This window comes from Haladaptatus paucihalophilus DX253, from assembly GCF_000376445.1.
Lineage (GTDB): Archaea > Halobacteriota > Halobacteria > Halobacteriales > Haladaptataceae > Haladaptatus > Haladaptatus paucihalophilus.
The window spans coordinates 222,530-280,200 of record NZ_AQXI01000003.1 but is presented as its reverse complement, the minus strand read 5'-3'; the positions used below and the strand labels follow the sequence as shown (position 1 = coordinate 280,200).

Sequence of the window (57,671 nt, the reverse complement as noted above, 5' to 3'; positions counted from 1 at the left end):
CGTCGCAACCGCCCTCCCGTCCGGACTGGGATGGCTGGCGCTCGTCGTCCCGGCGACCGCGGTCGTCGCGTGGGCGCAACTGCGATACACCCGCCGCGAAGCCCTCTCGTCGGTCGATGCCACCGTCGTCACCGACGAGGAGTACCCCGACCTGCTCGCCCCCGTTCGACGGCTTGCGACCGGCGCGGACGTCGCGGTTCCGACCGTCGCCGTCGCCGAGACGGACGTGCCCAACGCCTTCACCGTCGGGACGCCCCGACGCGCGACGCTCGTCGTTTCGACCGGCTTGCTCGCCGCGCTCTCCGCCGACGAACTCGACGCGGTGCTCGCCCACGAACTCGCACACGTCAAGAACCGCGATGCGATGGTGATGACCTTGGCGACCTTCCTCCCCGCACTGGCGGACGACTACTCCCTGCTGGAGGACCTCGGTCTGTCTCGGTCCGCCCGGCGGACCGTCTGGCTCGCCGCCATCGTCCTCCTCTACGTTCCCAGCGCGGCCGTCATCGACGCGCCGCTGTTCGGCGTCCGCTACACCGTCACCTACGTCTTGCTCGTCGCGTTCGTCCTGCTGTTCGGCGGGGCCGCCCTCGGATTGTTGGCGATGCCGGTCGTCTCGCTCGCCGGTCGCCTCTCCCACGACCGGGAGTTCATCGCCGACCGGGCGGGCGCGACGCTTTCGGGCAGTCCGGCGTCGATGGCCGGTGCGCTCAGGACGCTCGGCGAGGACGCACCGGCCGCGTCCGACCGAGACGCCCGCGCCGTGGACGGCGTGAAACAGCTCTGTTTCCTCCCCGGCGGGTTCGGCGACGAGGGCGGCGCGCTCGAATCGCTCCCGATTTCGGTACGAACCCATCCTCCCATCGACGACCGCCTCGATGCGCTTCGCTCGCTCACGGCCGACTCTGACCGCTGACCCCTCCGGCCACTGACCGCTCTGGCCGTTATCGTCCCGAAAAAGACGGCGCGACCGGCCGTCACGTCGTTTCGTCTGCCGATTCGCCCGGCGGTTCGCCCGCCGATTCGTTCCGTGCTTCTACTTCTCTTCGGCCGATTCGATATGTTCGATGGCCGAGCTTATCGCGTTTCGTTCAGCGACTCGATTCGTTGTCGGACCGACGTGAAGACGCCCGCCCACTTCAGTTCGAACAGCCCCCACGTCAGGAGCGACAGGGCCCCGAGGAGGATGGCGAACAGTTCGGGAACGCCGATCCATACCGGCGTGATGTACATCAGACCGTTGAGGTACTTGCCGGGGATGGCGTCTTTGACGCCGATCCAGAACTGATTGACGAAGCCGTTCGACCTCGATTTGAGCGCCGCTTTCTGCGCGCTCAGGCCGCTCGCGCTCTCGTCGCCGGTGCCGAGACGTTCGGCTTCGTACGGGAACGCTATCTGCACGTCCCAGACGATTTTCCCCTTCTCGTTCACCTCGAAGACGCGGTTACCGTTCGAGTCGGTGATGAGGGTGTGACCGTTCGGCAGGCGGTCGGCGTCGCGGGGCCACTGCATCTTCGAATCCTGCCACGTCCACGTCCGCTCCCACGAGCCGTTCTCGCGCTGATACTCGACCACGCGGTTGTTCTCGGAGTCGGCGACGAGTTCCGCCGGGCCGCCGTTCGACTCGTTGATGAAGTCGGGATTGTGCTGCTCGTAGAGGACGTCGTAGTCGTCTTCCTTCCCGAGCGTCCAGTTCTTCTCCAACCCGCTTCCGGGGTCGAGGAACAGCACCCGGTCGTTGTTCCGGGCGCTGACCGCGATTCGGCCGTCGTCGAGGACTTGGACGTTGTTGATGTGCGTCCAGTCGTCAGGATACGTACCGCCGGTTTTGCTGGTCGATAACGCGTCGCTCGCGTTCCACGTCCACCCGACCGTCCCGCTCGTCGTGTTGACGATGAACACGCGGTCGAGGAAGATGTCCGCGACGACGAAGTGCGTCTCGTTCAGGCGGTCGACGTCGTGATACCGGGTGGCTTCCTTCCCCGGCGTGACCTCCGACCAGATGGGGGTGACGTGGCCGGTCGTCAGGTTGACGCGCTCGATACCGTTCCGCGTACAGGCACCGACCTCGCCGTGGACGTCCATGTACGTGTCCCACGTCTCCTGGTCCACGTTGCGCCGCGAGAGGTTCCAGTCCGTCGGACACTCCGCTTTCTTCAGGTGCTCCGCGTAGGAGTACTCGACCGTCGTCTTCGTTCCCTTCACTGGGTCGACGTCCCAGTATCGTGTGTGGGAGTCGTTGTAGTACAGAATCGACCCGTTCGGGTTGAACGCGACGAGTTCCGCCCGCGCTCGCGGGCCGCTCGCCTCACGGCCGAGCCAGGAGTTGGAGTCGGTTGCGATCACCGTTATGTTCTGACGGGGGGGGACCATTTGACCCGTTTCGGCCCTGATTTCGGACTGTGTTTTGCCGCGGAAATCCGCGGAACTTCCGGGGTTCGTGGCGTACGCGTTCACGACCGCGACTCCGGATAGTATCACCAGTCCGGCAAAGAAGAGCCGAAGCATCCGCTTTGATACCATTACCCCCTTCTATTGCGTCCGAAAATATACCGGTTTTGACCGAGCGTGACAAACAACTTTTAATTTAGCGTATGAAATGAATGGGGTCGGGATGTGAAAGAGACGTGTACGTACCGTTTTCACCCCGAATAACGACGCACGGCGCGTTTCGAGCTCCGGTTCGGCTCTCGTTCCGCAACCGAAAGACGCAGAAGGGGTGCGTTCGTATTCCTTACGGATGAGTAATTCAGGAACACAGCTCCGGTCGTTCGGCGTGGGTCTCCTCCTCTCGGTCGGGGCGTACGGCGTCGGCCAAGTCGTCGCCGCGGTCGCGGTCCTCGCCTTCATGGCCGTCGGTATCGATATTCTGAACCGACCTGCGCTCCTCCTCGCGGTCAGCGCCGTCATGCTCCAAGGCGTCACGTTCGGTGGTATCGCACTCGGCTACCTCTCCTATCGAAACCTCGGACTCGATTTTATCCACATTCGCGTCCCGTCGCTTCGTGACATCGGTATCGCAGTCGCCGGATTCGTCGCCCTTTTCGCACTCCTCCAGTTGATCTCCCAAGTGACGCAAGCCCTCGGGGTTCAGTCCGCGCAGAACTCCATCGTCGATATGGCGAGCGGCAATCCCGACATCTACCTGCTGTTGATTCCCCTCTCGTTCCTGCTCATCGGCCCCGGCGAGGAACTCCTGTACCGCGGACTCATTCAGGGGATGCTCCGCAAGGTGTTCCATCCCGTCCGGGCCATCGTCTTGGCGAGCGCGATTTTCGCGTCCATTCACTTCTTCTCGTTGTTGGGCGGGAGCGTCGGTAAATTCGTCTACATCGCCACCGTGTTCACGCTGGCACTCGTCCTCGGTAGCCTGTACGAGTACACCGACAATCTCGCGGTTCCGATGCTCGTCCACGGCGCGTACAACGCGACGCTGTTCGGACTGCAGTACCTCATGGCGACGGGGCAACTCCCGTCGTAACCCAGAATAACAACTCAATCCCTATATTTTAATAATCTCTTCCTAACCGAACGCCACTTCATAGCAGCTGGATTAATAACTCAGTAGTAACTACGTTCGACCATGAACGATACGGGTTCGGATTCGACGATTCCCCCCGACGCCGATTCGTGTGGCTGTGGCGACGCCGACGACGGTTGTGATGCCGATTACGGTCATCACGACGACGACGGCCACGAATCGGCCGACGCGGATGTCGTCACCGACGGCGCTGGCGATTCCGATGTCGTCCGGTTGTCCGTCCCGGACATGGACTGTCCCTCCTGCGCCGGGAAGGTCGAAAGCAGCGTTCGAACACTGGACGGCATCGACGCCATCGACCCGCAAGTCACGACCGGGACGCTCACCGTCGAGTACGACGCGACGGCGACGGACGCCGCGGCCGTCGAAACCCGCGTCGAAAAGGCGGGGTACGCGGTCGAACGCGACGCCTCGGAGACGACGTTCTCCGTCCCGGACATGGACTGTGCGTCCTGTGCGGGCAAAATCGAGAACGCCCTCGACGGCGTTTCCGGCGTTCGAGCGTACGATACGCGACCCACGGCGGGGACCGTCACCGTTTCCACGGACGAGTCCGCGTCCGTGGCGGACGTGACGGCGGCCATCGAAAACGCCGGGTACGACGTCGCCGGGACGAGCGCGGACGAGGACGACGCGTCGCTCGATACGGAGAGCGTCTGGACGAGCACGCGGGCCGTCAAGACGTGGACCAGCGGCGTCTTCGTCGCGCTCGGATTGCTGTTCGAGTTCCTCCTCACTGGGGCGAACGCCACCCTCGTCGGCGCTGGCGGTGCCGTCGCGCTCGGCGGCGTCGAAATCACGGTCGCGGACGCGGCGTTCCTGCTGGCCGTCCTCGTCGGCGGGCAGGCCATCGTCACGAACGGCTACTACTCCCTTCGAAATCGGAACCTCGATATCGACCTGCTGATGAGCACCGCCATCCTCGGCGCGCTCGCGGTGAGCATCGGGTTCGGCAAATCGCTCTACTTGGAGGCGGCGACGCTCGCCTTCCTGTTCAGCGTCGCGGAACTCCTCGAACGCTACTCGATGGACAAGGCCCGAAACTCCCTGCAGGAGTTGATGGACCTCTCGCCCGACGAGGCGACGGTCAAGCGGAACGGCGAGGAGGAGACGATACCCGTCGATGACGTGGCCGTCGGCGACGTGGTGCTCGTGCGCCCCGGCGAGAAAATCCCGATGGACGGGACGGTCGCCGACGGCGAGAGCGCGGTCAACCAAGCCCCCATCACGGGCGAGAGCGTCCCCGTGGACAAGACCCCCGGCGACGAGGTGTTCGCGGGGACCATCAACGAGGGCGGCTATCTCGAAATCGAAGTCACCTCCGAGGCGAGCGACAACACCCTCTCGCGCATCGTCGAGATGGTCGAGGACGCGCAGGGGAACAAGACCGAGCGCGAGCAGTTCGTGGAACGCTTCGCGGACTACTACACCCCGCTCGTGCTCGCCTTCGCGGTGCTCGTCGCGGCCGTCCCGCCGCTCGTCTTCGACGCACCGTGGGTGACGTGGTTCGTTTACGGCCTGACGCTCGTCGTCCTCTCGTGTCCCTGCGCGTTCGTCATCAGTACCCCCGTCACCGTCGTCTCGGGTATCACCAGCGCCGCGAAAAACGGCGTCCTCATCAAGGGCGGCAACCACCTCGAAGCGATGGGCGAGGTCGAAGCCGTCGCCTTCGACAAGACGGGAACGCTGACGAAGGGCGAGTTGACCGTCACGGACGTGATTCCGCTCAACGGGAACTCCGAGGAGGACGTCCTCCGCTGTGCGCGCGGCCTCGAAGCGCGGAGCGAACACCCCATCGGCGAGGCCATCGTCGCGGAAGCCGACGGGGCGGGCGTCGCTGACCACGAAATCGACGACTTCGAGAGCCTCACCGGCAAGGGCGTCCGCGCCGACCTCGGCGGCACGACCCACTACGCGGGCAAACCCGACCTGTTCGAGGACCTCGGATTCGACCTGAACCACGTTCACGCGACGGACGAGGGCGTCGAAGCGACGGCGACCCGCGACCTCTGTGAGCGAAATAACTGTCTCGACCTGCTCGACGAAACGGTTCCGGCCCTCCAGCGCGAGGGGAAGACGGTCGTCTTGGTCGGCCGCGTCGGTCAAAGCCCGACTGGAAGTCGGATGGAATCCGGCGGGACGGAGGGCGAACTCGAAGGCGCGATCGCCGTCGCGGACGTGGTGCGCCCCGACGCCAAAGCGGCGATACAGCGCCTCCGCGACCTCGGTATCGACCACCTCGTGATGCTCACGGGCGACAACGAGCGAACGGCGAAGGCCATCGCCGAGCAGGTCGGCGTGGACGAGTTCCGCGCCGGGCTGCTTCCCGAGCAGAAGGTCGAAGCCATCGAGGAACTCCGCGAGCGGTACGACGGACCGCGCGAGCAACGGTCGTCGGGCCAGTCCTCGTCCGGGGATGCTCACGAGCAACGGTCGTTGTCCCGCCGAACCTCGTTCGGAGGTGTTGCGATGGTCGGCGACGGCATCAACGACGCCCCGGCGCTCGCCACCGCGACGGTCGGCGTCGCAATGGGTGCCGCCGGAACGGACACCGCGCTGGAGACGGCCGACATCGCGTTGATGGCCGACGACCTCTCGAAACTACCGTACCTCTACGACCTCGCACACGACGCGAACGGCGTCATCCGCCAGAACGTCTGGACGAGCCTCGCCGCGAAGGCCGCGCTCGCAATCGCGGTGCCGTTCGGTCTGGTCCCCATCTGGGCTGCCGTCCTCGTCGGCGACGCGGGCATGACGACGGCCATCACGGGTAACGCGATGCGACTGTCGCGGATTACGCCGCAGTCCCTTCGAGAGTAGCATTCCGGTTCGTTTCCACCCCTGTCACCTTCCTGTTCGTTCCCATCCCTGTCACCTTCCTGTTCGTTCCCATCCCTGTCACCTTCCTGTTCGTTCCCATCCCTGTCACCTTCCTGTTCGTTTCCACCCCTGTCACTTTTTTCCGTTAGATTCGATGCGTGTACCATAGTCGCTATCTTCGCCCCCGTCCTATCGGTAATCAACGGGGCGGACTGGTTCACCCGACGCCCGTCCCCGTTTCAAACTACTCAACTATGGATACTTCCACACAACGTGCCGAGACGACGGCCACCGACTCGAATCGCCAGTCGAGACGACACCTGTTCGTGATCGCCGGTGCCGGACTCATCCTCCTCACGGGGGTTATCCACCTCGTCTTGGTACCCGAACATCTGGAGGAAACGACCTACCTCGGCGTCCTCTTCGCCGTGAACTTCGTCGCCGCGGCGGTCGCCGCGGTCGGAATCTACCGGAACCGCCGGTGGGGATGGTGGCTCGGCGTCGCCATCGCGGCCATCGCCGTCGTACTGTACGTCGCCCGCGGCACCGTCGGCCTGCCCGCGACCGAAGCCGAGGAACTCCTCGAACCAATGGGCGTGCTGGCGAAAGCCGTCGAACTCCTGTTCTTGGGCGTCGCCATGGCGTGGCTCACTACCGACTGATTCTCCCATCTCCCTCCCCTGCCCGACCCTGATTTCGGCCCGACCCCGATTTCGCTTCCCGGTTACGAGACCACCGGTTGCGATATTATCCACAGCGAGAGCACCGTGTAGCCGACCATCAGGACGACCAGCGGGAGGTGCCCCCGTCGCGCGGCGGACGCGGTTTCGAACCGCTCGACCGCGACGTAGTGGGCGGCGACCACCGCGATGACGTGTCCCAGCACGATGAGGAGGACTTGCGACCCCCAGAACGCCGGGAGCGAGAGCCATCCGAGCGGGTTCACGGCTTGAACGCCCGGCGCGACGGGTTCGAGCGCCACGGCGACGAGTTGCCCGAGGTTGCGGAACACGTAGGTGTAGTTGTGGGCCACCTCGTAGGCCGCCGCGATGGGGAGCACCGTCGGCGCGAAGGCCCGTGCGGCACCGCGCCACCCCGGCAGGAGCGGCGCGCCATCGTCGGCGGACACCCGCCCGCCGTCCGTTTCCGCGTCGGTGGCACGAGCGGTGCGCGTCCCTCGCTCGCGCTCGCCGAGGCGTTCGACGAGCCAACTGGCGAGCGCGAACGAGACGACGAACACGACGAGACCGGCGGCGTACAGCAGGACGCTCGTCTCGGGTCCCGTCCCGAGCAGGTCGCGCGCGTCGAACAGCACGTCTTGGTACGTCCGCGTGTTGGTGAAGCCGTCGAAGCTCACGGTGTAGACGGCGGTGACGACGAAGGCGACCAGCGAAAAGTCCCGAACCGGCTCGACGCTCCCCCGCCACGGCGCTCGGAGCGAGATTTCAGTCCCGCCCTCGTCCGTCCGCTCGATAGCTATCGACGCGACCCGCCCGAAGAGGCGGTAGAGGACGGCAAGCGGGTCGGCGCGGCGGAACCACTCGACCCCGTACAGAACGCTTCCGAGCACCATCAGGATGGTGTACACCGCGAGGACTCCCGTCGTCAACCGCGGGCTGTTGGGGACGTAGGTCAGGTTCTCGAAGATGCCCAAGAGGAGGACGAAACCGGCGAACGCGGCCCGACTGGCGAGCCATTTCGGATAGGATTCGGCGACGGCCACCCGTTCTCCTTCGAGCCACGTGAGTCCGTCGTAGAAGGTTCGCCACGGCGAGAGGACGGCCCACACCGTCCCGAGGAGAATCGAGAGGAGGGCGACCCCGCGGAACCAGACCGGCCACACGAACACGGTTGCGAAGTTCTCCACCGGCACCTGTCGCCCGACGACGCCGAGACCCAGCGCGGCGGCGAACCCGGCGAAGAAGACGAGCCGAACCCCGACCCGAATCGGGGTCGAAATCGACGCCGGGACGGTGAGAACGCGGGTCCGGCGCGTCCCCTCCGCGGGCGTCCGCTCGGTGAACGCGAGCCACCCCGCCGTCAGCGCGACGGTCGCGCCCGCACCGAGAAACAGCAGCGACAGCGGAAGCGGCGAGGCGAACTTCTCGCTCGGGACTTGGTGTGCGCTCGCCACCCCCGACACCAGTCCGACCGCGAGAAGGGCTGTGAGCGCGATTCGGAACCGTCGCCCGATTCCGAAACGCCCCCCGAGTCCACCGTTCATTGTGCGCCCGTAGTAGCCGAACGGGAAAAGCAACTGCGGTTCTTCGCCGCGCGATTCTCGCCGGACCACGCCCGCGGCTTTGCGACCCAGAATGTATTTGCGGCCGTGCCGGTAACCCACAGCCATGTCTTCGTCATCGTTCGACGCGACGGCGCTCTCGTCGCTTCCCGCATTCGCCGCGCTCGAAACCGCGCCCGTCCTCGTGGGACGCAAGGACGGTGCGAGCATCCAGATGAGCGACCTCTACTTCGAAAACCAACTCTCCGTGCTCCGAAACCTCGACAGCGCGTCCTTCACGGACCGAATCGCGGCGCTCGAAGAATCCTACGAAATCGTCCAGAACGCCTCGATACACTTGAACTCGCTGTCCGTCGGGACGCTCGAACACGCGGCGAACAACGTCCACGAAACGTACCGGTCGATGCCCGAAACGAAGCGGCTTCGGTCGGCGTTCCCCGGCGACTGCCTCACCGTGCCCGAGTTCGTCCGGACCGGCGGGAACGGCATCGACTTCGGCCTCCGGGCGTACTTCTTCCGCGAGGGCGACGCGCCGGACGCCGGGGAGATAATCCGCCGAAACGTCGTCGGCGTCGTGGAGGACACCGAACGCGAGTTCGAACGCTATCAGGGCGGCCTCCACGGCTACCCCGAGTGCTGTATCGACGCGTTCATGGACCGCTCGCCGGAGGCACCAGCGCCGGAAGTGCGGTCCGTCGAGGCGCTTTCGTGCATCCGCGAGGACCGAATCGGTGCCCGAGGGGCCTCGATTACGGACATCCTCCCCGACTTCTTCGAGGACCCGCACGCCTACGCCTTCTTCTCGCGCAAGTTCTTCCCCGAACCCGGCTGTGCGACGGCCGAAGAGCGCGGCCGAGACGTCTTCGAGGGACTGACGACGGCGTTCCCGGAGACGATGGTTCGGGATAGCTTCCGGCTGAACTACGCGCTCTGTTACACGCTGGCCCACAGCCTCACTCCCGAGGGCGGCAAACTCCCCCGCGTCGGCTCGTTGGGTACCGAACACGTCTACGCCTATCTCCCGCTGAAAAACGCGCTGTCGGTGCCGCGATACCGGTCGGCGTAGCGTCTTCCGGTCGATTCGCTACTTCTTTCGCTATTTTTCGCTGTAACCCATCGCGACGACTCGTCCGTCGCCGTAGACGGCCAGTATCTCTTGGTTCCCGTCACCGTCGATGTCGGCCAGTTTGACGTGGGTCCAGATGGGCACGTTACGCTCGTAGCTCGCGAGGACGGCCCCGTTGTCCGGATTGATGACCGACACGCTACCGGTCTCGGTGACCGCGACCAGTTCTTTGTTTCCGTCCCCGTTCAGGTCCCCGAGCATCGACGGCGGCATCGTCTGCACGTCCTCGGTGCTCAGCGTCGTCGTCCACTCGACGCTCCCGTCGCTCGCGTCGAGCGCCCTGAGCTTTCCGATGTCGGTGTCCCCTTCCTCCTGTAGCGTGGACGCGTACACCTCCACTTGTCCGTCGCCGTCACCGTCGCCGACGGCTTTCACGGCGGCCATCCGCCCGAACGACTTCGACCATTGTTTATCGCCCGTCTTCCCGTCGATGACCGTGACGTGACCGTCGAACGTTCCCGCGACGATTTCGACCGCGGGGTCGCCGTCGGTTTGGGCGGTCGTCATCCAGTTAACGCTCCCGGCGGTTCCCGTCTGCCACTTCACGCTCCCGTCCCGTTCGAACACGGTGACCTTTTTCTCCCCGACGGCGAGTTCCGGCGCGCCGTCCCCGTCGAAATCCGCGACGGCCGGTGCGGCCACGACGGTGGCCGAGTTCTCGATGTGTTTCCGCCAGACGAGGCTTCCGTCCGCCGAGTAGACGAAGACGGTCCCGTTCAGGTCCGTGACGACGATTTCCTTGCCGGGGTCCGTCGTGAAGTCGGTCACGATGGGTTTGGTGTAACCCCACCACGAGAGGTTCCCCGCGAACTCCTGTTTCCCCGCCGAGGTGAATCCGAGCACTTTGTCCTCGGTCGTCGCGACCAGCACGTCTTGGGTGCCGTCGCCGTCGTAGTCCGCGAAGATGGGGTCGCCGTAGCCGTGGATGTTACAGTTCTCCGTCGGCATCTCCTCCTGCCACCCTTTCGTCCCGTTCGCGTCCATCTCCACGAGCGAGCACGTGCCGTCGTTCTGCTCGACGTTGACCGAGACGACGATTCGCTTCGATCCGTCGATTTCCGCGACCGCCGGAACGTGATGATTCCCGACCGTGTTCCGCGAGGTATCGGAGACCCACTTTTCGGTCAGTTGGCCCCGCTGATTCGGCTGCATGACGGCGTACGCCCCGGCACCGACGAGGGAGAAGAGGAGGACCGCGACGACCGCCACCGTTCGGGTACGCATTGGATGAACCTACCGACGGAGAACGGAAAAACCGTCCGCATCGTTCGCCTCGTGTACTAGTTGACCCATTGACCAATCCTCCACGACGGCCGCTCACTCGTATCGTCGGGTGATGTATTGTCGCCTCCGCCACTTTCCGACACTTCCACCGACATCGCCAGCGGATTTTATATCCGTCCTCGTCCACGTTTCCATCGAATGCGAGATTTTCACACCCACTCGAATTACTCCGACGGAACGTTTCTCTCCCGGATGGTCCGCGCCGCCGAGGAGGTGGGCCTCGACGGAATCGGGGTCACCGACCATTGCACCGTCTCCTCGCGCGAGTACACGAAGGACGTCCGCGCGGCGAGGGGATTCAATCTGGACGTCACCTACGAACGCCGTCGGCGCGCCATCGAATCGTTGCGCGAGGACGCCGACGTCGAGATTTACGATGCCGTCGAAATGGACTACGACCCCCGCGACGAGGCCGAAATACGCGACTTCTTTGAGCGGGCCGACTTCGATTACACCATTGGCAGCGTCCACGACATCGCCGAGATGAACGTGCAGGTCCCCTCGAACTTCGAGAACATGTCCGACGACGAGTTGGACGGTATCGTGGACCGCTATTTCGAGACCCTCTCCGCCCTCGTCGAGTCAGAGCTGTTCGACATCGCCGCCCATGCCGACCTGATAGAGCGGACTCCCGGACTCCGCGGCCGCGCGACGGACGACCACTATCGACGGCTCGCCCGGACGTTCGCGTCGTCTCGAACCGTCCCCGAAATCAACGCCGGTCGTGCCCTGACCGACGCGGGTATCGTCCACCCCGCGGAGCGGTTTTTCACGATTCTCCGGGAGTACGACGTTCCGTTCACGGTCGGCTCCGACTCACATTCCCCCGAACAGCTCCGTCACCGCCGCGACTTCTTCGACGACCACCTCGAAACGCTCGACATCGAGCCGATAGCGCCGCCGGGCTTTCACGACTGACTTCCCTCGTCCTCGCCGCCGTCGGTCGCTTCACCGCCGCGTCTCGCATCGTCGGTCCCTTCGTCCGTCTCGCGGGTCGTCGTCGGACCGATGTCGAGGGGGGTGGTCGGCTCCTTGCCGCGAAGCTGCGGGACGGCCACTTGGAGGAACTGGACGACGATGACCATCAGGAGCGGTCCCAGAAAGACGCCGTACCAACCGAACAGTATCGGCCCGAGCAGGTACGCGAACATGACGAGCGAAAGGTGGAACAGCTTTCCCGAGAGGTACGGCCGGATGTAGGTTCGAACCACGTTGTCGAACGCGAGCGTCATGAACAGGAAGAACACGAACGGGTACCAGAGGGCGTTCGGGTCGCGCTGAATCGCCCCCAGCGCGAGGAACGCCGCGATGGCGAGGTAGACGACGGACCGGCCCACCAGCGGGACGAGCGTGAAGATGCCCGTGATGACCGCGAGGAGTATCGTCGCCGGAATGAGCAGGTTTCCGGGCGCGAATAGATTGAAGAGATTGTAGATGACCGCGGTCAGGATCATGATGACGAAGATGGTCAGCGTGTAGCCGAAGTAGATGGAGTTCAGGCCCGCATCGACCGCTTCGAGGTAGTCGGTGAACACCCGGTCGTCCCCGAGAAGTTGCTCTTTCCCCCAGCGAGCGAGGCGTTCGTCCTCCACGAGGAGGAAAAAGCCCAGCAACAGCGAGAGAAACAGCATGAAGATGCTCGACGCGATGCCCCCGACGAAGGCTTGCACGGCGGCGAGCGCCGACTGCACCGACGGCTTCTGGAGCGTCGTGGTCGCCGTGTCGAGCAACTTGTTCGGGTCGTTGGGTATCGTGGTCGTCGGCAACCCGCCGAGGAGCCGCGCCGCCACGTCCGTATTTGCGAAGGCGGCCAACTGCCCGATGGCGATGGAGAAGAAGACGCCCAAAAAGAGCACCACGGGGACGACGATGAGCACCAGCGACAACGCCGCCGAGAGGTTCTTCCCTTTGATTCGCCGGCCGAGGTACCGGTTTATCGGCCGTGCGACGTAGTAGACGAACAGACCGAACACGACCCACGGGAGAAACATGTACGCCACGGCGGCGATGATGCCGAACACTATCAAGCCGAGGACCCACCACTTCATCCCCGGCCGCACGATACGAACTCGCATCGCTTCCGAATCCCCCACACTCCCTGCCATATTGTGACATACACCTCGGACGATGTTAGCTCTGCCGTCGGTGGGGTTACCGGCCCCTTCTCGTTGGATGTGCCACCACAACTGCTATCATGTTAGACGACCTACGTATGTTGAACGACACGACTCGGCTATCACACGCGGTCGTGGTTCAGGTGGAGCGACATGACTGGTTCAAAGCCGCACGGTGGGTGGGGGAACGGATGCCGACGTGAGCGCCCGATATCGATACGGTATCTCCGTTTCAACGGGGAGGCGGGGCGGTGAGTCTCCTCCAAGTGCTCCCGCTGGCGTTCGTCATGATCGCTGGCCCCCAATTTCTCAGTGCGATTTTCCTCGCCACGAGCGAGAATTGGCGGCGGAACTCCGCCGCGTTCGTCTTCGGCGCGGCGCTCTCTATCACCCTTCTCGTCTCGCTCACGTACTTTCTCGGTATCGGGGCGAACCGTCAACAGGGTTCGAATACCGCGCTCTCGGCCATCGTTCTCGTCCTCCTCCTCGCCGCCATGGTGCACACCTACCTGACGCGGGAGGAGTCGGAACCCCCGAAATGGATGGGGAAGTTGACGTCCGCGAGCCCGCGGTTCTCGTTCCGACTCGGTTTCCTGTTGCTCGGCTTCTTTCCGACCGACATCCTCACCTCGGTCGCCGTCGGGTCCTATCTCGCCTCGAACGGGCTCCCGCTCACGGATTCGTTCGGATTCATCGTCGTTACTCTGCTGATTTTGGCGTTTCCGTCGCTTGTCCTGCTCGCGTTCGGTGAACGGGCCGAAGCCTTCCTGCCGAAGGCTCGGGAGTGGATGAACGATAACTCGTGGGTCGTCAGCGAGGTCGTCATCCTTCTCTTCGTCGGTATGAGCCTCAACAACCTCCTCGGCTAACCGGTTTCGTGGACCAAGCTCGAAAACGTCCGTTTCGCTCCATCTCTCCGAGTAATCTCTTGTCCGCACACGGACTCGCACCCTTGTCGTTCGGTGGGGCGGCTCGGACGACTCACCTCCAATTTCATATCGCGCTATGTAATTTATAAATTCGAATTCGATATCTTCACCCCGTCTCGACGTTGAATTCTGCGTTTTCTGTCTCTGTCCACTAACTTCCCATTAGGGCCATAAGCGGAAGTGGAATCTCCCCGGTACCCCCGAATCGAAATATGCGCAATTCGTGGTGCAACGCCTCGCATGCCTCTCGACGTAAGACGTTACGTAAAAAGGATGGCCTCAGTGCCAACGGTGTTTATGCTCAGTGCTGTGATAACTATCAGCAGACGTAACTGTTTTCGGGGCGTATACTCGGTGCTATGACCGTAATTACAGACATCACCATTCCGGCCGAGAAATTCGCCCTCGGAAAGCTCCTCGACGAATTTCCCGACATCAACATCGAACTCGTCCGCGTCATCCCCCTGCGCGACGGCATCATTCCCCTGTTTTGGGTCACCGGAGGGGATCCTGACGACATCAAAGCCACGATTCGAGACGATCCGTTGACCGAGGAGGTCGAACTATTGACCCGGGCGGACAACCGGTATCTCTTCGAAATTCGGTGGAGCACCGAGATCGACCACTTGATTCGCCCGATGATTGAGAGTCGTGCTGAAGTCCTCTGGGCGAAGGGGGATGTCGACGAATGGCAGTTCAGACTTCAGTTCCCGAATCGGTCGATGTTGGCCGCATTCCGGCAACAGTGCCTGGATAAAGATATCAAGTTTCACCTGGACGCCCTGTACAACCCGACGATTCCGGGCGAGGACCTCGAAGAAGGCGAACTCAGCAGCCAACAGTTCGACATCCTTGCGACCGCACACGAAAACGGCTACTGGCATGTCCCCCGTGAGATCCAACTCGGGGAGTTGGCCGAGTTGATTGGGGTCAGTTCGAATGCTGCCTCTCAGCGGATGCGCCGCGCCCTCGATACGGTCGTGGGGCAAGCCATCGTGAATAAAGAAAGCTGACGCCGGGAAGGGTGTTGCTGGCAGCACGTGTGTGGGTCCGGTACTGGCCTGCCAGACGGCGTGAACGTTTAAAAGACGGTAGTACCAACGGCAATGAGGTTGCATCTATAGTCCTTTTTTATTATTATGGAGCCTGAACCAGCGTCGTCATTTATATCTTCAGATGCATATGGTCTTTTGGCGAATCCGTACCGACGGCGGCTTTTGCTGACATTGTTAGATCACAATCCCGAGGACGAAGCGGCCATCCCAGATGACCTGACCACGGACGACGAGGAACTGGAACAGATGCTCATCACGATGACCCACACCCATCTCCCAAAATTGGAATCGTACGACGTTATCGAGTGGGACCGGGAGAACAACGTCGTGTGCCGAGGCCCTCAGTTTGAGGAGTTACAGCCTCTGCTTGAACTGATCGACAACCATCGGGACGAACTCCCCGACGACTGGGTGTGAAACGTTCACGCTCTCTAATCACTCTGAACCGGTTTTCGGCTCCCTAACCCCATAAGCGATAGTAGACTACTCCGGTCTCCCTTGCGTCGATCACTGTCCATTTGTGGAACATATTTAGCGTGCCAACTGTCGTGGATTTCGACGATTGAATTCGGCTGCTCCGAACAGTTGGGGGAAAGTAGTCTGTTTTCTAGAAGTTCGACGTGTTTCAAAATACGTGATTGATTTGATAATTGGAGTGGAACGTGAGACCGCAGTAAGGGCGAATTTACGAATTCACCTGATTTTGGCGATTGACTTCCTGTGGGTATATAAGCGGCAGTGAGTACAGGTGGGTCGCTCCCCTCGGGGAAACGTATCCCGTGTGCTGGGATTCGACGGATTCGGTTCGCGTCAGACACGCGCCTGACTGACTTTCTTGTACGTGAACGTCGATGGTCTGCTATGGAATTCGTAACTGTCGCATGCGTCGTCAAGTTCGCCGCGACAGAGGAGGGTGCGTCGGCGTGACCGAACGGACCGTCCAAATCGAGATTTTAGTCGCCGACTGCCCGGAGGATGCACCTGAAGTGGAGGCGAACTCCCGCGTGGACGTCGCCGTAAACGGACAAATGTATCCCACCGCAAGACTCGACGACGGCCGGTACGTCGCGTGGTGGTTCGAGGCAGCGGCACCGGCCCCCGACGATAGCATTACCACGGAGTGGGTCGCCGCCCCGACCCGCTACCTCGCGGCCGCAACGCTGAGTGAACTCTGGGAGGACCCCGCCGCGTTCGATTCTCTCGTGAGTGCAAACTGTTAGAAACGGGCCCAGAGACGGTCGATAGCGGACGATCTGGTTGGTCGGGAGGAACTCGGCGACCCCGGGCGATAGTTCCCCCCACGCGATTCCTGTCGATGCCTCGGTGGATGGATTCGAACCTCTCTGAGGAGCCACCGTCCGACCAGGACACTCACACAGACGTTGAACACGATAACCGGAAGCAGTTCCGACGTGATGAACGCGACGAACAGCCCGGTCAGTACCACTCTGAGGCTCATCCCGAGCGCGAGCGCAACCGCCGCCGCGGTGAGTATGGTTCTCGTCCAGCCGTACGCCCGTCGCATATCCCCGCGCTCGAAGTGAACCGGCGAACGGGCGACGAACGTCTCTTTTATCCCTCCACCGCCGACTCTCCGGGCAATCGCCGCCGAAACAGTCGTTCGGCCGTAACATTGCGCTAACGATTCTCTCCCCCGACGAGCACGCCGCACCATCAGGAGTTCGTTCAACCGCCTCGATATTCAAACCGCGTCAGTCCCGCGTCTGACAGCTCGTTGGTTCCGGTGATTCCCGACACTGACCGCCCCGAGTCACCCGACTCTTCGGTCCATCCCGTCTCGACCCTTGCCGGAACTTCCGTGTCCGTCCATCCGGTTCGTCTTGCCCCGTGGATGCCGATCGAACTTCCACTATTGCGTCATTTCCTCTCCCAACATCCTCTCAGATATTTGCCCTACTATTTATCCACACGCGCGCACGAAACAACACTATATAATCCGGTATCGAGAGCTTGTCGGACAGTAATGAGCTATTGTACCGTGGGACGTGTCTGGACTTCCCAATGCGCCTTCGATTCGACGTACTTAAATTCTATCGGGCATTTCGATAGAATGCGAACGACGCCTCGTGGTTTGCCCCGCGAGGTGGCCGCCCGAATCCGGCGCATTTAACTATGCGATTGCCGGGTTCGGGCGAACGAAAACCCAATCCAATGCCCTTAAGTGTATGGGGGCACTCGGATGTGATGTACACGACGTCCCGCGGTTTGGGACGGACGGAACACACCTAATCCGGTGCCCTTAAGTACTACGGGGCACTCGGATTGAATACGAAGCGCCTCCGGCCCACAACCGGCCGGGGGCGGGCGAAGTCCGACGCCCTTATATGATAGGGTCGTCAGGATACAAACGCGAAGAAAGACACAGACGCGATCTGTGAGGCGTTCAACTCGTCTCACAATCTCGGACAAACGAGGTTCGAAGGGTTTAATACTCTTCCTCGCCTCTACTCAAGTCCGAAGGAAATGAGGATTCCACCCCTGCGGTCAGCCGTATATGATGGAATCTGATGTTAGCCTTGGTAGTTCGGTGACACCCGTCCAGTTACTTGGTTCGGGGTCGTCGAACTGACGGACCAACGTATATGCGACACTATACATGCATTAGCATGTCTCCGCCAGACCCACCGAGCATTGTGCTCGGCAACCATTCCGGTTGATCCTGCCGGAGGCCATTGCTATTGGAGTTCGATTTAGCCATGCTAGTTGCACGAGTTTAGACTCGTGGCGGAAAGCTCAGTAACACGTGGTCAAACTACCCTATAGACCAGGATAACCTCGGGAAACTGAGGCTAATCCTAGATAACGCTCCCCTGCTGGAATTGCAGGGAGCCGGAAACGCTCCGGCGCTATAGGATGTGATTGCGGCCGATTAGGTAGACGGTGGGGTAACGGCCCACCGTGCCGATAATCGGTACGGGTTGTGAGAGCAAGAGCCCGGAGATGGATTCTGAGACAAGAATCCAGGCCCTACGGGGCGCAGCAGGCGCGAAAACTTTACACTGCACGACAGTGCGATAAGGGAACTCCAAGTGCGAGGGCATAACGTCCTCGCTTTTGTGTATCGTAAGGTGGTACACGAATAAGAGCTGGGCAAGACCGGTGCCAGCCGCCGCGGTAATACCGGCAGCTCGAGTGATGGCCAATTTTATTGGGCCTAAAGCGTCCGTAGCCGGCCAGACAGGTCCGTCGGGAAATCTGCTCGCTCAACGAGCAGGCGTCCGGCGGAAACCCGCTGGCTTGGGGCCGGAAGACTCGAGGGGTACGTCTGGGGTAGGAGTGAAATCCTGTAATCCTAGACGGACCACCGATCGCGAAAGCACCTCGAGAGGACGGACCCGACGGTGAGGGACGAAAGCTAGGGTCACGAACCGGATTAGATACCCGGGTAGTCCTAGCTGTAAACGATGCTCGCTAGGTGTGGCACAGGCTACGAGCCTGTGCTGTGCCACAGTGAAGACGTAAGCGAGCCGCCTGGGAAGTACGTCCGCAAGGATGAAACTTAAAGGAATTGGCGGGGGAGCACTACAACCGGAGGAGCCTGCGGTTTAATTGGACTCAACGCCGGACATCTCACCAGCATCGACAATAGCTGTGACAGTCAGTGTGATGAGCTTACTAGAGCTTTTGAGAGGAGGTGCATGGCCGCCGTCAGCTCGTACCGTGAGGCGTCCTGTTAAGTCAGGCAACGAGCGAGACCCGCACTCCTAATTGCCAGCAGCACCCTTGTGGTGGCTGGGTACATTAGGAGGACTGCCGCTGCCAAAGCGGAGGAAGGAACGGGCAACGGTAGGTCAGCATGCCCCGAATGTGCTGGGCTACACGCGGGCTACAATGGTCGAGACAATGGGTTGCAACCCCGAAAGGGGGCGCTAATCTCCGAAACTCGATCGTAGTTCGGATTGAGGACTGAAACTCGTCCTCATGAAGCTGGATTCGGTAGTAATCGCGCTTCAGCAGAGCGCGGTGAATACGTCCCTGCTCCTTGCACACACCGCCCGTCAAAGCACCCGAGTGAGGTCCGGATGAGGCCATCAGGCGATGGTCGAATCTGGGCTTCGCAAGGGGGCTTAAGTCGTAACAAGGTAGCCGTAGGGGAATCTGCGGCTGGATCACCTCCTAAAGACCGGGATTGGGCCGACGTGCCCAACCCACCTTAACTCGTCAACTTCGTTGACGAACTGGCACACACGCCGAGACAGCACTCGTCTTCCGACGAGGCACCTTTGAACTACCAAGGCTAGTCCCAATCTCCCCCTCTTGGGGGAGTAGCCTTCGCTCGTTGGTGAGCGCCGCTGTTCGACAGCGGTTCACGGGTTCGACTCCCGTGGAAGGCCGTCACGTGGGGCGGTTCGAATCGTGCCCCTTAAGTAGTGGGCGACGAAACGAACTACTCCCAACAAACCGATGCACCAACCCGTGAAAACGCGGTTGGGAAGGGTTCGATACACGCACTCGGCGACCACCGTGTCGTGTAATGACAACCGTATGTACGTGCAATCCAGACGTCCACTGGACTCACACATCGTGAGTTAACAGTGAAACCAAGTTATTCCAACGTGGCTACTGTGCCACCTGGTGAATGGCTCGGCTCGAGCGCCGACGACGGACGTGCCAAGCTGCGAAAAGCTGTAGGAAGCCGCACGGAGGCTAAGAACTACAGATCTCCGAATGGGAATCCCCCCGCAATTGCCTCGCGCAATGGGGAACGCCGAGAACTGAAACATCTCAGTATCGGCAGGAACAAAAAGCAAACGCGATGTCGCTAGTAACGGCGAGTGAACACGACAAAGTCCAAACCGAAGCCCTCACGGGCAATGTGGTGTATGGACTGACACTCATCGTCCGAACCGTCTCATGAAGTCTCCTGGAACGGAGCATGAAACAGGGTGACAATCCCGTAATGAGAATCAGTACGACGTGCGTCAGCTCCCGAGTAGCAGGGGTCGGAAATCCCTTGTGAATGTCGCGGGCAACGACCGCGAAGACTCAATACGACTCGAGACCGATAGCGAACAAGTAGTGTGAACGAACGCTGAAAAGCACCCCGAAAAGGGAGGTGCAATAGGGCCTGAACTCAGGTGGCGATGGAGCGACAGGGCACAAAAGGCCCACCGAAAAACGACCCGGGCGCAAGCCCGCAGTAGGAATCGGTGGGAGCCGGTGTTCTGTCGTACGTTTTGAAAAACGAGCCAGGGAGTGTATCTAATTGGCGAGCCTAACTCGAGTATCGAGGCAGGCACAGGGAAACCAATACGGCCGCAGCGCTTTGCGTGAGGGCCACCGTCTTCAAGGGCGGGGAGTCAATTGGATACGACCCGAAACCGGATGATCTACGCATGAGCAAGACGAAGCGTGGCGAAAGCCACGTGGAGGTCTGTTAGAGTTGGTGTCCTACAATACCCTCTCGTGACTTATGTGTAGGGGTGAAAGGCCCATCGAATCCGGCAACAGCTGGTTCCAACCGAAACATGTCGAAGCATGACCTTCGCTAAGGTAGTTCGTGGGGTAGAGCGACCGATTGGGAGAACCGCCTCCGAGAGGAGTCGGCCTCCCTGTCAAACTCCAAACCTACGGACGCCGTTGACGCGAGGAATCCGGTGCGCGGGGTAAGCCTGTGTACCGTGAGGGAGACAACCCAGAGCCGGGTTAAGGTCCCAAAGTATGAGCTAAGTGCGATTGAAGGTGGTCGCAAGCCCTAAACAGCCGGGAGGTGAGCTTAGAAGCAGCTACCCTCTAAGAACAGCGTAACAGCTTACCGGCCGAGGTTTGCGGCGCCGAAAATGATCGGGGCTCAAGTTCATCACCGAGACCTGGCAGCGCTCTTGACCGAGCGATCTAGTAGGTTGGCATTCTGAATGGGTGGAAGCACGGGCGAGAGTTCGTGTGGACCGTTCAGTATCGAAAATCCTGGCCATAGTAGCAGCGTTAGTCGGGTTAGACCCCCGACGACCTTATGAGTAAGGGTTCCTCAGCAATGCTGATCAGCTGAGGGTTAGCCGATCCTAAGTCTCACCGTAATTCGAATGAGACAATAGGGAAACTGGTTAATATTCCAGTGCTAACACCATTCAAAGTCGACGCTTCAGGAAACATCAAGCCGGGCCTTCGCCCGGTCGAACCGTCAAAATCCGTGGAGGCCGTAATGGCAGGAAGCGGATGAACGGCGGGATAGCGAAAGTTGGTGGTACCCGGAGCCCGTGAAAAGACGAGTGTGTTAATCGTACCGAGATCCGACACAGGTACTCTGGCGGCGAAAGCCAAGGTCTGTCGGGAGCAACCGACGTTAGGGAATTCGGCAAGTTAGTCCCGTAAGTTCGCGATAAGGGATGCCTGCTCTGTATAAGAGCAGGCCGCAGTGACTCGGACGCTCCAACTGTCTAGTAACAACATAGGTGACCGCAAATCCGCAAGGACTCGTACGGTCACTGAATCCTGCCCAGTGCGGGTATCTGAACACCTAGTACAATAGGACGAAGGACCCGTTAACGGCGGGGGGAACTATGACCCTCTTAAGGTAGCGTAGTACCTTGCCGCTTCAGTAGCGGCTTGCATGAATGGATCAATGAGAGCGTCACTGTCCCAACGTTGGGCCCGGTGAACTGTACATTCCAGTGCGGAGTCTGGAGACCCCCAAGGGGAAGCGAAGACCCTATAGAGCTTTACTGCAGGCTGTCGCTGGGACGTGGTCGCTACTGTGCAGAATAGGTAGGAGCCGCTACACAGGTATCCGCGCTAGCGGATCACCGAGGCATCAGTGAAATACTACCCGGTAGTGACTGCGACCCTCACTCCTGGCGGAGGACACCGGTAGCCAGGCAGTTTGACTGGGGCGGTACGCGCTCGAAAAGATATCGAGCGCGCCCCAAGATTTCCTCACTCGAGTCGGAGACTCGAGGAAGAGCGCAAGAGCAAAAGGAAGTCTGACAGTGTCCTACACAACGAGGGACGCTGACGCGAAAGCGTGGTCTAGCGAACCAATGAGGCTGCTTGTTGCGGCCCATTGATGACAGAAAAGCTACCTTAGGGATAACAGAGTCGTCACCGGCAAGAGCACATATCGACCCGGTGGCTTGCTACCTCGATGTCGGTTCCCTCCATCCTGCCCGTGCAGAAGCGGGCAAGGGTGAGGTTGTTCGCCTATTAAAGGAGGTCGTGAGCTGGGTTTAGACCGTCGTGAGACAGGTCGGCTGCTATCTATTGGGGGTGTTACGATACTTGACGAGAACGTTCGTATAGTACGAGAGGAACTACGAATGGGTGCCACTGGTGTACCGGTCGTCCGAGAGGGCGCGTGCCGGGCAGCTACGCACCACGGGGTAAGAGCTGAACGCATCTAAGCTCGAAACCCACTTGGAAAAGAAGTATCACCGAGATCACTCGTAGAAGACGAGTTCGATAGGCTCGGGATGTACGCGCCGAGGCAACGAGGCGTTCAGTCCGCGAGTACTAACAGATCGACGCCACACAATCATACCGCATACTGGTTTCACACGCACTCTCGTGTGTGAGTCCAGGCGTATACTGGATTGCACGTACACTACGGTTCGTTCGAACCATCAACGATTGGTATCCACGTCACGGTTCGATTCCGTGAGTTGACGTTAAGGCGGCCAGAGCGANAGGGCGACACCCGTACCCATCCCGAACACGGAAGTTAAGCCTNTCTGCGTTTCGGTCAGTACTGGAGTGCGCGAGCCTCTGGGAAATCCGATTCGCCGCCTCCCATTCATACTCGCATTCATTACCCGCACGGAGCTACCGCTCTGTGCGGGTTTTTCTATTTCTATCCGGCCGATAGACACGTCTCTGTAATCGTTCTCGATGACACGTCGTCGGTAATGATTCGTTTCTATGCGTACCGCGCATACTTTCGAAAATCGGACACTGAGATTAAGATGACAATTTCGCGGTCCATTGGCCTTTAATAATCTGTCTCGAGAAGGGTAGAAGTAGGAATGGTCTCCATCGATTCTACGAATCGGAAAGCTCTCATCGTCGCTCCGTTGGTCCTGTTGGTAGTGGTTGCGCTCGCTATCAATTTCGTGGACCTTCCGTTGGGCGGAAACCATGAGTCTAACTCCACGCCACCGAAACAGGTGAAGCATTGTCAGAAGATTTCGAAGCCGGGAAACTACGTTTTGGCGGACGATTTTGGCGGTGCGACAGGGTTGACGGGAAGTTGTCTCGTGATCAACGCGAGTCACGTGACGGTGAATGGCTCCGGTCACACGATTAAAGGACGGGGTGTTACGGATACGACGGGTGTTCTCGTCGATAACGCGAGCGGCGTCTCGGACGTGACGATCCATTCGGTTCGGGTGGTTCGTTGGAATCGTGCGATTCACGTCTCGAACGCGTCGTCGGTAACGGTTCGAAACGTGAGCGCGGTTCGGAGCACGGAGGGAATCACGGTTTGGAACAGTTCCGACGTGAGTATCGAGCACTCCCGCTCGGCGCGGAACCTGTTCGGCATCCTCGTCGATAACCGGAGCGAAAATGTGGACTATTCGACGCTCCACTATTACGAAAATCAGTTGAACAGCACGCGGGGACGCGGACAGGTGTCGAGCTAGACTGGCTGTTCGTCGCCCGGCGCTCGTTTCTTCCGTTTTTTGATGGCGTCGGCCCAGTCGGGATACTCCTTGCGTTCGGTTCCGTCGTATCCCGGGTCGCCGGACATGGATTTGATTGCGCGGGCGTCGTCCAGACTCCACACCGCACCGTCTTCGTGGAAGAGGCCGTTGAGGACGCCGTTTCGTCGCATGTACAGCGAAAATGCGGGCTTGAGCATGAGCGACCAGAAGAAGTTCCCGATGCCGGACGTTCGGATGGTGGGGGCGAGCGAGGAGTAGTCGGGGACGGCCGCGTTGCCGTCGACATCGGCGAAAAATGACTTTCCGGGCCGAATCCGCTGCCACTCCGAGAGCCACACCGGTTTTCCGAGTTTTTCTTGGAGGTTGTTCGCCTGCCGGAGAACGCGGTTGTAGAGCGCCGGACTACGCGCGAAGTTGTAGTGGAACTGGAGGATGTCCATGCCCCAGTCGAGATACTGGGCGTTGTTCGCCAGGCTGGTGGAACCGACGGAGAGGGGGATTTCACCGCGATAGTGCGTCATCGTGTTCACTATCTGCTTGAAAAATCGGATGTCCTTGTGGTTCCATCCGGGCTCGTTCGTCAACTCGATGGCGAGGAGACGCTCGTCGTTCCGGTACTCCCGCATGACCGAGATGATGAAGTCGCGCGGTTTGTCCCACATGGATTTGGTTCCCATCGTACGGGTGGACGGGGAGAACGATTGGACGGCCGTTTTCACGTCGTCGTGGACGAGGTTTTCGAAGGTGGGTTCGAGTCCAACGCTGTCGAACAGGCCGAGGAGGACGCGCATGTCGTATTTGTCGGCGGTGTCCAACAGGTGTTCGAGCGATTCCATGTGGTCTTCGGGTTCGACGAGCCAGTATTCGTAGCTCAGCCACGTTCGAATGGCGTTCAGGTTGAGGCTCGCCGCGTAGCTGAAGTCGCGTTCGATGATGTCCGGGTCGTACTCGTTCCACATCTGATAGCGGTTAAATGCGCGGGCGGGGAGGTAAATCGCGCCGCGGACGTCCACGGGGGCGTCGGTTTCCGGAGGGAGATTCAGCTCCCGCTGCCGCTCGGTTTGTGCGTTGTGCCCGACTTTTCGGACGCTACCGGCACCCGCAACGCTGGAGAAGCCGATACTTGCACCGATACCGGAGAGGAACTGACGGCGACCAACTCGTCTGCTCATACCGTCCATCTGATTTCGAGAGATAACAATCTATTCCCTGACGATGGCGCGCGAAAAATATTGATACATCTGAAATTTTACCGTTTAGGTGAGGTTTTCGGTGCTAACCGCTATCTTAGTCCCACTCCATCTTCCCGTCGTTTCTGTCTGTTTCGATAGCATCCGGGTCGCGTTCCGCCGCTGAGCCGTGTCCGCCGCCACCCGGTGTCAGCACGGTGACCGTCGTCCCGTCCGTCACGTCGCGGGTCGTCTTCGCCGGAACGCTCTCGCCGTCGATTTCGTTCTCTCCACGCAGACCGTCCGCGCCGCCAGCGATTCCGCGAGGCGCGACTCGCCGTCGTTCGGTGAGAAGCGAGACGGTTGCGTCGGTTTCGACGGTGACGGAGCGAACGATGCCGAGGCCGCCACGGAACCGTCCGCGCCCGCCGCTGTTCTCGCGGAGGGCGTACTCCTCGACGAACAGCGGGTATTCGGCTTCGAGCGATTCGACCGGCGTGTTTAGCGTGTTCGTCATTCCGACCTGCACGCCGTCCATCCCGTCTTTCGTCGGGCGGCCGCCGAACCCGCCCGCGATGGTTTCGTAGTAGGTAAAGCCGTCGTCGCCGCCGTCACGGCTCCCGATGGTGAGGTTGTTCATGGTCCCCTGTCCGCCCGCTGGCACGCGGTTCGGGACCGCGTGGGCCAGCGCGGCGAACACGACGTCCGTGACTCGTTGACTGGTTTCGACGTTGCCGCCCACGACCGCCGCGGGCGGGCGCGGATTCAGGAGGGACCCGTCGGGAACCGAGACGGAAATCGGGTCGTAACAGCCGCCGTTCGGCGGTATCTCGGGGTCGGTCACGCACCGAATCACGAAGTAGACGGCGCTCTTTGCGACCGCGAGCGGCGCGTTGACGTTCCCCGCCACCTGCGGTGCGGTTCCCGCGAAATCCACCGAAATCCCCTCGTCGCGTATCGTCACGGCGACCTCGATGGGAATATCCTCGTCCGTCACGCCGTCCCCCTCCAGCACGTCGCGGGCGCCGTAGGTTCCGTTCGGCAATTCGGAAAGTTCGGCGAGCAGACGGTCGCGCGAGTACGAAATCACCGCGTCGAAGGCCGCGACGACGCGGTTTCGTCCGTGCTCGCTCACGAGGTCCCGGAGTCGGTCCTCCGCCCGGTCGTTCGCCGCGATTTGCGCGCGGATGTCCGCCCGGCGCTCACCGGGATTCCTGACGTTGGCGAGGAGGAGGCTCATCACGTCCTCGTTCACCTCGCCGCCTTTCACGAGACGGACCGGCGGCAGTCGAATCCCCTCCTGATAGATTTCGCGCGCCCCGGCGGGCATGCTTCCGGGCGTCATCCCGCCCACGTCAGCGTGGTGCGCGCGGGAGACGGCGTAGCCGAGGACCTCCCCGTCGACCGTGACCGGCGACACCATGGTCACGTCCGGCAGGTGCGTCCCGCCTTCGAAGGGGTCGTTCAGGACGAACACGTCGCCGGGTTCCGGGTCGTAGTCGAGCACGGTAGTCACGGCCTCCGGCATCGCGCCGAGGTGGACCGGGATGTGTTCTGCCTGCGCGACGAGGCGGCCCTCGGCGTCGAAGAGCGCAGTCGAGCAGTCGCGTCGCTCCTTGATGTTCGGAGAGTACGACGAGGTGATGAGCACTTGGCCCATCTCCTCCGCGACGCCTTCGAACTGGTTGCGCATGATTTCGAGCGTTACCGCGTCGATGTACGTGTCCGAGTTCGAATCCTCGTGGCTCATTGTCCGTCCCTCCCGAGGACCAGCGTTCCGTCCGTGTTTACCGTCCCGCTCCACCCCGGCGGAACGACCACCGTGCTCTCGTTCTGTTCGAGGATGCACGGTCCGCTGACGGAATCCGACTCGCCGAGGCCGGTCCGGTCGAAGACGGGTGTCTCGTGGAATCCGTCGTCGAAGAACGCCTCGCGGCGTCCCTTCTTGGTCTCACCCTCCGTCCGATACGTGACCGACGGCGACTCGCGGCCGACGACCGCCGTCGCTCTGAGATTCACGAGTTCGATTGGGTCGTCCATGACGTACCCGTAGGCGTTTTCGTGCGCGTTCCGGAACCGCTCGGCGACGGTCTCGGCGTCGAACGCCTCGTCCACCGGAACCGTGAGTTCGAAGCTCTGTCCCACGAACCGCAGGTCAGCGGCCCGCCGAACGTCCGCCGCGTCCGCGTCCGCCACGTCCGACAGCACGCCGTCCGTGAGGTCGTCGTAGGCCGATTCCACGTCGTCGAGCGACGCGTCAGCGAGCGGGCTCCTGAGGGTCCGAACCGAATCGTGTTTCTCGTCGGCGGCGAGCAGGCCGTAGGCGGACAGCACGCCGCAGGCGTGCGGAACCACGAGCGTGTCCATGTCGAGGCTCTCGGCCACCGCGGCGGCGTGCATCGGTCCCGCCCCGCCGAAGGCGACGAGTCCGAACCCGCGCGGGTCGTGTCCTCGTTCGACCGTGACGGCGCGTATCGCCCGCGCCATGTTCGCGTTTGCAACTCGGAAGACGCCCCGAGCGGCCGCGAGGGCGTCGTCTAAACCGGCCTCGTCTGCCAATCTGGAGAGGGCGTCGTGAGCCGCTTCCACGTCGAGTTCGAGTTCGCCGCCGAGCGCCGAACTCCCGCCGATGTAGCCGAGGACGACGTTCGCGTCCGTCACCGTCGGTTTCGTCCCGCCGCGTCCGTAGCAGGCCGGACCGGGGTTCGCACCGGCCGAGCGCGGCCCGACGCGGAGGGCGTTTCCGGCGTCCACCCACGCGATGGAGCCGCCGCCCGCGCCGACGGTGTTCACGTCCACCATCGGCGTCTTGATGGGTCGGCCGTTGATTTCGGCGTCCGTCGTCCGTTCGACCTCGCCGTCCCGGACGAGGCTCACGTCGCTCGACGTGCCGCCCATGTCGAAGGTGACGAGGCCGTCAACGTCGCCCCCTCCCGCGGTTTCGGCCGCCCCGACGACGCCCGCCGCCGGGCCGGACATCGTGGTCGTGACCGCGTGCTCGCGGACCGTCTTCGCCGACGCGATGCCGCCGTTGGCCTGCATGATTCGCGGTTCGGGGACGCCGCGTTCTCCGGCGCGCTCCTCCAAGCGGCCGATGTAGGCGTCGATGGCGGGCGTCACGTAGGCATCGACGACCGTCGTGGAGGTGCGCTCGTACTCGCGGAACTCCGCGAGTACCTCGTGGGAAACCGATACCGGTATGTCCAGTTCCTCGCGCAGGACGTCGGCGACTCGCCGCTCGTTTTCGGGATGTTGGTAGGCGTGGAGCAGACTGACCGCGACGCTTTCGGCATCGCAGTCGCGGATTCGTTCGGCCACCTCCCGTACCTCGTCCTCGTCGGGTTCGGTCAGCACGCCGTCCACCGTCGTCCGCTCCGCGACTTCGAACCGTCTTCGTCGCGGGACGAGCGGCGCGGGTTTGTCCACGGTCACGTCGTAGAGGTCGGGACGGGCCTGCCGCCCGATTTCGAGCACGTCGCGGAAGCCCTGCGTCGTCACGAGCGCCGTCTTCGCGCCGTCCTCTTCGAGGAGGGCGTTCACGGAGACGGTCATCGCGTGGGTGAACGCGTCCACGTCCGTCGGGTCGATGTCCGCCTCCGCGCAGGCTTTCTCGATACCCTGCACGACGCCGACGCTCTGGTCGTCCGTGCTGGGGACCTTTGCCGTCACGAGTTCGTCGTCCGGCAGGAGGAGAACGACGTCCGTGAACGTGCCGCCGACGTCCACGCCGACGCGCGTCGTCCCTGCCATTCAGAACACCCCCAGATTTTGTCCGACGGTGTAGAGCGCGCGGACGCCGAGCCAGACGACGATGAGGGTGACGCCGATTCCGAGAACGTTCTGCGTCGTGTCGTTGACGTGCTCCCCGAGGATGTTCCTGTCGTTCATGATGTAGATGAGGAAGAGGGCGACGATAGGCAACAGGATTCCGTTTGCCACCTGCGCGAAGACGATGGCCTGCACCGGTTGGTAGCCCGACGCGGAGAACACCACGCCGATGAAGAGGATGCTTCCCCACACCGCGCGGAATCCCGGGGATTTGAGGTCCGTATCCCAGCCGAGCGCTCCCGCCGTGGCGTACGCTCCCGCGAGCGGCGCGGTGGTCGCGCTGGTGAACCCGGCCGCGAAGAGGCCGATGCTGAACAACACCGTCGCGTAGGGTCCGGCGAGCGGTTCTATCTGGTCGGCCATCCGACTCACGTTGTCGATTTCCGTTCCGACGGGGAACGCCGCCGCCGCGGTGACGAGAATGGAGATGGTGATGAGGCCGCCGATGACGATGGAGAGAATCGTGTCGGCGCGGGACTCCGGCAACTCGTCCGGTCCCGCCCATCGCTCCTGGACGCTTCCGGCGTGCAGGAACAGGTTGTACCCGACGACGGTCGTTCCGATGAGTCCCGTGATGAGGAACGTCGAACCTTCGGGGACGCTCGGGACGAATCCCATCGCGAGCGCGCCGAGGTCGGGACCGATGACGATGGCGTCGATGAGGAACGATATCGCCATGATGCCGACGAGCGCGACGAGGGCTTTCTCGATGAGTTTGTACCGACCCGTCCAGAGGAGCGCGGCCGCACAGAGGCCCATGACCGGCCCCCAGATGTGTGCGCTGATGCCGGTGATGCCTTCCAACCCGGCGGCCCCGCCGAGGATGTTTCCCGTCTCGTAGGCGGCCGTCCCGATGCCGATGGCGCTCACCACGAGCGCGATGCTGACAACAGACAGCGCCCGACTGTCGAACTGTCCCCGCAGCGCTTCGCCGAGTCCGTGACGGGAGACGACGCCGAGGCGGGCGCTCATCTCCTGCAGGACGATGGTTGCGATTATCGAGAAGACGATGGTCCAGACGAGCGCGTAGCCGAACTCCGCGCCCGTCACGCTGGCGGTCGTGACCGTTCCCGGACCGATGAACGCCGCCGCGACCATCGCGCCGGGACCGATGGATCGTAGTCGTTCTATAATTTTCATGGCTGTTGTCGTGCTATGGTGTCTCAACCCACAGATGGGGCTTAAAACCCGGCTAAGAACGGTGTGCATCGAGGTCTCACGACGTATGAAAACGTATGAACGAGTAGGACCGATTCATCCCTCGGAGCGAACTTCGGTCATGAGCACTTTCGAGACGCCCTCCTCCAGTTCGAGTTCGAACGACAGTTTGGCGGCGCTCCGCTCGACGAACCGCGTCATGAACCACTTGACCGATTCGGTGGGAAACACGACGTGATACGTATCGCCGTGCGTTTCGCGGACCGTCAGAAAGCCGCAGAACGAGAGCCAGTCGAGCAGTTCGCCGAGCGTTTCGAACCGATGCTCGTACTCGCGGGCGTGGTATCTCGACACTTGGTCGGCCAGTTCGAGGAAGTCCGGGTCGGGCGTGCCGGTTTCGTCTTCGACGTAATCGAGGAAGCAGTGGAGAAAATCCACGTCGAGCAGGACGTGTTCCCCGCTCGAAAGCATCTGGTGGTACGCTTCGAGGTTCGGCCCCGCTTCCGCCGTCGCGGCGTCGTAGTTCGCGGCGTAGAAGACGAGCGCCTCCCTGACGAGTTCGCTCTGGGGCTTTTCGGCCTGTCCCACGAGCTCGTCCAAGGCGACTTGCGCCTCGTCGTCGAGCGACACCGTTATGCGGTTCGTCATGACGGGTCCTACTGAACGAGCACATTTATGGCTTTGTTCGACCCGTCTCGGCTCTTCCCGGCCACCGTTCTTCGAATATTTGGAAAATTTTTCCGCGACCGATTCCTGTCGGTCACCATCTTTATTCTGGATACCGATGTAATCCGTTCGGGGTTTCCATCAATGAGCACTGTCGATGCCACCGAGCGGGAACAGCTAACGAACACGATTCAGGACACGTGGCGACTTCTCATGGGCGTCGGCGTCGTGCTGACGCTCGTCGGCCTGCTGGCCATCGTGACGCCGTTTTTCACCGGTATCACGCTGTCCTTCCTGTTCGGCGTGTATCTCATCGTCGGCGCGGTCGCCCACCTCGTCCACGCGTTTTCGGGTCGGGGGTGGACGGGGTTCGTCTTCCAGTTGATTCTGGCGATTATCTTCGCGGCTGGGGGGCTCGCGTTCCTCTTCAACCCGCTCGTGGGGTTGACCGCGTTGACGATTTTGCTCATCGCGTTCTTCCTCGTCGAGGGGTTCATCGAACTGGCGATGGGGTTCCGTCTCCGTCCCGAACGCGGCTGGTTGTGGGTCGCCGTCAGCGGCGTCGCGTCGGTGCTGGTCGCCGTCCTCGTCTGGCTTTCGTTCCCGAGTTCCGCGGCGTGGGCGGTCGGACTCCTGTTCGGCATCGGCCTGTTCACGAGCGGCCTTTCGATGATAGCGACGGCCATGGGCGGGCGAGCGGCGGTGAAGGAGGCGACCACAACGTCGGGGACCGAAACCGGCGGCTAGCGGCTCAGCTCGGGATGTTCTCGGCCATGAATTCGCGGTCCTCCTGTTCGATGCCGAGCACGTAGAGCGCGCCGCCGAAGACCGCGAGTCCGACGAGTCCGCCGACGCCACCCTGCACGAGCGCGACGATTGTGGGCGACCCGATTCCCGTCACGTAGCCGGTGAGGACGGATTTCGTGCCGAGCATCGCAACCGCCGTCATCGCCCCCGCGAGGAGGGGTTTGACGTACTTTCGGGAGTAGGGAAACAGGCCGACGGTGTACCACACCTCGACGACGCGAAGGACGTTGATGGCGACGATGACCGTCGCGGTGGCGAGCGCGGCCCCGATGAGGCCGTACTCCCGGATGAACAGGTAGTTGAGGACGACGTTGCAGATGCCGAGTAGCCACTGGTTTGCGACGGTCAGGTAGTGGTGGTCGGTCATCATCAGCACGTACCCGGAGGGACCGACGCTCGCGTTGGCGAGTTGCGCCACGACGAACAGCAACAGGACGCCCACTCCCTGCTGGGCGAACGAATCGCTGAACACGACCAGCAACTCGCGGGCGTAGATGGCCGCCCCGATGGCCGGGAACAGCCCCAGCGTGAACGTCCACCGGGTCACGCGGCGGAACAGCGCCTCCAAATCGTCCATCTTATCGTCGTTGTATAGCCGGGACGCGATGGACGGGAACAACTGGTTGAACCCGCTCAGCGGCAGGAGGAGGATGCCACCGAGCACCGTGGCGATTTTGTAAATCCCGACGGCGTCCTTCGTGGTGATATAGGCGCTCGCCAGAAATCCCACCATCAGCAGGTCCACCTTGTTCGCGAGGACCTGTCCGGCGTGATTGAGTGTCAGTGGGAGCGAGAAGTCGTAGAACTCGACGAGTTCTGAACGCGACGCACCACGGAACGTCGGCGCGATGTCCGCCCGCGTCATCACCAACCACACGGCGAGACAGAAGGTGATGCACATGGCGACCACCGTCGCGGCGACCGTTCCGACCAGCGCGGCACCGAGGAGAAGCGCGATGCCGACGGAGACGACGCGGACGAACGGAATCAGGACGTTCCGAATGGCGACCTGATATTCGGGGATTTCGAGGCTCTTGAACACGCTTTCGAAACAACTCATCAGCGTGTTGAGCGGGAGCAAGAACGCGAACAGGCGAACGACGTCCGTGAAGTACGGACGATACGCCGGTTCCACGTATCCGGTCAGCCACGGGGCGAGGAGGTAGATGAGTATCCCGATGGCGACCCCCGCGACCAGCGACGTGAGATAGGATAACCCCAGCATGCGCTGGCGTTTCTCTGGGTCGTTCTCGTACATCGGGACGAACTTCATGATCGCCTGATTCGTCCCGAGGTTGGTGAACACCTGCGCGAAGGTCAGGATGACCAACCCGAGCGTGTAGGCACCGAACAGCACACCACCGAGTCCACGGACGAGGACCCAGTTCAGCAGGAAGCGGAGAGCGTTGTCGAGCCCTTTCCCCGCCATGAAGAAGGAGGCACCGCGGGAGACCGATTTGAGCGACGAGTCGGAGGATTGCTCTGCCATTCTGGTAGGGTATTGATATGCGACTCGCTCCGATTATCTCTTCCGCTTTCGTTGGTGTCCGTGCCGTTACGTGTCCGAAACGGTACCAAAGCCGGGGTCTTGCCCCCGGAGACCAACTCCGTCTCGTCCGTCCGCCAAACAAGTTGATGCTCCTCACCGACTTACCCTCGAACGGGGTGGGAACGAATGTCACACATCGAGGAACGCCGCGTCGGGGAGTCGCTCGCGTCCGAGGAGCACCGTCGTGCTCGTGTCGACCATCACGGCCACGAAACCATGTTCAGGCGCCGATTTTGGGTTTGTCTCGCTCTGTCGGTGCCGGTCCTCTACTTCAGTCCGTTCGTTCAGGAGTCGCTCGGCTACGCCGCGATTCGGTTTCCCGGCAGCGAGTTGGTAACGCCGGTGCTCGCCGTCGTCGTCTTCGCGTACGGCGGGCTTCCGTTCCTCTCCATGGCGCGGGTGGAGTTCGCAAACCGCGACCCCGCGATGATGATGCTCATCTCGCTCGCCATCACGGTCGCGTTCGTCTACAGCATCGCGGCGTTTCTGTTCCTCCCGGGGGCGACCGGTTTTTTCTGGGAACTCGTGACGCTCATCGACGTCATGTTGCTCGGCCACTGGTTGGAGATGCGGAGCGTCCGGCGGGCGTCCGGCGCGCTCGACGAACTGGCGCGACTACTGCCTGACACGGCCGAGCGCATCGCCGATGACGGTTCGACCGAGGAGGTTCCCGTCGCCGAACTCCGTGGCGGCGACCGGGTGCTCGTTCGGCCGGGCGCGAGCATCCCCGCGGACGGGGTGGTCGAACGCGGCGACTCGTCGGCTGACGAGTCGATGATCACCGGCGAGTCGCGCCCGGTGGAAAAGCGTCCCGGCGAGGAGGTCATCGCCGGAACCGTCAACAGTGGTGACGGAAGCCTCCGCGTCCGGGTAAACGCGACCGGCGAGGAGACGGCCCTCGCGGGCATCGTGCGACTCGTCGAGGACGCACAGGAGAGCAAATCCCGGACGCAACTGCTGGCCGACCGTGCGGCGGGGTGGCTCTTCTACGTCGCGCTCGCCGTCGCCGCCGTCACCGCGGTCGCGTGGGTTCTCGCCACCGGGTTCGGCCTCGATGTGGTCGAACGGGTCGTCACGGTGCTGGTCATCGCCTGCCCGCACGCCCTCGGGTTGGCGGTTCCGCTCGTCGTCGCCATCAACACCTCGATGGCCGCGAATGACGGCGTGCTCGTCCGCGACCGCATCGCCATGGAGGACGCCAGAAACGTCGATACGGTCGTCTTCGACAAGACGGGCACGCTGACGGAGGGCGAACAGGGCGTCGTCGCCGTCGAAACCGTCGATGGGTGGACCGAGGACCGTGCGGCGGCGGTCGCGGCGGCCGTCGAAGCCGACTCCGAACACGTCATCGCGCAGGCGATTCGACGCCGCGCACCCGAGCGTGACGTTCCGGCCGCGAGCGACTTCGAGAACATCAAAGGCCGCGGCGTCCGCGCCACCGTCGAGGACCGCGAAACGATGGTCGGCGGGCCGAATCTCCTTTCGTTGCTCGACATCTCCCGTCCCTCGACGCTGGCGGACTTCGAGCGGACCGCCGGGGAGAAGGGCCACACCGTCGTCTACCTCGTTTCCGACGGGCGCGTCGTCGCCGCGTTCGCGCTGGCCGACGTGGTTCGGGACGACAGCAAACGCGCCGTCGATGCGCTCCACGGGATGGGAATCGAAGTCGCCATGCTGACCGGCGACAGCGAGGCCGTCGCTCGCGCCGTTTCCGAGGAACTCGGCATCGACACCTACTTCGCCGAGGTGCTCCCCGACGAGAAGGACGAGCGGATAACCGAACTCCGAAACGAGGGCAAGCGCGTGGCGATGGTCGGCGACGGCGTGAACGACGCCCCAGCGCTGACGCGCGCCGACGTCGGCATCGCCATCGGGAGCGGCACCGACGTCGCCATCGAATCGGCCGATATCGTCCTCGTGGAGAACGACCCGCTCGACGTGGTGAAACTCGTCCGGCTCAGCCGCGCGAGCTACCGGAAGATGCAGGAAAACCTCGTGTGGGCGACGGGCTACAACGTCTTCGCGCTTCCGCTCGCGGCGGGCGTTCTCGCCCCGTTCGGAATCCTCCTCTCGCCCGCCATCGGTGCCGTGTTCATGTCCGCCAGCACGGTCATCGTCGCCGTCAACGCCCAGCGGTTGCGAAGGGCCGATTTGACGGTCTGACGCGGTTCGACTCGCCCGAGCACCCTATTGCCCGATTTGCCCGATTTGTCCGATTTGTCCGAGTCGCTTCGTCTCTACCCTTCACCATTTCGATTCGAAAAACCGGACAGATTGGTTGCCATCCGCTCGTTTAACCTGCCGCAGAACGATGGTCGAACAACCAGATGTCCTCTCGCTATCGCTCGCTGTCGCGGCAGTTCCGGGAGACGGTGCGCGGGCTTCGCGGCGACGGTCGCGGGTGGGTTCTCGTCGCCGTCGCCATCGGCTGGGCGTTCACGCTCGGAATGCGGTTCATCATCCCGACGTTGTTGCCCCAAATCGAATCGACGTTTCACATCTCCGACGCGCTCGCCGGACTCGCCATCACGACCCTCTGGATAGGATACGCCTTGATGCAGTTCCCCGCCGGGGTGTTGGTCAACCGACTCGGCGAGCGGACGCTGTTGACCGCGAGCCTCTGCCTGTCGGGCGTGAGCATGCTCGTCCTCGGCGTCGCGCCGATATTCGGCGTCTTCTTCGTCGGCAGCGCCGCCTACGGTCTCGGTTCCGGGCTGTACGGCCCGAGTCGGGGGACCGTCCTCTCCCGCACGTTCACGCGGAACGCCGGTGCCGCCTTCGGCGTCACGCTGGCCATCGGCAGCCTCGGCTCCGCGTTCCTCCCGAACGTCGCGGCGACGGTCGTCGCCGCCGTCGGCTGGCGGGCCATCCTCGCCGGGTTGGCCGTCCCGTTCTTCGTCATGGCGGCGTTGGCGTGGCGGGTCGTTCCCGAACGCCCGTCCGAGCGCTCCGACGCCGACGCGTCGAGCGCCGACGGGGATGCGAACGCGGACGCTGATGCCGTTTCCGACGGCGGCGAATCCGCGACGTTGCCGGATTTCCGCGAACTCCTCGGGACGCTCTCGGACCGGTCCATCCTGCTCGCGACCCTTTCGGTCGCCATCCTGCTGTTCGTTTATCAGGGAATCACGGCCTTCCTCCCGTCGTATCTCCAGACCAAGGGTCTCAGTCAGGGGACGGCCGCGCTGCTGTTCGGGTTCATGTTCGTCACGGGTGCCGCCTCCCAAATCGTCGCGGGCAGCGCCGCCGACCGACTGGGAATCAAACCCGTCCTCCTCGTCGTCACCGCCATCGGCGTCGTCGCGCCCATCGCGCTCACGCTCGTCTCGGGGACCTTCGCGCTCGTCGTCGTCGTCGGCATCCTCGGCACGCGAATGGCCGTCAACGCCGTCACGAACGCCTACATCGTCGGCGCGCTCCCAGACCACATCGAAGGCTCCGCGTGGGGGTTCATCCGAACCGGCTTCTTCCTCGTCGGTTCGCTCGGCTCCACGTTCGTAGGTTTTTTCGCCGACGCGAACCGCTTCGACCTCGCTTTCGTCATCCTCGGCGCGCTGTCGGCGGTGGCGCTCGGCCTGTACGCGCTGTTGCCGAGCGAGTGATTACATCACACACCCGCGAAACCCTTTTCCCCGCAACTCTCGGAGGGGAAACCGGTATGAGTTCATCCACGACTACCGGTGGTCGATTTTGGCCGCCCACGGCATAGCTCGCTGATTCTCCCCCTTCGCTCCCGCAATCGTCCGTCCCTCGTCGGTCGCGCCGCCGCTCACTTCGAGGAGGTGGCCGATGACTGACATCGACCCGTGGGGCGACGTCGAGGTCGCCGACTACGCCGCGACGATGGCGCAGTTCGGCATCGAACCCATCGAATCGGTCGCGGACAGACTGCCGGACAACCGCCTCGTTCGCCGCGGTATCGTGTTCGGCCAGCGCGACCTCGAAACCGTCCTCGACGCCCGCGACAGGGGCGACCCGTTCGCGGTCATGACCGGTCTGATGCCCTCCGGGGTCTTCCACTTCGGCCACCTCGCGGTGCTCGAACAGGTGCGCATGTTTCAGGAGATGGGTGCCGAGGTCACCCTCTGTGCTGCGGACATCGAGGCCTACGCGACGCGGGACATCCCCATCGAAGACGCCCGCGAACTCGTCGTCGAGGAGTACCTGCTGAACTACGTCGCGCTGGGGCTCGACCTCGACGCGACCGACTTCTACTTCCAGTCGGAGGCGGGCAACGACCACCTCGTCCGGAGCAAACTGTTCTCGCGGTACGTCACGCAAAACGAGTTCGAGGCGACGTACGGCACCGCCGACCCCGGAAAGCTCGCCTCGTCGCTGACCCAGTACGCCGACATCCTCCGGCCGCAAGCCCCCGAGAACGGCGGCCCGAAACCGACCGTCGTGCCGGTCGGCATCGACCAAGACCCGCACGTTCGGCTGACGCGGGACGTCGCGAGTCGCTACCGCGAGACCGCGTACCTAAAACCAGCCAGCACGTACCATCGGTTCATGCGCGGATTGCAGGGCGGGAAGATGAGTTCGTCGGACCCGAGGAGCCACATCGCGCTCACGGACGGGGTTTCCGAGGCGAAACGAAAAATCGACGCGGCAAAGACCGGCGGCCGGGCCAGCGTCGCGGAACACCGCGAAAAGGGCGGCGTCGTCGAGGAGGACATGGTGTTCGAACTCCTCGCCTTCCATCTCGTCCGGGACGACGACGAACTCGAACGCATCCGCCGGGAGTACGAGTCCGGTGCGATGCTCTCGGGTGAATTGAAACAGATTGCGAAAGATCGCCTCGAAACGTTCCTGCGCAAACACCACGAGAAACGCGAGGCGGCGCGGCCGGAAGTCGAACAGTATCTCGCGGAACGCGAGTCCGCGAACGCCGGGTTCGAGGTGGGGACCTGATGCGAATCCGGCGACTGCGGGGGACCGAACTCGTCCAGTTCGTAGACGACCTGTGGCTCCCGTTCGCCCGCGAGATGGCGGCGATGGACGATTTCGACACGCTCGCGGACAGCGGCGTCAGGGTGAACGTCCTTTCGTACGTGAAAGACCGGTTTTCGGACGCGGACATCGCCACCTTCGTCGCCGAGGACGACGGGTTGGTCGGCTACGTCTCCGTCGAAAAGCGCGCCTCGCCGCCGGTGTTCGCCCGCGGTCCGCGGGGCTACATCGATGGCCTGTTCGTCCGCCGCGGTCGGCGGCGGGAGGGTATCGCGAGCGCCCTGCTCGACCGCGCCGAGGCGTGGGCGCGGCGATTGGGGTGCGAGTTCGTCTCGCTCGACGTGCACGCCGACAACCACGTCGCCCAGTCGCTCTACCGCCGCGACGACTACGTGACGAAACGCCACCGAATGACGAAACGGTTGTAATCCCGCTCGAAACCGTCCGTTTCTCGGCTTTCGTTCGAAACCGGATTCCGTCTCCGACCGTGGCGTACGCTTATTGTGCTCGCCGCCGTCGCCATACTCTGGAAACGGGGAATCACGATGGGTGTTGCATCAGTAACTCCGCAACTCGAAAAACCCGAGCGCCGGAGACTCGTCTGGTTGCACGGCGTTCTCGTTCTCCTCGGCGTGTGGATCGCCGTCTCGCCGCTCACGTTTGGATCGGAGTTTCGCGTCCCGGACCACGCGTTGCTGGGAATCGCTATCGTCCTGTTTGCGGGATTGTACGTCGTCGGACTGTTGCGAAACCGGGCGCTCTCGTTCGTCAGCGAGTGGATGATCGCCCTGTTGGGGCTCGTCGTCCTCGGTATCTCGCTCGTCTCCACCCTCGTCTCGGACGCCGTTCTCTGGAGCGACGGCATCGCTGGTGCCCTCGTCACGCTCATCGCGGCGTACGTTATTTACACGCTTTATCGAACGCGACGACGGGAGGCAGCAGATGAGTAGCGTTACCTCCCCCGACGAATCGTGACGGAACGACTGGGCTTCACGGAAACGGTCTCGTTCGCCCTCGGGGGAATCATCGGCGGCGGAATTTTCGCCGTACTGGGCGTCGTGGCGCAGGTTGCGGGGCCGACCGCGTGGATCGCCTACCTCGTCACCGGTATCGTCGTCATGGCGACCGGCTACTCGTAGGTCAAACTCAACGAACTGGCTTCGGCGACCGAAGCGTCCGGCGGTGCGGTCGCCTTCATCGAGGCCCTCCTTCACCGGCCGACGCTGGCCGGAATGGTCGGATGGACGCTGCTGGTCGGCTACATCGGTACGATGGCGATGTACGCCTACGCGTTTAAGAAAACTTATGCCACTCGTCCCACGTTTTCTGTCAGATGCCCTCCAGACGTGACGTGCTCGCCGCCGTCGGCACCGGTTCGGTCGGTCTCCTCGCTGGGTGTACCGGCGACGATTCGATTCGCGGCGACTGGCCCCGCGCTGGCTACGACGTGCGAAACAGCGGCGACGCCCCGCGGCATCGCGGGCCGAAGTCGAACCCCGTGGTGAAGTGGTCGGCCCGCATTCCCGAGACCTACAACGTCTCCTCGCCAGTCCTCGCGGACGATTCGGTGTACGTCGGGTACGGCAACGACGAGCATTCGGACGGTCCCACGAACGTCGGTATCCGCGTCCTCGATATCGATACCGGAGAGAGGAAAGACGATTTCACGGTCGCAACCGGGAGGGGAACGCTCGATACGGTCAACGATGTGTACCGCGATTCCGTCGTTCACGCGAACGGAAACCTCTATCTCCAGTGTTTCGACGGCCTCCACAGTCTGACCACCGATGGGGAGGAGCGCTGGCACGTTCCCATGCACGGCGGACCCACCAACGGCGGTTTGCGGTCGGCCCATCCGGTCGTTACCGACGGACTCGTCTACGCCCCGACGGCGAGCGTCACGGCCGATTCCGACGGTCCGAAGGCGACGGAGGCGCTGTACGCCATCGACGACTCGTCCGGGCAGGTCGTCTGGAAACACGTTCCGCAAACCGACGGACCGGGGTGGACCTTCCCGCCAGCGTACGCGAGGGGCGTCGTCTACCTCGCCGCACTGGATTACGGCGTCGTCGCGCTGAATGGGAAATCGGGACACGTACTGTGGAAAAAAGAAATAGCGGCGTACGGCCCGCCCGTGTTCGCCGACGGCCGCGTCTACGTTTCGGCGGAATCTGACGACGGCGAGGAGGCGTTCGTCGTCGCGCTGGACGCGGAGACGGGCGACGAGCAGTGGCGGGTTTCCGGCCGCGGAACGCGACTCGGCCGCCGACTGGGGGTTGCGGGCGGGAGAGTGTATTTCAGCGAAAACCTCCGGAACTTCGTCGCGTTGGACGCGACGACGGGCGATGAACTGTGGCGACACAACTACCCGTCGGGGGTCGAGCGCTCGACGCCTGCCATCACGGACGAGGCGATTTACGTGGGCGCCGTGACGAATCGGTCGAACGACGGAATCGCCGTTTTGGACCCGGAGAGCGGCGAGGAACTGGCGTTCGGCGGCATCGAAAGCGGGATGGGTCTCAAATCGTCTATCGCGCTCTCGGACGGCCTCGCGGTCGTCACCGCCAACTCCGACACCGTGTACGCGTTCGAATCGTGCGGGTTCTCGCTCGCCGGTCACTGTCTGGATTGACCACGTATTTTCCGCGGGGCTGAAATTTATGCTCCCGCGGCACCCTCCCACACGCATGTACCTCGCCGACCAGACGTGGCCCGAACTCGGGGATTACGTGGCCGAAGAGTCCGTCGCCGTCGTTCCGCTCGGTTCGACCGAACAGCACGGCCCGCACCTGCCGCTCGCGACCGACCACCTCATCGCGGAGGCGCTGGCCCGCGAGGCGGCGGACCGCGCGGGCTACCTCTGCACGCCGACAATCAACGTCGGCGTCAGCACGCACCACATGCAGTTTCACGGAACGATGTCGGTTGACCCGCCGCAGTTCCGCGATTACGTCGAGAGCTTCTCGCGTAACCTCACCTACCACGGCATCGACCGCATCGTCTACGTCAACGCCCACGGCGGCAACATGCAACACCTCCGCGAAGTCGGCCGCCGCTTGCGCGAAGACGAGGCGGCCTTCGCCGTCGAGTGGATGTGGGACGAGTCGATTCCCGAACTCGTGAGCGACATCTTCGAACACAACGGCCCGCACGGCGGCCCGAAGGAGACGGCGATGATCATGCACATCGCGCCGGAACTCGTGCGCGAGGACAAACTGGAAGCGGCCCGCGACGGAGGCGTGGTGAACCTCTTGGACGGAAACCCCACGATTCACGGCGCGCGGAACTACTACGACGCCATCGACAACAGCGAAAACGGCGTCTTCGGCGACCAGACCGACGCGACGCCCGAAAAGGGCGAAGAAATCTTCGAGGCGGCGACGGAGCAGTTGGTTCAACTGCTCGATTGGCTCGACGACGCGCGGTTCTCAGACCTGATGGCGAAACCGCACGTGGACCCGCAACCCGGCAGTCGGCGATAGTCGATAGTTGACTACAGTCGCTGACGAACTCCGTTCAGTATTTTTCGATGGCAAATAGTAGAATTCAGTATTAATTAGTAGATAATAGTATATCACAGTAACCAACGTTCAGTCACGAAGCCCCGCGCACTGTGTGCTCGCGGCGTCGGGCCATGATAAATGATATCATTTTGCACTAACCTTTTTATTCCGAGCGGATGCAGTGTAGAACACGACATGGAGACCCTTTTCCTCTTCTGAGTCGGCGCTCGGTTCCCGAGGTCCCGACGGACCTCCCTGAGCGCGGCTTCCGTCGAATTTCGAGTTCGCGTGTCGCTCGAACGGCGCTCGGACTCGTGAGCGGTCGGTATCGCCACCCAACCTGTAGCAGCCATCCCACGACATGACAGATAGTTCAACACCACCAGCACTCGTTGCCAAACGCGCCGACAGCGCGCCGGTCGAAACCGACGAAATCACCGCCCTCGTCTCCGCGGCGGGGTACGAGGTCGTCGGCGAAGTGACGCAAACACGCGCGGAAGACCCCGGAACGTATCTCGGTGCCGGGAAAGTCGAGGAACTCACGGACGACGCGGCCGACACCGGCGCTCGCCTCGTCGTCGTCGACGACGAACTCACGCCCGGACAGACGAAGCAACTCCGGGACGCCCTTCCCGACGAACCCCGACTCTACGACCGATACCGCCTCATCCTCGAAATCTTCGGCGAGCAGGCGAGCACCAAACCGGCGCAGTTGCAGGTCGAACTCGCGCGCCTGAAGTACGAACTCCCGCGTATCAAGGCCGAGTCCGACCCGCAACGCATGAACGTCATGCTGGAGACGGGAACGCGCGTCCACGACGCCGAAAAACGCATTCGGGAACTCGAACGGAAACTCGACGAACTGCCGAGTCCGGCGGAACGGTTCCGCGAGCGGCGTCGGGAGCAGGGTTTCGACCTCGTGACCATCGCGGGGTACACGAACGCCGGGAAATCGACCCTCCTGCACCGACTCGCGGACGAACTCAACCTGTCGAGTGCCGAGCCGGACCACTCGGATAAGAACGCGACGGCGGCGATAGAGGACCGCCTCTTCAAGACGCTCGAAACCACGACGCGTCGGACGACAATCGACGGCCGACCGGTCCTCGTGACCGATACGGTCGGCTTCGTGCAGGAACTCCCACACTGGCTCGTGAAATCGTTCAGCGACACCCTCTCCGAGGCGGCGGCCGCCGATGTCGTCGTCCTCGTCGCGGACGGGAGCGACCCCCTTTCGGACCTTCGGTCGAAACTCCGCGTCTCGCTCGACGTCCTTTCGTCCCAAGGCGTCGAACCCGAATCCGTCATCGTGGCGCTCAACAAAATCGACCTGCTCGACGAGGACGAGCGAGAAGGGCGCCTCGAAGCGGTCTCGGAGTTGGCTCCCATGCCGATTCCCATCAGCGTCACGAACGACACGAACGTGGACCAACTGACCGACGTGGTGTACGAACGCCTTCCGACCGCCACGGCGGACCTGACGATGCCGAACTGTTCCGACGCGATGTCCGTCGTGTCGTGGCTCCACGACCGCGTGACGGTCGAGCGCGTCGATTACGCGGACGGAACCGTCTCCGCGACGATACGCGGCCGTCCGTCGGTCGTCGAACGAGCGAAAGCGAAGGCGAACGAGGTTTCGGCGACCGACACGTAGGAACACGCCGAACCCGAACCCCTCGCGTTTCAGCGCCGATAGCTCACCGCGATACCCTCGCCGAGCGGGACGACGGAGGTTTCGAAATCCGGGTCGTCGCGCACCGCCAGCAGGTACTCCGCGATGCCGCGGGTTTCGGCGTCCATCTCGGGGTCTTCGCCCTCCATGGCGGCGAGAATCGCGTCGAAGTCCTGTATCCCGCTAACCATCGCGTTGTCGGCGATGACGACGCCGCCGGGTGCGACTTTCTCCCGAATCGCGTCCCACGCTTCCGGGTAGCCGTCCTTGTTGTGGTCGATGAGCACCACGTCGAAGGGACCGTCGTGACGCTCGACGATTTCGTTCGCGTCGCCGTTCTCGAAGACGGCGCGGTCCGCGAACCCGCCCCGTTCGAGGTAATCGCGCGCCTCGCGGAGTTCGTCGTCGTCGAACTCCGTGAGGACGATTTCGCCGTCCTCGGGCAGCGCCTCGGCGAACCAGTAGGCGGAGTAGCCGAATCCGGACCCGAACTCGAAGATTCGCTCCGCGTCCACGGCGTACGCGAGCACCCGCAGGAACTGCCCCACGTCGCGCCCGACGGTCGGGAAGTCCTCGCCGCGCTCTTCCATCTCCTGTAGCGTTTCGTCGGGGTCGGCGATTGCGGCACGAAGGAAGCGCTTCGTCTCGTCCGGCAGTATCTCCGTCATGCCCCCAGATACGCCCGGCGGGAAGATAGTTCTCATGGGCACGGACGACGAGTCAAACCGTCGTCCGCCGCCCGTCACTCGTCGCTGTCGTCCGTCGGCTATCGCCAATCGTCCGACACCCGTCACTCCGACGGCCCGTTCTCGACCCGTGCGCCGTCACCAACCGCACACGGGAAGATGTCGGGTTCGATGCCGGTCTCCGCGGCGTACGCCGCTCGAACCGTCTCCGTGAACGATTCGACCGAATCCGACCGGACGAGGCTCACAACACAACCGCCGAATCCGGCCCCGGTCATGCGTGACCCGAGTTCGGCATCGACCGACTCGGCGGTTTCGACCACGAAATCCAGCTCCTCGCAGCTGACTTCGTACGAATCGCGGAGGCTTCGGTGGGACTCGCCCATCAACGCCCCGACGCGCTCCATGTCGCCGGTTTCGAGGGCGTTCGCGGCCGTCTTCACTCGTTCGTTCTCGCGGACGACGTGTTCACAGCGGTCTCGCACCGTCCCCGGAAGCGTTTCCGCTCGCTCCTCGAACTCGGCCACGGACACGTCCCGGAGCGCGTTCACGTCGTGCGACAGCGACTCGGCGAGCAGTTCGACGCCCTCCCGACACTGCGCGACTCGCTCGTTGTACGCCGAATCGACCAACTCGTGTTCGACGTTCGTGTTCGTCACGACGACCCGAACGTCTCCGTCGAGAGGGTACCGTTCGTACTCACGCGTCCGGCAGTCGAGAAACAGCGCCCGGTCCGATTCCCCGAGCGCGACCACGAACTGGTCCATGATGCCGCACTCGACGCCGACGAACTCACGTTCGACCCGCCAACAGCGGTCCGCGAGTTCCGTCCGGTCGTGACCGAGAGTCCACGTTTCGTTCAGCGCGGTCGCGGCCGCCAGTTCGAGCGACGCCGACGAGGACAGCCCGCCGCCCATCGGTACGTTACCCCGTACCGCGAGGTCGAGGCCGGAAACGGGGGACGGCGCTTCGTCGGCCAGCGAGCGAGCGACCCCTTCGACGTAGCCGACCCACGACGATTCCTCGGTCGCGGGCGCGTCGAGCGAGAACGTCCGCGTCTCGCCGACGTTCGTCGAAAACACCCGGACGGTGCGGTCGGTGCGGGGTCTCGCGGCGACCGCGGTCCGGCGGTCGATGGCGACGGGGAGGACGAAGCCGTCGTTGTAATCCGTGTGTCCGCCGATGAGGTTGACCCGGCCGGGGGCCGACGCCACCGTCACGTCCGCCCCGTCGCCGCCGAACCGCTCGGTCACGACCTCGGCGAGGTCGGCCGGTTCGCTATTTCTCATCCGTCACCGACCTCCGGCCGGAGGGATACCGGTCGTTTCCGACTGCATCGTTCATGCCCGCCCGTTCGGTGGCGACCGTGATAAGCGCCCAGACTCGCCGACGAAGTGGTCAGTAGTCGAACCGCTCCGTCGGCGGACGTTCGGTCGGTGGGCGGTCCTCCGGCGGCCGGTCGGTGGAATCGCGGTTCGGCCCCCCGAGGTCGACGAAGAATTCGACGGTCGCCGCCGTCAGCGCGAGCGCGACGGGTGCCGAGAGAACCGCGCCGAGGACGACCCCGACGACTCCGAGATTGATGAACAGCGTTCCGACCAGCGACGCCACGAACACGAAGACGAGGTAGCCGACGCCGAACGAACCGTAGGTCGTGTCCGCGTCCGAACCGCCGACGGCGAGGTCGTTGCTCCGCCGGAGCGCCTCCCCCAGCGAGCAGTCGTCCACGACGACGAGGAACGGCGTGCCGTAGAACAGGTAGCTGAGTATCAACATCACGGGAAGCGCGACGAAGAGCAGCGGCGCGAACGCCACTCCCACGCCGAACGCCACCAGCAGGACGGCCCACACGAGGAGCGTGTAGCCGAGTAGGGGGACGAAGTACTCCTTCGCGTTCCGGGCGAAGTCGTAGCGTCCGGTTTCGATGGCGTCGCGGACGCTCCCCAGATAGCCTGCCGCGAGGACGCTCTCGACGACGATGGTGACCGGCGCGAAGTACATCGTCGGCGAGACGTGGACGCCGACCCCCTGATTCGGGAGGCTCACGAACGTCCAGAACGTCGGAATCGCCGTCGGAAAGCGAAACGTCGCCCCCAAGTGATAGCCGGTGAAACTCGTCGCTCTTCGGATGTTATCGAGGTGGAGAAACGTCGCAAATAGCGGGACGAGCGCCAGCGGTAACAGCGTTCCGAGGCGGTCGAATCCGTCCGACAGGTAGTCGCCGAAACTCACGCGTGACCACCGCCGGTACGACCGAGACGTTCGTTCCGCGTTGGAGGGCGCATACGTAATCGGCGTTCGTGTCGAAGATAAATATTCGCCATCCGCCACGTTCGTTCCTGACGTACCCGAGCCTTGTTCTCCGGCGGTGAACCGGCCACCCCTCTATCGTCCATCCGGCCTCCTTCACCCGTCCATCTCCGAAACGAAGTGAGAGACGGTCGGCGGTCCCTCGCCGACATGGAAAGACGCCGCTCGTTCCTGTATCTCCCGGTCCGCCACCGATACGCGCTCGTGTTCGCGGAGATGAGCCATCCACGTGCCGGTGAGGTAGACCTCGACGTATCGGTCCGGCGTCGTCGTGTCGCGGAACACGCCCCAGTAACGCGCGCCGTTTCGTCGTCGGACCGTCTCCAACTCCTGCATGGCGTCGAAGAACGCCGCCGTCGTCGTCGGGTCGATTCGGTACTCGACGCTGACGAGTACCGGTCCCGATTCGGGGTTCGGGTCGAACGCTGTTTCCGGGTCGGGCCAGTGGGCGGACGGGCGCAAATCGAGGTCGTCTGTGACAGGGAACCGCCAGCGAATCGCACCCACGAGTCCGACGAACAACCCCGCACCCGCCGCGACGAGCGTTTCTGGTGTGCCGAGATAGTCGGCCACCGCGCCCCACGCCAACCCGCCGATTGCCATTCCGCCGAGGAAGAAGAGCATGTACACGGAGAGTGTCCGGGCGCGAACCCATTCCGGCGAGAGCGTCTGTACCGCCGTGTTCAGGCTCGACAGCACGGAAATCCACGCGATTCCACCCACGGCGACGGCGACGAGAGCGACGGCGACGACGTGGACGGTTCCGAGCACCACCAGCACGGCGGCGAACAGCGCGGACGCGCCGAGGACGACCTGATTCGTGGTGTACCGCTGTCGCGCCCGTTCGAGGACGGTAATTCCCGCCGCCGACCCGAGGCCGGTCACGCCGAGCACGAGGCCGTATCCGCTCGCACCGAGGCCGAGTTGATTGCGGACGAGGAGGGGCAACAGCGCCCAAATCGCGCTGGCGAAGAAGATGAACGTCAGCGTCCGCGCCAGCACGGACCTGAGACCGCGGTCGTTGCGGACGAACCGAACGCCCCGACGTATCGACTCCGAAACCCGCTCGGGCGGCAGTTCGGAGGGTGACGGCTCACGACGCCACCGATACACGACGACGAGCACGGCGAGGAACGAGAGCGCGTTGAGCAGGAATACCGTGGCCGCTCCGGTCGCTGCGAGGATGAGGCCGCCGACCGCTGGCCCGACCGCCCTGGCGATGTTGAAGCCAACGGCACCGAGCGAAATCGCGGCCGGGAGTTCGTCCCGCGACACCAACTCGGGTTGAATCGCCTGCCACGTCGGGTTCATGAACGCCGTCCCAAACCCGAGCGAGAACGTGAGGAGCAACAGTATCCACGGCGTCGTTTGTCCAGTCGCGGTCAGCACGCCGAGGAGTCCGGCGGTGACGAGCATCCATACCTGTATCGAAAGCAGGAGCCAGCGTCTGTCCACGATGTCGCCGATGGCACCCGCTGGAAGGGAGACGACAACGACGGGGAGTGTCGTCGCCGTCTGCACCAACGCGACGAACAGGGCCGAGGTGGTGAGCGAGGTCATAAGCCACGCCGCGCCGACGTTCTGCATCCACGTCCCGACGTTCGACACGAGCGCCGCCGTCCACATCGCTCGGAAGACTGGTTCCCGAAGCGGTTGCCAGACCGTGATGGATTCCTCTTCGTCGGTCATGGGACTTCTCTCCGGGACGATTCCTTCCTCGAATTCGACCGATTCACTCTCACCCTTCTCCCCCGACAGCGACCGTTCCGTTCCCCCGTTGGTGTTCGCTGTCGGCGTGTGAAAACGCTCGGAACGGTCAAAGCTCTGTCCCGTCGAAAACGGCGGGAGACCTACCGCCGACGCCCGCGTCTCCCTCTCGTCAGGACGACCAATGCGACGACGAGCAGTATCCACAGCGCGACCATCTTCACGCCCTCCCGTCCGGTTTCGGGCGGTTGCGTCGGCACGTCGGCTTCTTCGGTCGAGAGGAGTGCCATGCCACCGTGGAACGACGAGCGCGAGAATAAAACTGATGGGCCCGCTCGTCCGTGCGGACTCGTTTCGCCACCAATCGTTATGACGAATCGTCACGTGTACGATGTATGGGTGGGAGCGAGGACGACCTGATAGAGACGTCGCTTGGGGAGGAGGACCTCTACGACGTGACGACGTGGGAGGAACGCACGCGAACCGACCGGGCGGCGGTGGCCATCTACCGCGGCCTCACGGGCAACTGGCGGCGGGTGTTCGTCGCGCTCGCGGTGTTGCTGTTCGTCGCGCAACTCGCCGCGACCGGATTCATCCTTTTCCTGCAACCGGCGCTTGGCGTGTTGACGTTCCTGTCGGTCATCCCGGCGTTCGTGCTCGCCGCGCTCATCTGGTACGGCGACGACGTGCAGCGCGAACCCCTCGCGCCGCTGGCGGTGACGTTCCTTCTGGGCGTGCTGTTCGCCGGGTTCGCCGCCCTGCTCAACACGACCTTACAACCCGTCTTCCAACTGATTCCGGTCGTCGGAACGGTCGCCTTCTTCTACGTCGTCGTCGGGCCGGTCGAGGAGACCTCGAAATGGCTCGCCTCCCGACTGTACGCCTATCGGACGCCGTACCTCGGTGCGGCCATCGACGGCGCGGTGTTCGGCGCGTTCGCCGGACTCGGCTTCGCCACCATCGAGAACTTCACGTACATCACGAACGCGCTGTTCACGGCGGGACGTCTCCCGATGTCGAGGCTCGCCAGCATCGCCGTCGGCACCGCCGCACAGCGGTCGTTCGTCGGACCGGGGCACGTCATCTACGCCTCGTTCGCGGGCTACTACCTCGGCTTGGCGAAGGGGAACCCCGAGAATCGCGGTCCCATCGTGGTGAAGGGCCTCCTCATCGCCGTGCTCATCCACGCGACGTACGACGCGCTGGTGACGTACCTGCCGCTCTCCGGGGTGGCGTTCATCGCCTTCGTCGTCGTGTACGACGGGTTCTTCCTCGCGCTGCTCTACCGGAAGATAGCGGCCTATCGGCACAAGTATCGGGAGGCGACGGAGCGCCCGGAGCGAACCCCGTCGTAATCGGTGAGTGACCGAATGGAATCGGACCCCACGCACGACGGTCGAAACGGACCCGTCGAAGCCGTCCTTCCCATCGCGGACTGGCTCCCCAGATACGACCGGTCGTGGCTCCCGGCCGACGTTCTCGCGGGCATCACCGTCGCCGCCGCGGTCCTACCCGAGGGGATGGCCTACGCGTCGCTGGCCGGACTCCCGCCCGAAACCGGTCTGTACGCGGGATTGCTCGCCCTCGTCGTCTACGTGTTCGTCGGCACCTCCCGGCAGGTCATCTACGGCCCCACCTCCGCGCTCGCCGTGCTGGTCGCGACGGGCGTCGGGTCCGTGGCCGTGGGCGGGTCGCTGACCGAATACGCGACGCTCATCGGGGCGACGACGGTGCTCGTCGGAGTCATCTCGGTCATCGCGTGGCTGTTCCGGCTCGGATTCGTCGTGAACTTCATCTCCGAGTCCGTTCTGACCGGCTTTTCGGCGGGCGCGGCGCTGTACATCACCGCCACGCAACTCGACAAACTGGTCGGGATTTCGGGTGCCAGCGGCACCTTCTTCGAGCGCGTCGGCTTCGTCGTGACCCACCTCGGCGCGACCAATTTCCCGACGCTCGGTATCGGATTGGGTGCGCTCGTTCTGCTCGCCCTCGGCGAACGCTACGCGAAGCGCGTTCCGACCGCCCTCATCGTCGTGCTCCTCGCCACCGGACTGGTCGCCGTGACAGATCTCCAGCGGCGCGGGGTCACGGTCGTCGGGCGGATTCCGAGCGGACTGCCGCCGATTTCGATGCCGACGCCGCCGACCGGAACGCTTCCGGACCTCGTTCCGCTCGCGTTCGCGCTCTTCTTGCTCTCCTACGTCGAGGGGATGGGTGCCGTCGAGACGTTCGCCCGGCGACACGACCAGCGGGTCGATGCCGACCAGGAACTGCTCGCCGACGGCCTCACGAACATCGCGGCGGGTCTCGGTCACGGCTTCGTGGTCGGCGGCAGCATGTCCAGAAGCGCCCTCAACGACGAAATCGGGGGCGAAACGCAACTCGTGAGCGGCGTCTCCGCCGTCGTCCTCGCGCTCGTCCTCGTCTTTTTCACCGACCTGTTCACGACGCTCCCCGAAACGGTGTTGGCGGCGGTGGTCATCGTCGCCGTCGCGGGCCTCGTCGACGTGCCCGAACTCCGCCGCATCTACCGCCTCGACACGTTGGAGTTCGTGACGGCAGCGTCCGCCTTTCTCGGCGTTCTCATCTTCGGGATGCTCGCGGGCGTGTTCATCGGCGTGTTCGTCTCGCTCCTCGTCGTCGTGGGACGTGCGACGTACCCCAACACGGCCACGTTAGGTCGGGTTCCGGGGTCCGACGAGTTCGGCGACCTGTCGCGCCACCCCGAAAACGAGCGCGTCCCCGGCGTACTCGTCTACCGCGTCGACGCCGAGTTGTTCTTCGCCAACGCGCCGACCATCCGCGCCGAGGTCATCGACGCCGTGAACGACCGCGAGACGCCCGTCTCTCTCGTCGTCTTCGACATGCGTTCCTCACCGACCATCGACCTGACCGCCGCGGACATGCTCGCTTCGCTGGCCGAGGACCTCGACGAACGCGGTATCGACTTTCGACTGGCGGAGGCGGACGGCGCGGTCCGGGACGTTCTCACCGCCGCCGACGCGTCGGGACCGTTCGACGACATGCCCCTCAACGAACGCGTCGTGATCGTCATCGAGGAGTGGGAGCGGAATCGCTGACTTTCTCCCCCCGAAAAGTCGTGTCGAAATAACTATGTATGGTTGGTGGAACGAACGGGTATGAGCGGAACGACCGACATGCTCCTCTTCTCCATCTTGCTCGTGCTGTTCGCTATTTGGCTCACGCTTCCCACGGGTAACTCTCAGATATTCGCCCTCGGTGGCCTTCTCGTCGGTCTGTTCGCGGCGGGAGGCAGCCTTCTGCTTCCGATACTCGCCCCCGACGACGGGTCGGAATGACCCCTCAAATTATCACGCTACTTAACGTATCTCGTCCCAATCACGGGAAATGCTATGAAATTCGGACGCGACGACGGCCCGAGTAGAAACGAGTTCGGCTGGTGGCTGTTCGCGGCCGCTCTAATCCTCGTCCTCGTCACCTCGCTCGGCAGCTATCTGGGCTGGCTGGTGTTCGGCGTCTTCCTCTACTACGTCGCCCGTCCCATCGCCAGACGGCTGGTGGGCTTCGGGCTCCCGCCCGGCATCGCGGCGTCGGTCACGTTGGCGGTCATCGTCCTCCCGTTCATCGCGCTTCTGGGTACCGTCGCGGTCATCGCGTTCGGGCAACTCTCGACGGTTCGCGTCGCCGACGTCGAGCGCCTCGTTCGGGTGCTCTTCCCCGGATTCGATTTCCGAGCGATTCCGACGACGCCCGAGCGATTGTACGATTCGGTCACGAGGCTGCTTCGAAACCCCTCCATCCGCTCGTTCCTCTTCCAGTTTCGCGGCCTCATCGGGGCGTTCGCGACCCAATCGTACAACCTGTTTCTCACGCTCATCTTCGTCTTCTTCCTCGTCCGCGACGAGGGGAAAATCGCGGGCTGGTTCCGGCGGACCGTCGCGGACGAGGAAACGCGGACGGGCGAGTACCTCCACGCGGTGGACCGCGGGCTGAACTCCGTCTTCTTCGGCTACACGCTGACCATCTTCGTCATCATCGTCCTCTCCGCCGTCATCTACACCCTGTTGAACCTCGTCGCACCGCCGGGCATGGCGATTCCACAGACGATGCTCGTGGCAATCGCAACGGGACTCGCCACCATCGTCCCGCTCGTCGGTCGGTCCATCGTCTACTTCGTGGTGGTGTTCTACCTCGCCATCGTCGCGCTTCGGACCGACCCCGTTTTGCTGTGGTTTCCGGTCCTGTTCCTCGCCATCATGGAGATAGCGTTCGATAACGCCGTCCGAACCTACATTCGTCCGATACTCTCCGGTCGGCTGTTTCCCACCGGCCTCATCATGTTCGCCTACCTGCTCGGTCCGCCGGTGTTCGGCTGGTACGGCATCTTCCTCGGCCCGTTCATCATGGTCGTCACGGTGCAGTTCCTCTGGGTCGTGTTTCCGGGCCTGCTCGGTCGGAACCCGGTCGAAACCGACGACGCCCCCCACGACGACCGTTCCGACGCCGACCCGACTCCGACCGACGACCGCTCGGAATGACGGTCGGAAGCGGAATCCACCTCGGATGGCGACGAGACGTCTACTCGCCCAGTTCGTTCTCCCCGACGACGAGCGCGTTTGAGAGCAGGTTCCCGTACGCGCGCCGGAGCCGTTCGGACAGCGCTTGGTGCGAGATGCCGAGTTCCGCGGCCAGTTCCGTCCCCGAGATGTCGCGCGGGATGTCGTAATAACCCCGCTCCAACGCCGTGATGAGCGTCTCGTACTGCTCCTCGGTGAGTCCGTACTTCCCTCGCATGGGCGATTGGTCGAGTTGGTATATCTGTTCTATCGTGAGCGGAATGCCGTGCTCCTCGCAGTATTCGTACGTCGCCCCGAGCGCGTCGCGGGAGGGGAACAGGATCCGGAGTTGCCACTCGTCGTCCGTTCCCGTCGCGTCGATGATCGTTCCGCTTTCGTCCACGAGAACGTGGATGACGAACTGGGTCTTCCCTATCCACGTCATGCGGAACAGCCACTCGTCGTCCAAATCGACGAGCAGTTCGACGTCCTCCGTGGTCGGGTCGTCTTCGAGCGCGGCTTGGAGGGCGTCGAACTGGTCCGGGTCAGCCGTCGCCCAGATGTACGGCATCACCCGCTCCGATTCGGGCGCGACGACGCGCTCGACTTCGAAGGAAACTCCCGGGACCCTTTCGAGCGTCGCCTCCAGTGCGAACTCCGAAGCGGGCACCCGCACGACGGCGATAGTACTCATGGGGTGGGGCTAGGGGCTTCCCATGGATTACTCTGCTGGCGGCCTATGCAAGCAGTTCCATTGCTTGCGTATGCGGCCGGTACGCTCTTTATCTCCCGCTCTCGTGTGCTGAACGATGAATTCCACGGACGATCTGTCGGTCGTAGGGAAGCTCCGCGAGACGACGCTCACGGGCGTCACCGTCGTCGTTCCCCTCCTCATCACGTTGTACGTCGTCGTCGTCTTGCTCAAATTCGTCAGAAATATGCTGCTGCCGCTCCTCTCGTTCGTTCCGGTCGATTCGGTGCTCGTCCTCGGCGGCATCGCTACCGGAGTCGTTTTCCTGCTGGTTCTGCTGGTCGGGTTCGTCGCCCACTCCCCGTTCGGCGAGCGCGCCATCGACAACTTCGATTACGCCATCAGCCAAATTCCCGGGTTCGGAACCATCTATCGGAGCTTCCGTCGGATGGGCGACGCGATGATAGAGAGCGACGAGGACCACTTCCGCGACGTGAAGCTGCTCGAATTCCCGACCGACGACACCTACACGTTCGCGTTCGTGACGGCGGAGACGCCCGAGGAGGTCACGAACGCGGTCGGCGAGACAGACATGACGACCGTCTTCCTCCCGATGGCCCCGAACCCGGTCATGGGCGGTTTCGTGGTCAACGTTCCGTCGGACGACCTCGTGGACATCGACGTTCCGCTCGAAGTGGCGTTCCGCGCCATCGTCACCAGCGGCGTCGGTCTCGACGAGATGGACTCCGATACCGGCGGTCTCAGCGAGGACCAACTCCGAAGGCTGACCGGCCAAGACGCGCTTCGATATCAGAACTGAGTCGCTCTCGCGCGCCAATCCTTTCTGTCCCGTCCCCGATTCCTGCTCCGTTTCCGTCCCGTCCCCGATTCCTGCCCCGTTTCGATCCTCGTCCCCGATTCGCCCCACTCAGCGCGCCAGCGACGCGAGTCCTCCGGCGAGCGCCCGCGTCGCCGTCGCACAGTCCTCCCACGCCGTCCACTCGCCGGGATTGTGCGAGATTCCGTCGCGGGACGGCGCGAACAGCATCGCGGCGTCGGTCACCCCCGCGACGTACATCGTGTCGTGGGCCGCGCCCGAGTGCAGGTCGAGCGTCTCGATACCCGCGTTTTCGCCCGCCTCGGCTACCGCTCGCCGACACCGCTCGCTCATCTCGGTCGGCTGGAGGTCGAACCCGCGCGAAAGGGTCGTCTCGACGCCTCGTTCGGCTTCGAGCCGCGACAGCGACTCCTCCGCCCGCGAGACGAGTTCGTTCATCGCGTCGTAGCTCACGTCGCGGATATCGACGCTCATCTCGACCGTACCGGGAACGACGTTCGTCGCGTTCGGCCGCGCGTCGAGTTTGCCGACGGTACCGACCGTCGTCTCGCCGATTTCGGTGGCTCCCCGCTCCACGTCCCGAACGAACTCGCTCGCCGCGGCCAGCGCGTCGGTCCGCTCGTCCATCGGCGTGGCTCCCGCGTGGTTCGCTTCGCCGCGAACCGTCACGTCGCAGTGCGTGATTCCCGTAATCGTCGTGACGAGGCCGACCGGAACGTCGGCCCGTTCGAGGCGTTTGCTCTGTTCGACGTGCAGTTCCAGCCACGAATCCCACTCGCTCGCGTCGAGTCGTCCCTCGCCTCGGAATCCCATGGATTCGAGCGCGTCCGCCAAGGTCGTTCGGCCGTCCGTCAGCGCGAGCGCGTCCGCCACCGACCGCTCCCCGACCGCGACGGAGGACCCGAGCAGGCCGCTTGCGAACCGCTGGCCCTCCTCCTCGGTGAACGAGACGACTTCGACCGGTCGGGTCGGCTCGATTCCGGCGTCCTGCATCGCGCGAACCGCTTCCAGCGCGGAGTAGACCCCGAGCGGCCCGTCGAAGATGCCGCCCTCCGGGACCGAATCGAGGTGGCTCCCGGCGGCGACCGCGGCCGCGTCCGGGTCGGCGCTCTCGGGGGTCCACCGTCCCGCGATGTTGCCGACCGCATCCACGCGAACGTCCAATCCGGCGTCTTCCAGTCGCTCCACGAAGTACTCGCGTGCCCGTCTGTTCGCTTCCGTCCCCGTGAGGACGGTTCGACCGTGCTCTTCGTCTTCCAGCGCGCCGAACTCACCGGTCGTCTCGATATCGGTCCGCAATCGCTCCCCGTCTAACTCCATGGGTTCGCTGTCGGCGACGGGAGGGAAGAATGTGGGGGTGGTCGGTACGGCCTGCCGCAATCCACGAACCTCCGCCGCGCCATTCTACGACGCGTCCGCCATTCGCTGCGTGAAATCCCAGCTGTGGAGGCGGTCCGGTTCGATTCGGATGGTCACCTCCGTCCGGTCGTCGGACAACAATCGCCGGGCCAGTCGGGAGTCGGTCCCGCCGAGATACCGACGCAGCAACTCCCGGAGCAGGTCTTTTTCGGGGTCCGGTTCCACGCTCGCGGTGCCGTTGCCGCGCACCCCGCTGTACGGCGGGTCGTTCGTCGATATTTCGAACGCGACGGTCGAATCGTTCCGGAGCAGGCCGACGATATCGGCGCTCGCGCCGGTGGCACAGCGCAGGGTGTCGTCCTCGAAGACGTACCACAGCGACACCATCCAGAGGCGTCCCGATGGCGTGTTGCAGGCGAGTCGAAGCGGAACGGTCGTCCGGTCGAAGAACGCGACGATTTCGTCCTTCGACCAGACGCCGGAGAGTTCGGTCATGGAACATACACCGAGGGGATAGTCGTCCCCGATGACCGAATACGCTCTGTCCGCTTTCGCCTCGGCCGCCCGCTTGCTCCGACCGTTCAGTCTCGCCTTGACCGACCGATTGCTCCGACCGTCCGCTGTTGCCCCGATTGACCCCGTTCCGAATCGGGACCCGTGAGTGTAACCCCGGACCGGCGTTATTTTTCCGTTCCCCGCCGTTCGTGGTATGGAGTAGGGTTTAGACTGTCGGGATGCTAACGCTTCCTATGGCAGCAAGCCACTCGGCGACGGGTTCCGACGAGGGGCCGAGAGACGCGGTGACACTGACCGACGTTCGCAAAACGTACTTCCTCGGCGAGCCGGTTCACGCGCTCGACGGGGTGAACCTGTCGATTCCACGGGGGTCGTACACGGCGGTGATGGGTCCGAGTGGGTCGGGAAAGAGCACCCTGCTCAACCTCATCGGCTGTCTCGACACGCCGACCGAGGGGACGATTCACATCAACGGCCGTGACGTCACCGACCTGTCCAATACGGAGCGAACGACCGTTCGCGGACAGGAGATCGGCTTCGTCTTCCAGACCTTCAACCTGATGCCGCGCCTGACCGCCCGCGAGAACGTCGCGCTCCCGCTCGTCTTTCAGGGGATTTCGCGTGCCGACCGACGGGAGCGCGCCGACGATCTCCTCTATCGCGTCGGCCTCCGCGGTCGGGAGGAACACCGACCGAACGAACTCTCGGGCGGGCAACGCCAGCGCGTGGCCATCGCCCGCGCGCTGGCGAACGATCCCGCCATCATCCTCGCCGACGAACCGACCGGAAATCTCGACAGCGAGACGGGGAACCAGATAATGGCATTGTTCGAGGAACTCAACGACGAGGGGAACACCGTGCTGATGGTGACCCACGAGCGCCACATCGCGGAACACGCTGAACGCGTCGTTCACATCCTCGACGGGACCGTCGAGCGCGTCGAGAAAATCGACTCACAGCGTCGGGTCGAAGGGCGGCGATAGCGGGGAAGGCCGTGGAGTTCAGCGAAACGCTTCGGATGAGTCTCAGGGCGATTCGGAGCCACCGCGTTCGTTCCTCGCTGTCGACGGTCGGCGTCGTCATCGGCGTCGCCGCCGTCATCACGCTCGTGACCCTCGGCACCAGCCTCCGCGTCGATATCCTCCGGGAGTTCACCGGCGGCCACGCGCCGAACATGTACGTCTGGGCCGGTCCGCCCGGCGGCCAACCCGGGTTCGGCGCGCAACCGGTGTTCACCGCACACGACATCGCCCGACTCCGCGGTATCGACGGCGTGGCGACCGTCGTCCCGCGCGGCGTGCTCCCTGTCATCGCACTCACTCACGGCGGGCAGACGGTGAGCCAGAACGGCATCGTCGCCACCACGCCCGACCAGTTTCGAACCCGGACGTTCGCCCGCGGCGAGTCGTTCGAGCAGGGAAAACGCGAAGTCGTCCTGAACCCGGCGGCGGCCCGCCTGTTCGACGACCGACTCTCGGTCGGCGACCGCATCGGTATTCGAACGGCGGACGGAGGCACCGAGACCGCACGCGTCGCCGGAGTCCTCAAGCGGTCGAGCGGAAACGGCCAGTTCGAGAGCGGCGGGTCGCTCCCGCAGGTGTACGTCCCGACGGATCCGTTCTACGGTTCGACAGTCGAGAGTCCGACGCAAGGGACCACCCAGCGCGTCTATCCGCTGGTCACGGTCGTTGCAGAAAACCACGGGACGATTCCGGAGAGCAAGCGGGCGGTGAAAGCCTACCTCCGTTCGAACTCCGACGCCGCACGACTCACGCCCGACGAGTACGCCATCCGGGTGCGAACCGACCGCGACCTCGTGAATCGCGTGAAGGACGTGCTCACGACGCTGACGACGTTCATCACGAGCATCGCGGTCATCTCGCTCGTCGTCGCGGCCATCGGCATCGCCAACATCATGCTGGTGAGCGTGACCGAACGGACCCGCGAAATCGGCATCATGAAAGCCGTCGGCGCGCAGAACCGCGACGTGCTTCAGGT

General features: G+C 63.3%; 48 protein-coding genes and 3 rRNA genes (2 of these 51 running past the window's edge). 31 read left to right on the top strand and 20 right to left on the bottom strand.

The window, feature by feature from the left end; genetic code table 11:
- On the top strand, window positions 1–916 hold the 3' portion of the coding sequence (locus tag B208_RS0119990; RefSeq protein ID WP_007978162.1) for a M48 family metalloprotease. 116 nt of this gene lie to the left of the window's left edge; 916 of the gene's 1,032 nt are visible here — the last part of the coding sequence; the start codon falls outside the window, past its left edge; it ends in the stop codon at window positions 914–916.
- 161 nt (window positions 917–1,077) lie between these two features.
- On the opposite strand, the gene B208_RS0119985 is transcribed toward B208_RS0119990, so the two are convergent.
- Window positions 1,078–2,508 carry an arylsulfotransferase family protein gene (locus B208_RS0119985; protein ID WP_007978163.1) on the bottom strand — a complete coding sequence of 477 codons (1,431 nt, stop codon included), beginning with the start codon at window positions 2,506–2,508 and terminating at the stop codon, window positions 1,078–1,080.
- Window positions 2,509–2,740: 232 nt separating this feature from the next.
- On the opposite strand from B208_RS0119985, the gene B208_RS0119980 reads away from it, so the two are divergent.
- From B208_RS0119980 to B208_RS0119970, 3 genes are all read left to right on the top strand, one after another.
- Window positions 2,741–3,481: a CPBP family intramembrane glutamic endopeptidase gene (locus B208_RS0119980; protein ID WP_007978165.1), complete on the top strand. Its 741-nt coding sequence runs from the start codon at window positions 2,741–2,743 to the stop codon at window positions 3,479–3,481.
- A gap of 102 nt (window positions 3,482–3,583) precedes the next feature.
- Window positions 3,584–6,361 carry a heavy metal translocating P-type ATPase gene (locus B208_RS0119975; protein WP_007978166.1) on the top strand — a complete coding sequence of 926 codons (2,778 nt, stop codon included), beginning with the start codon at window positions 3,584–3,586 and terminating at the stop codon, window positions 6,359–6,361.
- A 254-nt stretch (window positions 6,362–6,615) separates the two neighbouring features.
- Window positions 6,616–7,023: a DUF7475 family protein gene (locus B208_RS0119970; protein WP_007978169.1), complete on the top strand. Its 408-nt coding sequence runs from the start codon at window positions 6,616–6,618 to the stop codon at window positions 7,021–7,023.
- A 62-nt stretch (window positions 7,024–7,085) separates the two neighbouring features.
- Here B208_RS0119970 and B208_RS0119965 read toward each other — a convergent pair whose 3' ends face one another.
- Window positions 7,086–8,585, bottom strand: coding sequence for a hypothetical protein (locus B208_RS0119965; RefSeq protein ID WP_157471283.1), 1,500 nt, complete (start codon window positions 8,583–8,585; stop codon window positions 7,086–7,088).
- A 124-nt stretch (window positions 8,586–8,709) separates the two neighbouring features.
- Here B208_RS0119965 and B208_RS0119960 point away from each other — a divergent pair, with 124 nt between their 5' ends.
- Window positions 8,710–9,669 (top strand): hypothetical protein, encoded by a 960-nt coding sequence (locus B208_RS0119960; protein ID WP_007982087.1) that lies wholly within the window; start codon window positions 8,710–8,712, stop codon window positions 9,667–9,669.
- Window positions 9,670–9,699: 30 nt separating this feature from the next.
- Here B208_RS0119960 and B208_RS0119955 read toward each other — a convergent pair whose 3' ends face one another.
- Window positions 9,700–10,953: an FG-GAP-like repeat-containing protein gene (locus tag B208_RS0119955; RefSeq protein WP_007982085.1), complete on the bottom strand. Its 1,254-nt coding sequence runs from the start codon at window positions 10,951–10,953 to the stop codon at window positions 9,700–9,702.
- 198 nt (window positions 10,954–11,151) lie between these two features.
- Between B208_RS0119955 and B208_RS0119950 the strand changes: the two genes are divergently transcribed.
- Window positions 11,152–11,931 carry a PHP domain-containing protein gene (locus B208_RS0119950; RefSeq protein WP_007982084.1) on the top strand — a complete coding sequence of 260 codons (780 nt, stop codon included), beginning with the start codon at window positions 11,152–11,154 and terminating at the stop codon, window positions 11,929–11,931.
- Here the strand turns inward: B208_RS0119950 and B208_RS0119945 are convergent.
- The gene (locus B208_RS0119945) at window positions 11,922–13,118 is read right to left on the bottom strand and encodes an AI-2E family transporter (protein ID WP_232423887.1); all 1,197 of its coding nucleotides are present in this window, start codon (window positions 13,116–13,118) and stop codon (window positions 11,922–11,924) included. The two genes, B208_RS0119950 and B208_RS0119945, sit on opposite strands and share 10 nt — an antisense overlap.
- Window positions 13,119–13,378: 260 nt before the next feature.
- Here B208_RS0119945 and B208_RS0119940 point away from each other — a divergent pair, with 260 nt between their 5' ends.
- The 4 genes from B208_RS0119940 (at window position 13,379) to B208_RS0119925 (ending at window position 16,331) form a co-directional block, all read left to right on the top strand.
- On the top strand, window positions 13,379–13,996 hold the full coding sequence (locus B208_RS0119940) for a GAP family protein (protein ID WP_007982082.1): 618 nt from the start codon (window positions 13,379–13,381) through the stop codon (window positions 13,994–13,996).
- A gap of 419 nt (window positions 13,997–14,415) precedes the next feature.
- Complete coding sequence (locus B208_RS0119935) at window positions 14,416–15,069, top strand: helix-turn-helix domain-containing protein (protein ID WP_007982081.1); 654 nt, start codon at window positions 14,416–14,418, stop codon at window positions 15,067–15,069.
- Between the two features lie 126 nt (window positions 15,070–15,195).
- The gene (locus B208_RS0119930) at window positions 15,196–15,528 is read left to right on the top strand and encodes a DUF7344 domain-containing protein (protein WP_073096683.1); all 333 of its coding nucleotides are present in this window, start codon (window positions 15,196–15,198) and stop codon (window positions 15,526–15,528) included.
- A gap of 506 nt (window positions 15,529–16,034) precedes the next feature.
- The gene (locus tag B208_RS0119925) at window positions 16,035–16,331 is read left to right on the top strand and encodes a hypothetical protein (RefSeq protein WP_018129084.1); all 297 of its coding nucleotides are present in this window, start codon (window positions 16,035–16,037) and stop codon (window positions 16,329–16,331) included.
- Here the strand turns inward: B208_RS0119925 and B208_RS0119920 are convergent.
- Window positions 16,328–16,636, bottom strand: a complete 309-nt coding sequence (locus B208_RS0119920) for a hypothetical protein (protein WP_007982077.1) — start codon at window positions 16,634–16,636, stop codon at window positions 16,328–16,330. The genes B208_RS0119925 and B208_RS0119920 overlap by 4 nt on opposite strands.
- Before the next feature lie 1,142 nt (window positions 16,637–17,778).
- Here B208_RS0119920 and B208_RS0119915 point away from each other — a divergent pair.
- The 4 genes from B208_RS0119915 (at window position 17,779) to B208_RS24805 (ending at window position 23,705) form a co-directional block, all read left to right on the top strand.
- A 16S ribosomal RNA gene (locus tag B208_RS0119915) occupies window positions 17,779–19,250 on the top strand.
- A gap of 433 nt (window positions 19,251–19,683) precedes the next feature.
- Window positions 19,684–22,601, top strand: a 23S ribosomal RNA gene (locus B208_RS0119910).
- Window positions 22,602–22,734: 133 nt separating this feature from the next.
- Window positions 22,735–22,856: ribosomal RNA gene (rrf, locus tag B208_RS0119905) — 5S ribosomal RNA — on the top strand.
- Together the 16S, 23S and 5S rRNA genes form the textbook arrangement of a ribosomal RNA operon.
- 462 nt (window positions 22,857–23,318) lie before the next feature.
- A complete protein-coding gene (locus B208_RS24805; protein WP_232423886.1) occupies window positions 23,319–23,705 on the top strand; it encodes a right-handed parallel beta-helix repeat-containing protein in 387 nt (128 codons plus the stop codon).
- On the opposite strand, the gene B208_RS0119895 is transcribed toward B208_RS24805, so the two are convergent.
- The 5 genes from B208_RS0119895 to B208_RS0119875 all read right to left on the bottom strand — a co-directional run bounded on the left by B208_RS0119895 (window position 23,702) and on the right by B208_RS0119875 (window position 30,529).
- The gene (locus tag B208_RS0119895; RefSeq protein ID WP_232423885.1) at window positions 23,702–24,898 is read right to left on the bottom strand and encodes a glycoside hydrolase 5 family protein; all 1,197 of its coding nucleotides are present in this window, start codon (window positions 24,896–24,898) and stop codon (window positions 23,702–23,704) included. The genes B208_RS24805 and B208_RS0119895 overlap by 4 nt on opposite strands.
- A gap of 115 nt (window positions 24,899–25,013) precedes the next feature.
- Window positions 25,014–26,645 carry a hydantoinase B/oxoprolinase family protein gene (locus B208_RS0119890; RefSeq protein WP_007980507.1) on the bottom strand — a complete coding sequence of 544 codons (1,632 nt, stop codon included), beginning with the start codon at window positions 26,643–26,645 and terminating at the stop codon, window positions 25,014–25,016.
- A complete protein-coding gene (locus B208_RS0119885; RefSeq protein ID WP_007980508.1) occupies window positions 26,642–28,645 on the bottom strand; it encodes a hydantoinase/oxoprolinase family protein in 2,004 nt (667 codons plus the stop codon). Before B208_RS0119885 ends, B208_RS0119890 begins: the two co-directional genes overlap by 4 nt.
- Window positions 28,646–29,863, bottom strand: a complete 1,218-nt coding sequence (locus B208_RS0119880) for an Nramp family divalent metal transporter (RefSeq protein ID WP_026177970.1) — start codon at window positions 29,861–29,863, stop codon at window positions 28,646–28,648. It lies immediately after the preceding gene.
- A gap of 114 nt (window positions 29,864–29,977) precedes the next feature.
- Complete coding sequence (locus B208_RS0119875) at window positions 29,978–30,529, bottom strand: ribbon-helix-helix protein, CopG family (RefSeq protein ID WP_007980512.1); 552 nt, start codon at window positions 30,527–30,529, stop codon at window positions 29,978–29,980.
- Window positions 30,530–30,691: 162 nt separating this feature from the next.
- On the opposite strand from B208_RS0119875, the gene B208_RS0119870 reads away from it, so the two are divergent.
- Window positions 30,692–31,294 carry an HdeD family acid-resistance protein gene (locus tag B208_RS0119870; protein ID WP_007980514.1) on the top strand — a complete coding sequence of 201 codons (603 nt, stop codon included), beginning with the start codon at window positions 30,692–30,694 and terminating at the stop codon, window positions 31,292–31,294.
- A 4-nt stretch (window positions 31,295–31,298) separates the two neighbouring features.
- Here the strand turns inward: B208_RS0119870 and B208_RS0119865 are convergent, their stop codons facing one another.
- A complete protein-coding gene (locus B208_RS0119865) occupies window positions 31,299–32,843 on the bottom strand; it encodes a flippase (protein ID WP_007980516.1) in 1,545 nt (514 codons plus the stop codon).
- A gap of 186 nt (window positions 32,844–33,029) precedes the next feature.
- Between B208_RS0119865 and B208_RS0119860 the strand changes: the two genes are divergently transcribed.
- Window positions 33,030–35,066: a heavy metal translocating P-type ATPase gene (locus B208_RS0119860; protein ID WP_018129082.1), complete on the top strand. Its 2,037-nt coding sequence runs from the start codon at window positions 33,030–33,032 to the stop codon at window positions 35,064–35,066.
- Between the two features lie 164 nt (window positions 35,067–35,230).
- The gene (locus tag B208_RS0119855) at window positions 35,231–36,505 is read left to right on the top strand and encodes an MFS transporter (RefSeq protein ID WP_007980520.1); all 1,275 of its coding nucleotides are present in this window, start codon (window positions 35,231–35,233) and stop codon (window positions 36,503–36,505) included.
- Window positions 36,506–36,577: 72 nt separating this feature from the next.
- Here B208_RS0119855 and B208_RS24980 read toward each other — a convergent pair whose 3' ends face one another.
- Window positions 36,578–36,703, bottom strand: coding sequence for a hypothetical protein (locus B208_RS24980; RefSeq protein ID WP_018129081.1), 126 nt, complete (start codon window positions 36,701–36,703; stop codon window positions 36,578–36,580).
- Between B208_RS24980 and trpS the strand changes: the two genes are divergently transcribed.
- The 7 genes from trpS (at window position 36,693) to hflX (ending at window position 43,010) form a co-directional block, all read left to right on the top strand.
- The gene (gene trpS / locus B208_RS0119845; protein WP_007980522.1) at window positions 36,693–37,814 is read left to right on the top strand and encodes a tryptophan--tRNA ligase; all 1,122 of its coding nucleotides are present in this window, start codon (window positions 36,693–36,695) and stop codon (window positions 37,812–37,814) included. The two genes, B208_RS24980 and trpS, sit on opposite strands and share 11 nt — an antisense overlap.
- Window positions 37,814–38,281: a GNAT family N-acetyltransferase gene (locus tag B208_RS0119840; RefSeq protein ID WP_007980524.1), complete on the top strand. Its 468-nt coding sequence runs from the start codon at window positions 37,814–37,816 to the stop codon at window positions 38,279–38,281. The genes trpS and B208_RS0119840 overlap by 1 nt, the downstream gene beginning before the upstream one ends.
- Before the next feature lie 117 nt (window positions 38,282–38,398).
- Window positions 38,399–38,803, top strand: a complete 405-nt coding sequence (locus B208_RS0119835) for a hypothetical protein (RefSeq protein ID WP_232423884.1) — start codon at window positions 38,399–38,401, stop codon at window positions 38,801–38,803.
- A gap of 21 nt (window positions 38,804–38,824) precedes the next feature.
- Window positions 38,825–38,992: a hypothetical protein gene (locus B208_RS24550; RefSeq protein WP_007980527.1), complete on the top strand. Its 168-nt coding sequence runs from the start codon at window positions 38,825–38,827 to the stop codon at window positions 38,990–38,992.
- 194 nt (window positions 38,993–39,186) lie between these two features.
- The gene (locus B208_RS0119825) at window positions 39,187–40,485 is read left to right on the top strand and encodes an outer membrane protein assembly factor BamB family protein (protein ID WP_007980529.1); all 1,299 of its coding nucleotides are present in this window, start codon (window positions 39,187–39,189) and stop codon (window positions 40,483–40,485) included.
- A gap of 55 nt (window positions 40,486–40,540) precedes the next feature.
- Window positions 40,541–41,335 (top strand): creatininase family protein, encoded by a 795-nt coding sequence (locus B208_RS0119820; RefSeq protein WP_007980531.1) that lies wholly within the window; start codon window positions 40,541–40,543, stop codon window positions 41,333–41,335.
- A 382-nt stretch (window positions 41,336–41,717) separates the two neighbouring features.
- Window positions 41,718–43,010 carry a GTPase HflX gene (gene hflX, locus B208_RS0119815; RefSeq protein ID WP_007980533.1) on the top strand — a complete coding sequence of 431 codons (1,293 nt, stop codon included), beginning with the start codon at window positions 41,718–41,720 and terminating at the stop codon, window positions 43,008–43,010.
- Between the two features lie 29 nt (window positions 43,011–43,039).
- Here the strand turns inward: hflX and B208_RS0119810 are convergent, their stop codons facing one another.
- From B208_RS0119810 to B208_RS24545, 5 genes are all read right to left on the bottom strand, one after another.
- Window positions 43,040–43,696 carry an O-methyltransferase gene (locus B208_RS0119810; RefSeq protein ID WP_007980535.1) on the bottom strand — a complete coding sequence of 219 codons (657 nt, stop codon included), beginning with the start codon at window positions 43,694–43,696 and terminating at the stop codon, window positions 43,040–43,042.
- 122 nt (window positions 43,697–43,818) lie between these two features.
- A complete protein-coding gene (locus B208_RS0119805; protein ID WP_007980537.1) occupies window positions 43,819–45,003 on the bottom strand; it encodes a galactokinase in 1,185 nt (394 codons plus the stop codon).
- Window positions 45,004–45,112: 109 nt separating this feature from the next.
- The gene (locus tag B208_RS0119800; RefSeq protein WP_007980539.1) at window positions 45,113–45,946 is read right to left on the bottom strand and encodes a hypothetical protein; all 834 of its coding nucleotides are present in this window, start codon (window positions 45,944–45,946) and stop codon (window positions 45,113–45,115) included.
- Between the two features lie 174 nt (window positions 45,947–46,120).
- The gene (locus B208_RS0119795; protein WP_007980542.1) at window positions 46,121–47,713 is read right to left on the bottom strand and encodes an MFS transporter; all 1,593 of its coding nucleotides are present in this window, start codon (window positions 47,711–47,713) and stop codon (window positions 46,121–46,123) included.
- A gap of 161 nt (window positions 47,714–47,874) precedes the next feature.
- Window positions 47,875–48,021, bottom strand: coding sequence for a hypothetical protein (locus B208_RS24545; RefSeq protein ID WP_007980544.1), 147 nt, complete (start codon window positions 48,019–48,021; stop codon window positions 47,875–47,877).
- Window positions 48,022–48,126: 105 nt separating this feature from the next.
- Between B208_RS24545 and B208_RS0119785 the strand changes: the two genes are divergently transcribed.
- Genes B208_RS0119785 through B208_RS0119770 form a run of 4 tightly spaced genes read left to right on the top strand, consistent with a single transcriptional unit; the run spans window position 48,127 to window position 52,251 of the window.
- On the top strand, window positions 48,127–49,086 hold the full coding sequence (locus B208_RS0119785; protein ID WP_007980546.1) for a PrsW family intramembrane metalloprotease: 960 nt from the start codon (window positions 48,127–48,129) through the stop codon (window positions 49,084–49,086).
- Window positions 49,087–49,089: 3 nt separating this feature from the next.
- Window positions 49,090–50,811, top strand: coding sequence for a SulP family inorganic anion transporter (locus B208_RS0119780; protein ID WP_232423883.1), 1,722 nt, complete (start codon window positions 49,090–49,092; stop codon window positions 50,809–50,811).
- Between the two features lie 60 nt (window positions 50,812–50,871).
- The gene (locus tag B208_RS0119775) at window positions 50,872–51,051 is read left to right on the top strand and encodes a hypothetical protein (protein WP_018129079.1); all 180 of its coding nucleotides are present in this window, start codon (window positions 50,872–50,874) and stop codon (window positions 51,049–51,051) included.
- A 54-nt stretch (window positions 51,052–51,105) separates the two neighbouring features.
- Entirely contained in the window at window positions 51,106–52,251 is a 1,146-nt protein-coding gene (locus tag B208_RS0119770) for an AI-2E family transporter (RefSeq protein ID WP_007980550.1), read from the top strand.
- Between the two features lie 40 nt (window positions 52,252–52,291).
- On the opposite strand, the gene B208_RS0119765 is transcribed toward B208_RS0119770, so the two are convergent.
- Window positions 52,292–52,963, bottom strand: a complete 672-nt coding sequence (locus B208_RS0119765; protein WP_007980551.1) for a helix-turn-helix domain-containing protein — start codon at window positions 52,961–52,963, stop codon at window positions 52,292–52,294.
- Between the two features lie 115 nt (window positions 52,964–53,078).
- Between B208_RS0119765 and B208_RS0119760 the strand changes: the two genes are divergently transcribed.
- Window positions 53,079–53,780: a DUF502 domain-containing protein gene (locus tag B208_RS0119760; protein ID WP_007980552.1), complete on the top strand. Its 702-nt coding sequence runs from the start codon at window positions 53,079–53,081 to the stop codon at window positions 53,778–53,780.
- Between the two features lie 108 nt (window positions 53,781–53,888).
- Here B208_RS0119760 and B208_RS0119755 read toward each other — a convergent pair whose 3' ends face one another.
- The gene (locus B208_RS0119755; protein ID WP_007980553.1) at window positions 53,889–55,118 is read right to left on the bottom strand and encodes a M20 family metallo-hydrolase; all 1,230 of its coding nucleotides are present in this window, start codon (window positions 55,116–55,118) and stop codon (window positions 53,889–53,891) included.
- 84 nt (window positions 55,119–55,202) lie between these two features.
- Window positions 55,203–55,652 (bottom strand): pyridoxamine 5'-phosphate oxidase family protein, encoded by a 450-nt coding sequence (locus B208_RS0119750; RefSeq protein ID WP_007980555.1) that lies wholly within the window; start codon window positions 55,650–55,652, stop codon window positions 55,203–55,205.
- A 254-nt stretch (window positions 55,653–55,906) separates the two neighbouring features.
- Between B208_RS0119750 and B208_RS0119745 the strand changes: the two genes are divergently transcribed.
- Window positions 55,907–56,656, top strand: coding sequence for an ABC transporter ATP-binding protein (locus B208_RS0119745; RefSeq protein ID WP_007980557.1), 750 nt, complete (start codon window positions 55,907–55,909; stop codon window positions 56,654–56,656).
- A gap of 11 nt (window positions 56,657–56,667) precedes the next feature.
- A protein-coding gene (locus tag B208_RS0119740) for an ABC transporter permease (protein ID WP_007980558.1) crosses the window boundary here: on the top strand, window positions 56,668–57,671 show its 5' portion. Its footprint extends 232 nt past the window's final position; the window shows 1,004 of its 1,236 coding nt (coding positions 1–1,004); it begins with the start codon at window positions 56,668–56,670; the stop codon falls past the right edge of the window.

Coding starts and splice junctions, on each gene's coding strand:
- B208_RS0119835 (WP_232423884.1), top strand. CDS start 38,399: ATGGGTGTTGCATCAGTAACTCCGCAACTCGAAAAACCCGAGCGCCGG.
- B208_RS0119945 (WP_232423887.1), bottom strand. CDS start 13,118: ATGGCAGGGAGTGTGGGGGATTCGGAAGCGATGCGAGTTCGTATCGTG.
- B208_RS0119985 (WP_007978163.1), bottom strand. CDS start 2,508: ATGCTTCGGCTCTTCTTTGCCGGACTGGTGATACTATCCGGAGTCGCG.
- B208_RS0119770 (WP_007980550.1), top strand. CDS start 51,106: ATGAAATTCGGACGCGACGACGGCCCGAGTAGAAACGAGTTCGGCTGG.
- B208_RS0119745 (WP_007980557.1), top strand. CDS start 55,907: ATGGCAGCAAGCCACTCGGCGACGGGTTCCGACGAGGGGCCGAGAGAC.
- B208_RS0119785 (WP_007980546.1), top strand. CDS start 48,127: ATGGGTGGGAGCGAGGACGACCTGATAGAGACGTCGCTTGGGGAGGAG.
- B208_RS0119865 (WP_007980516.1), bottom strand. CDS start 32,843: ATGGCAGAGCAATCCTCCGACTCGTCGCTCAAATCGGTCTCCCGCGGT.
- B208_RS0119810 (WP_007980535.1), bottom strand. CDS start 43,696: ATGACGGAGATACTGCCGGACGAGACGAAGCGCTTCCTTCGTGCCGCA.
- B208_RS0119930 (WP_073096683.1), top strand. CDS start 15,196: ATGGAGCCTGAACCAGCGTCGTCATTTATATCTTCAGATGCATATGGT.
- B208_RS0119820 (WP_007980531.1), top strand. CDS start 40,541: ATGTACCTCGCCGACCAGACGTGGCCCGAACTCGGGGATTACGTGGCC.
- B208_RS0119750 (WP_007980555.1), bottom strand. CDS start 55,652: ATGACCGAACTCTCCGGCGTCTGGTCGAAGGACGAAATCGTCGCGTTC.
- B208_RS0119860 (WP_018129082.1), top strand. CDS start 33,030: ATGTCACACATCGAGGAACGCCGCGTCGGGGAGTCGCTCGCGTCCGAG.
- B208_RS0119975 (WP_007978166.1), top strand. CDS start 3,584: ATGAACGATACGGGTTCGGATTCGACGATTCCCCCCGACGCCGATTCG.
- B208_RS0119855 (WP_007980520.1), top strand. CDS start 35,231: ATGTCCTCTCGCTATCGCTCGCTGTCGCGGCAGTTCCGGGAGACGGTG.
- B208_RS0119935 (WP_007982081.1), top strand. CDS start 14,416: ATGACCGTAATTACAGACATCACCATTCCGGCCGAGAAATTCGCCCTC.
- B208_RS24980 (WP_018129081.1), bottom strand. CDS start 36,703: ATGTCAGTCATCGGCCACCTCCTCGAAGTGAGCGGCGGCGCGACCGAC.
- B208_RS0119840 (WP_007980524.1), top strand. CDS start 37,814: ATGCGAATCCGGCGACTGCGGGGGACCGAACTCGTCCAGTTCGTAGAC.
- B208_RS0119875 (WP_007980512.1), bottom strand. CDS start 30,529: ATGACGAACCGCATAACGGTGTCGCTCGACGACGAGGCGCAAGTCGCC.
- B208_RS0119760 (WP_007980552.1), top strand. CDS start 53,079: ATGAATTCCACGGACGATCTGTCGGTCGTAGGGAAGCTCCGCGAGACG.
- trpS (WP_007980522.1), top strand. CDS start 36,693: ATGACTGACATCGACCCGTGGGGCGACGTCGAGGTCGCCGACTACGCC.
- B208_RS0119950 (WP_007982084.1), top strand. CDS start 11,152: ATGCGAGATTTTCACACCCACTCGAATTACTCCGACGGAACGTTTCTC.
- B208_RS0119955 (WP_007982085.1), bottom strand. CDS start 10,953: ATGCGTACCCGAACGGTGGCGGTCGTCGCGGTCCTCCTCTTCTCCCTC.
- B208_RS0119795 (WP_007980542.1), bottom strand. CDS start 47,713: ATGACCGACGAAGAGGAATCCATCACGGTCTGGCAACCGCTTCGGGAA.
- hflX (WP_007980533.1), top strand. CDS start 41,718: ATGACAGATAGTTCAACACCACCAGCACTCGTTGCCAAACGCGCCGAC.
- B208_RS0119825 (WP_007980529.1), top strand. CDS start 39,187: ATGCCCTCCAGACGTGACGTGCTCGCCGCCGTCGGCACCGGTTCGGTC.
- B208_RS0119895 (WP_232423885.1), bottom strand. CDS start 24,898: ATGAGCAGACGAGTTGGTCGCCGTCAGTTCCTCTCCGGTATCGGTGCA.
- B208_RS0119980 (WP_007978165.1), top strand. CDS start 2,741: ATGAGTAATTCAGGAACACAGCTCCGGTCGTTCGGCGTGGGTCTCCTC.
- B208_RS0119970 (WP_007978169.1), top strand. CDS start 6,616: ATGGATACTTCCACACAACGTGCCGAGACGACGGCCACCGACTCGAAT.
- B208_RS24545 (WP_007980544.1), bottom strand. CDS start 48,021: ATGGCACTCCTCTCGACCGAAGAAGCCGACGTGCCGACGCAACCGCCC.
- B208_RS0119805 (WP_007980537.1), bottom strand. CDS start 45,003: ATGAGAAATAGCGAACCGGCCGACCTCGCCGAGGTCGTGACCGAGCGG.
- B208_RS0119965 (WP_157471283.1), bottom strand. CDS start 8,585: ATGAACGGTGGACTCGGGGGGCGTTTCGGAATCGGGCGACGGTTCCGA.
- B208_RS0119880 (WP_026177970.1), bottom strand. CDS start 29,863: ATGAAAATTATAGAACGACTACGATCCATCGGTCCCGGCGCGATGGTC.
- B208_RS0119885 (WP_007980508.1), bottom strand. CDS start 28,645: ATGGCAGGGACGACGCGCGTCGGCGTGGACGTCGGCGGCACGTTCACG.
- B208_RS0119870 (WP_007980514.1), top strand. CDS start 30,692: ATGAGCACTGTCGATGCCACCGAGCGGGAACAGCTAACGAACACGATT.
- B208_RS0119765 (WP_007980551.1), bottom strand. CDS start 52,963: ATGAGTACTATCGCCGTCGTGCGGGTGCCCGCTTCGGAGTTCGCACTG.
- B208_RS0119890 (WP_007980507.1), bottom strand. CDS start 26,645: ATGAGCCACGAGGATTCGAACTCGGACACGTACATCGACGCGGTAACG.
- B208_RS0119755 (WP_007980553.1), bottom strand. CDS start 55,118: ATGGAGTTAGACGGGGAGCGATTGCGGACCGATATCGAGACGACCGGT.
- B208_RS0119920 (WP_007982077.1), bottom strand. CDS start 16,636: ATGCGACGGGCGTACGGCTGGACGAGAACCATACTCACCGCGGCGGCG.
- B208_RS0119960 (WP_007982087.1), top strand. CDS start 8,710: ATGTCTTCGTCATCGTTCGACGCGACGGCGCTCTCGTCGCTTCCCGCA.
- B208_RS0119775 (WP_018129079.1), top strand. CDS start 50,872: ATGAGCGGAACGACCGACATGCTCCTCTTCTCCATCTTGCTCGTGCTG.